At 70.9% G+C, this 55,998-nt stretch carries 56 protein-coding genes (2 of these 56 cut by a window edge); 33 read left to right on the top strand and 23 right to left on the bottom strand.

Features of this window, described 5'->3' with window-relative positions:
- Window positions 1–304, bottom strand: partial view of an ABC transporter ATP-binding protein gene (locus KME78_RS53675; RefSeq protein WP_219537768.1) — the start only. It extends 914 nt beyond the left edge of the window; the window shows 304 of its 1,218 coding nt (coding positions 1–304); it begins with the start codon at window positions 302–304; its stop codon lies beyond the left edge, outside the window.
- Between the two features lie 170 nt (window positions 305–474).
- Here KME78_RS53675 and KME78_RS53670 point away from each other — a divergent pair, with 170 nt between their 5' ends.
- Entirely contained in the window at window positions 475–1,563 is a 1,089-nt protein-coding gene (locus KME78_RS53670; RefSeq protein WP_219537767.1) for a LacI family DNA-binding transcriptional regulator, read from the top strand.
- 291 nt (window positions 1,564–1,854) lie between these two features.
- Here the strand turns inward: KME78_RS53670 and KME78_RS53665 are convergent, their stop codons facing one another.
- Window positions 1,855–2,340 (bottom strand): glutathione peroxidase, encoded by a 486-nt coding sequence (locus KME78_RS53665; RefSeq protein WP_219537766.1) that lies wholly within the window; start codon window positions 2,338–2,340, stop codon window positions 1,855–1,857.
- Between the two features lie 187 nt (window positions 2,341–2,527).
- Here KME78_RS53665 and KME78_RS53660 point away from each other — a divergent pair, with 187 nt between their 5' ends.
- Window positions 2,528–2,935 (top strand): aggregation-promoting factor C-terminal-like domain-containing protein, encoded by a 408-nt coding sequence (locus KME78_RS53660; RefSeq protein WP_308127481.1) that lies wholly within the window; start codon window positions 2,528–2,530, stop codon window positions 2,933–2,935.
- 337 nt (window positions 2,936–3,272) lie between these two features.
- Window positions 3,273–3,794, top strand: coding sequence for an aggregation-promoting factor C-terminal-like domain-containing protein (locus tag KME78_RS53655; RefSeq protein ID WP_219537765.1), 522 nt, complete (start codon window positions 3,273–3,275; stop codon window positions 3,792–3,794).
- A 20-nt stretch (window positions 3,795–3,814) separates the two neighbouring features.
- Here the strand turns inward: KME78_RS53655 and KME78_RS53650 are convergent, their stop codons facing one another.
- The gene (locus KME78_RS53650) at window positions 3,815–4,459 is read right to left on the bottom strand and encodes a TetR/AcrR family transcriptional regulator (RefSeq protein WP_214636128.1); all 645 of its coding nucleotides are present in this window, start codon (window positions 4,457–4,459) and stop codon (window positions 3,815–3,817) included.
- 83 nt (window positions 4,460–4,542) lie between these two features.
- Between KME78_RS53650 and KME78_RS53645 the strand changes: the two genes are divergently transcribed.
- The 11 genes from KME78_RS53645 (at window position 4,543) to KME78_RS67685 (ending at window position 17,100) form a co-directional block, all read left to right on the top strand.
- On the top strand, window positions 4,543–5,655 hold the full coding sequence (locus tag KME78_RS53645; protein ID WP_219537764.1) for a ferritin-like domain-containing protein: 1,113 nt from the start codon (window positions 4,543–4,545) through the stop codon (window positions 5,653–5,655).
- Between the two features lie 82 nt (window positions 5,656–5,737).
- Complete coding sequence (locus tag KME78_RS53640) at window positions 5,738–6,976, top strand: NAD(P)/FAD-dependent oxidoreductase (RefSeq protein ID WP_219537763.1); 1,239 nt, start codon at window positions 5,738–5,740, stop codon at window positions 6,974–6,976.
- A gap of 228 nt (window positions 6,977–7,204) precedes the next feature.
- The gene (locus KME78_RS53635) at window positions 7,205–8,359 is read left to right on the top strand and encodes a DegT/DnrJ/EryC1/StrS family aminotransferase (protein ID WP_219537762.1); all 1,155 of its coding nucleotides are present in this window, start codon (window positions 7,205–7,207) and stop codon (window positions 8,357–8,359) included.
- A gap of 153 nt (window positions 8,360–8,512) precedes the next feature.
- Window positions 8,513–9,355 (top strand): STAS domain-containing protein, encoded by an 843-nt coding sequence (locus tag KME78_RS53630; RefSeq protein ID WP_372455122.1) that lies wholly within the window; start codon window positions 8,513–8,515, stop codon window positions 9,353–9,355.
- Entirely contained in the window at window positions 9,355–9,720 is a 366-nt protein-coding gene (locus KME78_RS53625; protein WP_219537761.1) for an STAS domain-containing protein, read from the top strand. Before KME78_RS53630 ends, KME78_RS53625 begins: the two co-directional genes overlap by 1 nt.
- Before the next feature lie 44 nt (window positions 9,721–9,764).
- On the top strand, window positions 9,765–10,118 hold the full coding sequence (locus KME78_RS53620; RefSeq protein WP_219537788.1) for an ATP-binding protein: 354 nt from the start codon (window positions 9,765–9,767) through the stop codon (window positions 10,116–10,118).
- A 1-nt stretch (window position 10,119) separates the two neighbouring features.
- A complete protein-coding gene (locus KME78_RS53615; RefSeq protein WP_219537760.1) occupies window positions 10,120–11,145 on the top strand; it encodes an ATP-binding protein in 1,026 nt (341 codons plus the stop codon).
- The gene (locus tag KME78_RS53610) at window positions 11,132–12,796 is read left to right on the top strand and encodes an ATP-binding response regulator (RefSeq protein ID WP_219537759.1); all 1,665 of its coding nucleotides are present in this window, start codon (window positions 11,132–11,134) and stop codon (window positions 12,794–12,796) included. The genes KME78_RS53615 and KME78_RS53610 overlap by 14 nt, the downstream gene beginning before the upstream one ends.
- A complete protein-coding gene (locus KME78_RS53605; RefSeq protein WP_308127479.1) occupies window positions 12,789–14,393 on the top strand; it encodes a SpoIIE family protein phosphatase in 1,605 nt (534 codons plus the stop codon). The genes KME78_RS53610 and KME78_RS53605 overlap by 8 nt, the downstream gene beginning before the upstream one ends.
- A gap of 99 nt (window positions 14,394–14,492) precedes the next feature.
- On the top strand, window positions 14,493–15,221 hold the full coding sequence (locus KME78_RS53600) for an STAS domain-containing protein (protein WP_219537758.1): 729 nt from the start codon (window positions 14,493–14,495) through the stop codon (window positions 15,219–15,221).
- A gap of 28 nt (window positions 15,222–15,249) precedes the next feature.
- Entirely contained in the window at window positions 15,250–17,100 is a 1,851-nt protein-coding gene (locus tag KME78_RS67685; RefSeq protein WP_219537757.1) for a CheR family methyltransferase, read from the top strand.
- On the opposite strand, the gene KME78_RS53590 is transcribed toward KME78_RS67685, so the two are convergent.
- Complete coding sequence (locus KME78_RS53590) at window positions 17,075–17,962, bottom strand: TetR/AcrR family transcriptional regulator (protein WP_219537756.1); 888 nt, start codon at window positions 17,960–17,962, stop codon at window positions 17,075–17,077. The two genes, KME78_RS67685 and KME78_RS53590, sit on opposite strands and share 26 nt — an antisense overlap.
- Window positions 17,963–18,028: 66 nt before the next feature.
- Here KME78_RS53590 and KME78_RS53585 point away from each other — a divergent pair, with 66 nt between their 5' ends.
- The 4 genes from KME78_RS53585 (at window position 18,029) to KME78_RS53570 (ending at window position 21,929) form a co-directional block, all read left to right on the top strand.
- The gene (locus KME78_RS53585; protein ID WP_219537755.1) at window positions 18,029–19,762 is read left to right on the top strand and encodes a right-handed parallel beta-helix repeat-containing protein; all 1,734 of its coding nucleotides are present in this window, start codon (window positions 18,029–18,031) and stop codon (window positions 19,760–19,762) included.
- A gap of 120 nt (window positions 19,763–19,882) precedes the next feature.
- The gene (locus KME78_RS53580; RefSeq protein WP_219537754.1) at window positions 19,883–20,056 is read left to right on the top strand and encodes a hypothetical protein; all 174 of its coding nucleotides are present in this window, start codon (window positions 19,883–19,885) and stop codon (window positions 20,054–20,056) included.
- A 27-nt stretch (window positions 20,057–20,083) separates the two neighbouring features.
- Window positions 20,084–21,211 (top strand): sensor histidine kinase, encoded by a 1,128-nt coding sequence (locus KME78_RS53575; RefSeq protein ID WP_219537753.1) that lies wholly within the window; start codon window positions 20,084–20,086, stop codon window positions 21,209–21,211.
- 40 nt (window positions 21,212–21,251) lie between these two features.
- The gene (locus KME78_RS53570) at window positions 21,252–21,929 is read left to right on the top strand and encodes a response regulator (protein WP_219537752.1); all 678 of its coding nucleotides are present in this window, start codon (window positions 21,252–21,254) and stop codon (window positions 21,927–21,929) included.
- Window positions 21,930–22,302: 373 nt separating this feature from the next.
- Here KME78_RS53570 and KME78_RS53565 read toward each other — a convergent pair whose 3' ends face one another.
- On the bottom strand, window positions 22,303–23,763 hold the full coding sequence (locus tag KME78_RS53565; protein ID WP_219537751.1) for a benzaldehyde dehydrogenase: 1,461 nt from the start codon (window positions 23,761–23,763) through the stop codon (window positions 22,303–22,305).
- Between the two features lie 69 nt (window positions 23,764–23,832).
- Entirely contained in the window at window positions 23,833–24,633 is an 801-nt protein-coding gene (locus tag KME78_RS53560; RefSeq protein WP_214636113.1) for an IclR family transcriptional regulator, read from the bottom strand.
- Window positions 24,634–24,727: 94 nt separating this feature from the next.
- On the opposite strand from KME78_RS53560, the gene KME78_RS53555 reads away from it, so the two are divergent.
- The 8 genes from KME78_RS53555 (at window position 24,728) to KME78_RS53520 (ending at window position 34,604) form a co-directional block, all read left to right on the top strand.
- Window positions 24,728–26,029 carry an ABC transporter substrate-binding protein gene (locus KME78_RS53555; protein WP_219537750.1) on the top strand — a complete coding sequence of 434 codons (1,302 nt, stop codon included), beginning with the start codon at window positions 24,728–24,730 and terminating at the stop codon, window positions 26,027–26,029.
- Window positions 26,026–26,754: an ABC transporter ATP-binding protein gene (locus KME78_RS53550; RefSeq protein ID WP_219537749.1), complete on the top strand. Its 729-nt coding sequence runs from the start codon at window positions 26,026–26,028 to the stop codon at window positions 26,752–26,754. The genes KME78_RS53555 and KME78_RS53550 overlap by 4 nt, the downstream gene beginning before the upstream one ends.
- Entirely contained in the window at window positions 26,751–27,464 is a 714-nt protein-coding gene (locus tag KME78_RS53545; protein WP_219537748.1) for an ABC transporter ATP-binding protein, read from the top strand. Before KME78_RS53550 ends, KME78_RS53545 begins: the two co-directional genes overlap by 4 nt.
- A complete protein-coding gene (locus KME78_RS53540) occupies window positions 27,461–28,336 on the top strand; it encodes a branched-chain amino acid ABC transporter permease (protein WP_219537747.1) in 876 nt (291 codons plus the stop codon). Before KME78_RS53545 ends, KME78_RS53540 begins: the two co-directional genes overlap by 4 nt.
- Entirely contained in the window at window positions 28,333–29,328 is a 996-nt protein-coding gene (locus KME78_RS53535) for a branched-chain amino acid ABC transporter permease (RefSeq protein WP_219537746.1), read from the top strand. The genes KME78_RS53540 and KME78_RS53535 overlap by 4 nt, the downstream gene beginning before the upstream one ends.
- Window positions 29,325–30,782 carry an aldehyde dehydrogenase family protein gene (locus KME78_RS53530; protein ID WP_219537745.1) on the top strand — a complete coding sequence of 486 codons (1,458 nt, stop codon included), beginning with the start codon at window positions 29,325–29,327 and terminating at the stop codon, window positions 30,780–30,782. Before KME78_RS53535 ends, KME78_RS53530 begins: the two co-directional genes overlap by 4 nt.
- A gap of 256 nt (window positions 30,783–31,038) precedes the next feature.
- Complete coding sequence (locus KME78_RS53525; RefSeq protein WP_219537744.1) at window positions 31,039–32,760, top strand: ABC transporter ATP-binding protein; 1,722 nt, start codon at window positions 31,039–31,041, stop codon at window positions 32,758–32,760.
- A complete protein-coding gene (locus KME78_RS53520; protein WP_219537743.1) occupies window positions 32,757–34,604 on the top strand; it encodes an ABC transporter ATP-binding protein in 1,848 nt (615 codons plus the stop codon). Before KME78_RS53525 ends, KME78_RS53520 begins: the two co-directional genes overlap by 4 nt.
- A gap of 49 nt (window positions 34,605–34,653) precedes the next feature.
- Here the strand turns inward: KME78_RS53520 and KME78_RS53515 are convergent, their stop codons facing one another.
- The 5 genes from KME78_RS53515 to KME78_RS53495 all read right to left on the bottom strand — a co-directional run bounded on the left by KME78_RS53515 (window position 34,654) and on the right by KME78_RS53495 (window position 36,664).
- A complete protein-coding gene (locus KME78_RS53515) occupies window positions 34,654–35,034 on the bottom strand; it encodes a hypothetical protein (RefSeq protein ID WP_219537742.1) in 381 nt (126 codons plus the stop codon).
- Between the two features lie 160 nt (window positions 35,035–35,194).
- Complete coding sequence (locus KME78_RS53510) at window positions 35,195–35,503, bottom strand: hypothetical protein (protein ID WP_219537741.1); 309 nt, start codon at window positions 35,501–35,503, stop codon at window positions 35,195–35,197.
- Window positions 35,504–35,555: 52 nt separating this feature from the next.
- On the bottom strand, window positions 35,556–35,885 hold the full coding sequence (locus KME78_RS53505) for a DUF202 domain-containing protein (RefSeq protein WP_219537740.1): 330 nt from the start codon (window positions 35,883–35,885) through the stop codon (window positions 35,556–35,558).
- A 7-nt stretch (window positions 35,886–35,892) separates the two neighbouring features.
- Window positions 35,893–36,219, bottom strand: coding sequence for a YidH family protein (locus KME78_RS53500; RefSeq protein ID WP_219537739.1), 327 nt, complete (start codon window positions 36,217–36,219; stop codon window positions 35,893–35,895).
- A 55-nt stretch (window positions 36,220–36,274) separates the two neighbouring features.
- Window positions 36,275–36,664, bottom strand: a complete 390-nt coding sequence (locus KME78_RS53495) for a DUF8711 family protein (RefSeq protein ID WP_246654430.1) — start codon at window positions 36,662–36,664, stop codon at window positions 36,275–36,277.
- Window positions 36,665–36,763: 99 nt separating this feature from the next.
- Here KME78_RS53495 and KME78_RS53490 point away from each other — a divergent pair, with 99 nt between their 5' ends.
- Window positions 36,764–37,021: a ubiquitin carboxyl-terminal hydrolase 14 gene (locus tag KME78_RS53490; protein WP_219537738.1), complete on the top strand. Its 258-nt coding sequence runs from the start codon at window positions 36,764–36,766 to the stop codon at window positions 37,019–37,021.
- Here the strand turns inward: KME78_RS53490 and KME78_RS53485 are convergent.
- Both KME78_RS53485 and KME78_RS53480 read right to left on the bottom strand, forming a co-directional pair.
- On the bottom strand, window positions 37,018–38,595 hold the full coding sequence (locus tag KME78_RS53485; RefSeq protein ID WP_308127478.1) for a Na+/H+ antiporter: 1,578 nt from the start codon (window positions 38,593–38,595) through the stop codon (window positions 37,018–37,020). The genes KME78_RS53490 and KME78_RS53485 overlap by 4 nt on opposite strands.
- Before the next feature lie 63 nt (window positions 38,596–38,658).
- Window positions 38,659–39,831, bottom strand: a complete 1,173-nt coding sequence (locus tag KME78_RS53480; RefSeq protein ID WP_219537737.1) for a hypothetical protein — start codon at window positions 39,829–39,831, stop codon at window positions 38,659–38,661.
- Between the two features lie 250 nt (window positions 39,832–40,081).
- Here KME78_RS53480 and KME78_RS53475 point away from each other — a divergent pair, with 250 nt between their 5' ends.
- Window positions 40,082–42,052 (top strand): ATP-dependent DNA helicase, encoded by a 1,971-nt coding sequence (locus KME78_RS53475; protein WP_308127477.1) that lies wholly within the window; start codon window positions 40,082–40,084, stop codon window positions 42,050–42,052.
- Between the two features lie 452 nt (window positions 42,053–42,504).
- Here KME78_RS53475 and KME78_RS53470 read toward each other — a convergent pair whose 3' ends face one another.
- From KME78_RS53470 to bar, 7 genes are all read right to left on the bottom strand, one after another.
- The gene (locus tag KME78_RS53470) at window positions 42,505–43,263 is read right to left on the bottom strand and encodes an SGNH/GDSL hydrolase family protein (RefSeq protein WP_219537736.1); all 759 of its coding nucleotides are present in this window, start codon (window positions 43,261–43,263) and stop codon (window positions 42,505–42,507) included.
- A gap of 93 nt (window positions 43,264–43,356) precedes the next feature.
- Window positions 43,357–44,433: a 3-dehydroquinate synthase gene (gene aroB / locus KME78_RS53465; RefSeq protein WP_219537735.1), complete on the bottom strand. Its 1,077-nt coding sequence runs from the start codon at window positions 44,431–44,433 to the stop codon at window positions 43,357–43,359.
- A complete protein-coding gene (locus KME78_RS53460) occupies window positions 44,430–44,930 on the bottom strand; it encodes a shikimate kinase (RefSeq protein ID WP_219537734.1) in 501 nt (166 codons plus the stop codon). The genes aroB and KME78_RS53460 overlap by 4 nt, the downstream gene beginning before the upstream one ends.
- A complete protein-coding gene (gene aroC, locus KME78_RS53455; RefSeq protein ID WP_219537733.1) occupies window positions 44,927–46,108 on the bottom strand; it encodes a chorismate synthase in 1,182 nt (393 codons plus the stop codon). Before aroC ends, KME78_RS53460 begins: the two co-directional genes overlap by 4 nt.
- A gap of 43 nt (window positions 46,109–46,151) precedes the next feature.
- On the bottom strand, window positions 46,152–46,787 hold the full coding sequence (locus KME78_RS65530; protein WP_219537732.1) for a prepilin peptidase: 636 nt from the start codon (window positions 46,785–46,787) through the stop codon (window positions 46,152–46,154).
- 9 nt (window positions 46,788–46,796) lie between these two features.
- A complete protein-coding gene (locus KME78_RS53445) occupies window positions 46,797–47,324 on the bottom strand; it encodes an SseB family protein (RefSeq protein ID WP_219537731.1) in 528 nt (175 codons plus the stop codon).
- An 18-nt stretch (window positions 47,325–47,342) separates the two neighbouring features.
- Entirely contained in the window at window positions 47,343–48,440 is a 1,098-nt protein-coding gene (bar, locus tag KME78_RS53440; protein WP_219537730.1) for a barbiturase, read from the bottom strand.
- 152 nt (window positions 48,441–48,592) lie between these two features.
- Between bar and KME78_RS53435 the strand changes: the two genes are divergently transcribed.
- The 3 genes from KME78_RS53435 to KME78_RS53425 all read left to right on the top strand — a co-directional run bounded on the left by KME78_RS53435 (window position 48,593) and on the right by KME78_RS53425 (window position 51,563).
- Window positions 48,593–49,258: an alpha/beta fold hydrolase gene (locus tag KME78_RS53435; protein ID WP_219537729.1), complete on the top strand. Its 666-nt coding sequence runs from the start codon at window positions 48,593–48,595 to the stop codon at window positions 49,256–49,258.
- Between the two features lie 34 nt (window positions 49,259–49,292).
- Window positions 49,293–50,363 (top strand): FUSC family protein, encoded by a 1,071-nt coding sequence (locus KME78_RS53430; protein WP_308127476.1) that lies wholly within the window; start codon window positions 49,293–49,295, stop codon window positions 50,361–50,363.
- Between the two features lie 102 nt (window positions 50,364–50,465).
- A complete protein-coding gene (locus KME78_RS53425) occupies window positions 50,466–51,563 on the top strand; it encodes an FUSC family protein (protein ID WP_219537728.1) in 1,098 nt (365 codons plus the stop codon).
- Between the two features lie 55 nt (window positions 51,564–51,618).
- Here the strand turns inward: KME78_RS53425 and ahpD are convergent, their stop codons facing one another.
- The 3 genes from ahpD to KME78_RS53410 all read right to left on the bottom strand — a co-directional run bounded on the left by ahpD (window position 51,619) and on the right by KME78_RS53410 (window position 53,981).
- Window positions 51,619–52,155, bottom strand: a complete 537-nt coding sequence (gene ahpD / locus KME78_RS53420; RefSeq protein ID WP_219537727.1) for an alkylhydroperoxidase, AhpD family — start codon at window positions 52,153–52,155, stop codon at window positions 51,619–51,621.
- Window positions 52,152–52,703 (bottom strand): peroxiredoxin, encoded by a 552-nt coding sequence (locus KME78_RS53415; protein WP_219537726.1) that lies wholly within the window; start codon window positions 52,701–52,703, stop codon window positions 52,152–52,154. The genes ahpD and KME78_RS53415 overlap by 4 nt, the downstream gene beginning before the upstream one ends.
- A gap of 111 nt (window positions 52,704–52,814) precedes the next feature.
- Window positions 52,815–53,981 (bottom strand): pyridoxal phosphate-dependent aminotransferase, encoded by a 1,167-nt coding sequence (locus tag KME78_RS53410; protein ID WP_219537725.1) that lies wholly within the window; start codon window positions 53,979–53,981, stop codon window positions 52,815–52,817.
- Window positions 53,982–54,006: 25 nt separating this feature from the next.
- Between KME78_RS53410 and KME78_RS53405 the strand changes: the two genes are divergently transcribed.
- Together KME78_RS53405 and KME78_RS67680 are read left to right on the top strand one after the other, a co-directional pair.
- The gene (locus tag KME78_RS53405; protein ID WP_219537724.1) at window positions 54,007–55,728 is read left to right on the top strand and encodes an alpha/beta hydrolase; all 1,722 of its coding nucleotides are present in this window, start codon (window positions 54,007–54,009) and stop codon (window positions 55,726–55,728) included.
- Window positions 55,725–55,998, top strand: partial view of a DUF418 domain-containing protein gene (locus tag KME78_RS67680; protein WP_219537723.1) — the beginning only. Its footprint extends 677 nt past the window's final position; 274 of the gene's 951 nt are visible here — the first part of the coding sequence; it begins with the start codon at window positions 55,725–55,727; the stop codon falls past the right edge of the window. The genes KME78_RS53405 and KME78_RS67680 overlap by 4 nt, the downstream gene beginning before the upstream one ends.

Raw genomic sequence — 55,998 nt, 5'->3', positions numbered from 1 at the left:
TGAGGCCGAAGGCGAGGTTCTCCTCGACCGTCATGTGCGGGTACAGGGCGTAGTTCTGGAAGACCATGGCGATGTCGCGGTCCTTCGGCGGCAGGTGGTTGACCACCTTCTCGCCGATCGCGATCTCGCCACCGCTGATGTCCTCCAAGCCGGCGATCATCCGGAGCGCGGTCGACTTACCGCAACCGGAGGGGCCGACCAGCACCATGAACTCGCCGTCCTTGATCTCAAGGTTGAGCCCGTTCACAGCCTTCACGCCACCGGCGTAGATCTTGTCGACATTGGTCAGAACGATGGATGCCATGACATTCCTTCGCGCTCCCGGGTGGTGGCCCGGATGTTGTGCGGGGGGTACCCACTCGCATGGATACGTTTTCAAGCATCTCACCCGAAACGGACAAGGGTGTCAAGAGAGCAGCCGATGTTGGTGGTACGGGCTTCCAGTGAGACGGAAACCATGATGGAATCGTTTCCATGGAAGTGAGGCGGGCGACCATCAAGGACGTGGCCGAGGCGGCCGGTGTGGGCGTCGCGACCGTGTCCCGGGTCCTGTCCGGCGGCTCGGCCAGTCCGGAGACGCGAGAGCGGGTGCTGGCCGTCGCCGCCCACCTCGACTACCGCCCCAGCGCGCTCGGCCGCAACCTCCGCCAGCGCCGCACCGGCGGCATGGGGTTGTTCGTGCCCGACCTCACCGACACGTTCTACGGCCAGCTGGCCGAGGGGGTGCTGGCCTGCGCGCGCTCGGCCGGCGAACCGGTGGTGCTCGGCTCGACGGGCGACGATCCCGAGCAGGAGGCTGAGCTGGTCGGCATGCTGCTGGAGCAGGGCGTGGACCGGGTGATCGCGGTCCCGTCGGGCGGCGCCGAGACCTGGGGCCCGGCGATCAAGGCGGGCATGACGGTGGTCTTCGCCGACCGGCTGCCGTCCGACCCCTCCACCGACGTGCGGCCCCCCTCTCCCTCCGATGAGGGTTCTGGGGCGGCCTCGGTCTCCGACCTCATGCTGCTCGACGGCCTGCCCCCCGCGCCGCGTGCCCGGCCGCTGGACGTTCCCGCCGTGCTGGCGGATGACCGGGCCGGCATCCGTACGGCGGTGCGCTACCTGAGAGGGCTCGGCCACCGGCGGATCGCCTTCCTCGGCGGCCCGGGGCACGGCAGGCGGGTGGCGGCCTTCCGCGAGGCGGTGGGCGCGCCGGTGGACGAGGGGCTGGTGGTGTTCGCCACGGGCAGCCGCGACTCGGCCTACGCCGCCGCCTCCGGGCTGTTCCAGAGCCGCCCCGACCTGACGGCGGTGGTGACCGGAGGCAACGTGCTGGGCGAGGCGGCCGTGCTCGCGGCCAGGGAGCTGGATCTGCGGGTGCCGCGCGACGTGTCGCTGGTGATGTACGACGACGTGCCGTGGGCCGAGCTGTGCTCCCCGCCGCTGACCGTGATCGCCCAGCCAGGCCGCGACATGGGCTACCGCGCGGCGGAACTGGTGATGCGGGCGGGCAGCAGACGACCCCGCAGCGTGCTGCTCCCGACAGAGCTCATCGTCCGCGGCAGCTGCGGCCCGCGCCACTAACCGCGCTTCCGCACGCACCGCTTCCACACGCACCGCTCCGTCACCGACACCACGAGCGATCGCCGCTTCCACCCCCGGAAAGACCCGCGCGGACGCCGCTCCGGCTCCCCAGAAGGACCCGCACGATCACCGCCCCCGCCCCCGGAAGGACCCACGCGGACGCCGCTCCCGCCCCGGAAGGACCCCGCGCGGGACCGCTCCGGCTCCCCAGAAGGACCCCAGCCGAAGTACGGCGGGGAGTGCGGAAGCCTGGGTCAGTCGTGGTGACGTGCGAAATACAGGACCGTGCCGCTAGACGAGCTTCTCGATCGCGCCGACGACGGCCGGGTCGTCCGGCGTGGTGCCGGGGCGGAAACGGGCGACCACGGCGCCGTCACGGTCGACGAGGAACTTCTCGAAGTTCCACTGGATGTCCCCACTCGCGCCGTCGGCGTCGGGCGTCTCGACGAGCTCGCCGTAGAGGGCATGCCGGCTGGGACCGTTCACCTCGGCCTTCTCCAGCAGCGGGAAGTCGACACCGTACGTGGTGGCGCAGAACTCCTGGATCTCCTCGGCCGAGCCGGGCTCCTGACCCATGAACTGGTTGCACGGCACGCCGACCACGCTGAACCCGCGCTCGCCGTACTGCCGCTGGAGCTCGACGAGACCGGTGTACTGCGGGGTGAGGCCGCACTTGGAGGCCACGTTCACGATGAGCAGGGCCTTGTCGCCGACGAGTTCGGCGAGCGTGGTCGGGGCGTCCGCGAGGGTGCGGACCGGGATGTCACGAAGACTCATGATCCGACCCTACAGAACGCCTCCGCCCACAGTTTGTGATGCAGTCCACATTTTCCGGACATTTCCCCTGAACAACCATAAATCGTGATCTTTACCAACGATCTACCTTTTCATGGTCAATTCGCGGTAAATCGGGCGAGTAGGGCAGGGTGGCGCGGTCCCCCGAACCCATCGAAAGGGAATCCGCATGCCCATGCTCCGCCGTACCAGCGTCTTGATCCTGTCGGCCACGCTCGTGGCGACAGGCGGCGCGACGGCCGCACAGGCGCAGAGCTCCCAGGCACTCAAGAGCGCGGTCGCCAAGAACAAGGCGATCGCCAAGCCCATGGTCAGCAAGCGTGGCTGGAACAGGGCCCAGTTCCGCTGCCTGGAGCGGCTCTGGTCGAGGGAGAGCGGCTGGAACCACCGGGCCGGCAACGGCTCGGGCGCCTACGGCATCCCGCAGGCGCTGCCCGGCCACAAGATGTCCACCAAGGGCCGCGACTGGCGCACCAACCCGCGCACGCAGATCGCGTGGGGCCTCGGCTACATCAAGCAGCGCTACGGCTCCCCGTGCCGCGCGTGGGCGCATTTCCGCTCCCACCACTGGTACTGATCCAAACCCCGGACCCGCCCCCGTTTTCGCGAAAGGCACGGTCAACCCGCGAACGGGCCACACCATGGCGGTCCTGCGAGAACGCTAAATATCCCCAGCAACCGCGCCAACGTCTCCCCAAAGCCAATCACTGAGAGTGATGAACGGTGACCGTCGGTAATAAAAACCGGCTAGAGGAAACGTCGTGGAGCCCTCCGGGCCGCCCAGCACTATCGGGCGTCAACGGAAGCCCGGGGGGCCGCGCGGACCCTCCGCGTCCGAGCCACGGACGCGGACCGGCAGGGCGCCGGGGAAGCGAGAGCGCCCGTCCGCACGCGACCCGACAGCTAGGATCGACATGGACAGCACCCGCGCCCTGCGCTACACGTTCATCACCTTGACCGTGCTCACGACCGTCACCGGGCCTTCGACGCTCGCCGGAGCCGCATCAGAACCGCGGATATTCGAACTGCGGACCGCGAAACCGCGGATATACGAGGGCTCGTGGCACGCCCCCGTGATCAGGACCAGGACCTGGACCACCGCCGCCAAGCCGAAGATCAAGGCTGTGCCGAGCAAGACCAGGAACAAGGGCATCGCCCTGGACCAGGTCGTCCAGCGGGCCTGGTCCTACCAGGAGTTCCAGTGCCTGGACAATCTCTGGACCAGAGAGAGCAACTGGAACCATCGCGCATATAACAGCTCTTCAGGCGCCTACGGCATCCCCCAGGCACTCCCGGGAGGGAAGATGCGAGGGGCAGGCCCGGACTGGAAGTCCAACCCCGAGACACAGATCCGCTGGGGCCTGACCTACATCAAGGGGAGATACGGCAGGCCGTGCGGCGCCTGGGGCCACTTCCGGTCACACAACTGGTACTAGAGAGACGAGGGCATCCGGGATCACCGGGTGCCCTCCCTCTTCGGCAGCACCGCGATCGCCTGGATCAGCAACTCGACGCCGAAGTCGAACTCGGCGTCGTGGTCGCAGCTGGCCAGCAGCGGCGCCAGCCCGCTCACCTCGGGGAACAGCGCCGGATCGACGTCGTCCGGGTTGACCATGTGCCGGTGCAGCGGGGCGAACGTGGGCGTCACCCCGACCTCGCGCAGCAGCGAGCCCACGATGTAGGCGATGAACATCCGCAGCACCCGCACCGCGTCGACCCCGTCGAACCCGGCGCTGCGCAGCGTGGCCAGGGCCCGCTCGACCGGCAGCAGCCCGGCGTTCGAGTGGAGCTGGCGGCTGACGACGAGCATCGTGGAGCGCGGGTGGCCGTGCGCGATCTGGCGGAAGGCGCGGGCCTGCATCCGCACCCGGTCGGTCCAGTGGGCGTCGGGATCGTCGGTGAACTCGATCTGGCTGAGCACCGCCTCGGCGACACCGTTCAGCAGGGCGTCCTTGTTCGGCACGTGGTTGTAGAGCGACATCACGCCGACGCCGAGCTCGGCCGCGATGCGCCGCATGGACACCGCGTCGGCCCCCTCGCGCTCGATGAGATCGATCGCCGCGGCGACGATGCGGGTCCGCGAAAGAGGCTCGGTGGGCATAGCTCATTCTATTGACGGACGTACGCCGTACGTGCAAGCCTCAATCAGGACGTACGGTGTACGTAACCCCCTGCGGAGGAATCATGTCGACTCACCGCCTCTACACCATCCCTGCCGAGCTCTCCACCTGGGACGTGGAGATGTCCGGAGCCAGCAGGTTCACGTGGGAGTACGACGACGGCAGAGATCGCATGCTCGCCTTGTACCAGAAGGGCAAGGACAAGCAGTGGGACTCCACCAAGCGCATCGACTGGGACCTGGAGGTCGACCCGTACAACGTCCTGGGCATCCCGGACCAGACGATCGCCATCTACGACACGCCGCTGTGGCACCGGATGGACGAGAAGCAGCGTCAGGACGTCCGCCTGCACGGCGCGGCGTGGCAGTTCTCCCAGTTCCTGCACGGTGAGCAGGGCGCGATGATCTGCTCGGCCAAGATCGTGGAGTCGGTCCCGGACCTCGACTCCAAGTTCTACGCCGCCACCCAGACCATGGACGAGGCCCGGCACGCCGAGACCTATGCCCGGTTCCTGCAGGAGAAGGTGGGCCTGGCCTACCCCATCAACGAGCATCTCAAGGCGCTGCTCGACTCGACGCTCAGCGACTCGCGCTGGGACATGCCGTACCTGGGGATGCAGGTGCTGATCGAGGGCTTAGCACTGGCGGCGTTCGGCGTGATGCGCGACATCACCACCAAGCCGCTGCCCAAGCAGATCCTCGCGTACGTCATGCAGGACGAGGCCCGGCACGTGGCGTTCGGGCGGATGGCGCTGCGCGACTACTACGGCAGCCTGACCGAGGCCGAGCGGCGCGAGCGCGAGGACTTCGTCATCGAGGGCTGCTACCTGATGCGCGACCGGCTCAGGGGCCGGGAGACGTGGGAGAACCTGGGCCTGTCGAAGGCGGAGGTCGAAGAGGCGGAGGTGGCCACGGAGCACTCGGAGTATCTGCGGCTGTTCCGGTCGCTGCTGTTCAGCCGGATCGTGCCGTGCGTGAAGGACATCGGGCTGTGGAGCCCGCGCCTGCAGCAGGCGTACGCGGACATGGGCGTGCTGGACATGGCGGGCCAGTCGCTCGACGCGCTGATGAAGCAGGACGAGGACATCGCCGACAAGCTCGACGAGGCGCGCTTCGCCGAGGAGGAGTCCGAGCGGCACGCCGAGGTCGCCGAGACCATCGAACTCGGCGCCTCCTGACCACAGACCTGGCGAGTGGTTTAAGAGTTGCCTTTCGTGCCATATGCACCGAGACAGCATTCGCACGAGAGGGCACCTCTTGATGGTCCAGGAACCGCGGTCCGGCAGGCCGCCGCACGTCGTGGTCGTGGGCGCCGGCTTCGCCGGGCTGAACGCAACGCGGGAGCTGGCCCGTGGCGGCGCGCGCGTCACGCTCGTCGACCGCCGCCCGTACACCACCTTCCAGCCGCTGCTCTACCAGGTGGCGACGGCCGGGCTCGGCCCGGGCGACGTGTCGTACCCGACGCGGGCCTACGCCGCCAAGTATCCGACGGCGCGCGCCCGCAAGGCCGCGCTGACCAAGGTGCACCCGGCCGAGCGGCGCGTGGACCTGGACGACGGCACCTCGCTCGACTACGACTACCTCGTGCTCACCACCGGCGTGACCACCAACTGGTACGGCATCGAGGGCGCGCGGGACCACAGCTACCCCATCTATTCGGTGCACGACGCCATCGTGCTGCGCAGGCGCCTGCAGCAACTCCTGGAGGAGGTCGCGGCGGGCAAGCGGGAGAGCGCGCACGCCGTGGTGGTCGGCGCCGGCGCCACCGGGGTGGAGATGGCGGGCACGATGGCCGAGCTGCGCCGCCGGACGCTCCCGGTGACCTATCCGGAGATCAGCCCCAAGCAGACGAGTGTCACCCTGGTCGAGCGGTTCGACTACGTGCTCGCGCCGTACAAGCCCCGGCTGCGGGACGCGGCCGCGAAGGCGCTGCGCAAGCGCGGCGTGCGCCTGCGGCTGGGCAGCACGCTGGCCTCGGTCGAGGCCGACGCGGTCGTGCTGAGCGACGGCACCCGGCTGCCGAGCGACGTGACCGTATGGGCGCTCGGCGTCGCCGCGCCCGAGGAGGTGTCGAGCCTGGGCCTGCCGCAGGGCAAGGGCGGCCGCATCACGGTCACCCCGGCGCTGAACGTCGAAGCGCACCCCGAGATCTTCGTCGCCGGCGACCTGGCCGGGCCGCCCGACCCGCTGCCGCAGCTCGCCCAGCCCGCCATCCAGATGGGCAAGCACGTGGGCGAGCAGATCCTGGCACTCGCCCATGGCCGTCCCGCGGCGCCCTTCTCCTACCGCGATCCCGGCATCATGGCCACCGTCGGCCGGGGCCAGGCGGTGCTGCAGCTGGCCAACGGCCTGACCATGCACGGCCTGCCCGCCTGGCTGGCCTGGATCGGGCTGCACGTGACGTACCTGCTGGGCGGGCGCAACCGGGTGAGCGTCCTGGTCGCCTTCCTCGCGCGTTACGCGGGGCCGCGCCGCAGCGCGGCCACGGTCGTCGAGTGATGACGAAAGAGGAGTGACCGGCAAAACACGAGCGGATATCACTTTGTTACGCCCGCTAAGCCCCTTCGAGGCTCGGCTGCTATATACAGTCCATTAGCCATCAAAAGCCACAAAAGGGGAATCCTTGGCAGCGTACAAGGGCGCCCTGTGTCGTAGGAACGTTCCCGTCACTGAGAGCAACCGCGTGCTGAAGCGGCACGACCGATTGAACATCCGGGCCGGTGGCCTATGAGCCCGCTGGAAGACCTCATGCGGCACCGGATCGGCCAGAACTGCCTGCACGTGCCGTCCGCCCGGTTCGGCCTGCTGCTGGCGCTGCGCCACTGGTTCGACCCCGGCGACCGGGTACTGATCGCGCCGACCACCTCCGAGATCGTGCCGTTCATCGCGCTGGCCGCCGGCCTGGAGCCGGTGATGGCACCGGTGTCGTGGCGCGACGGCAACATCGACGCGCCACGGGTCAACTGGAGCGGCCTCGCCGGTGTCATCACCACGCATCTGTACGGCCAGCCGGACCAGATCACGGACCTGATCAAGCAGTGCGAGCGGCGCGGCCTCGTCCTCATCGACAACGCCGCCCACGCCTTCCAGACGATGGTCGGCGGCCGCCCGGCGGGCACGTTCGGCCAGGCCGGCGTGTTCAGCCTGGCCAAGCATGGCCGGGCGATGTCCGGCGGCTTCCTGACCACCTCCAATGCGGGCGCGCTGGCGGCGCTGGCCGAGGCGAGGGAGGCGCTGCTGCTACCCGGTGAGTCGGCGCGCGACCAGGCGGAGGCCCTGCTGCAGCCGATGCTCCGCGAGACGCTCCACCGCACCGGCATGGTCCGGCTGACGTGGCACGCATCGCGGCGGCTCGGGATCGTCAAGTGGAGCGGGCACCGCCCCCAGCCCCACGAGGACACCCTCCGGGCCGTCATGGGCGATCTGACGGCGATGGACCCGTGGCTCGGGATCGACCACGACGGCTGGCGCATGCGCCCCGGCCCCGCGCTCTGCCGTTACCAGCGCTCGCGCCTGCGAGTGATCGACCGCGAGCGGGAGCGCCGCCTGGCCGGAGTCGAGGCGCTGCGCCGGACCCCGTGGGTGGCGGCGGGCGTCCGCGAAGCCCCCATACGTCCGCTCCTGCGGGTCCCCCTGATGGTCGAGAGGCGGGACGAGATCGTCGCCGGGCTGGAGCGACTGGGCGTGGTGCCCGGTTTCATCTACGATCCGCCGCTGGACGACTACCTGCCGAGGATCCGGCAGGGGCCCACGCCCGAGATCGCCCACTGGTGGACCAGCCACGTGCTGCCGGTCGATCCGCTCGAAGCCCCGCGCATGGTACGGCTGCTGACCCAGTTGGGCGCGCGTCCGGCCGACGGCTCGAGATTCGCCAGAGCGTAATGCGACATTTTCCCACAAAGTCGGACGTAAGCGTATATACCGTTGGATATTGTCGTTCAACGCATGAAAGCGGGTGATTTCGCTAACCGCCCGCCGATGCGGAACAGTGTCGTTAGCATCCCCGGCAATGCCGGTGAATTCTCTCTTCCAGGAGTGACCTTGACCGTCGATGCCGATGTCGCCAGGCGACGTATCGAAGAGCTGCTCCGTGAGAACGAGGCCCAGATCCTGCAGCGCTGGCACCTGATCGCCAAGGCGTCCGGCGAGGAGCTCACGGAGATCTTCCGATCGCTGCTCGCCTCCCTTGAGCAGGGCAGCAGCGACCTCGCCGATCTGCGCGGCCTGCTCGCCGAGCTGTCGCGCACCCGCGCCCGCCAGGGCTTCACCCCCGCCGACACCTCCAGGGCCGTCTTCGGGCTGAAGGAGGCGCTGTACGAGGTCGTCGAGGCCGACGGCGCCCCCGACGCGCTGCGCGGGTTCATCTGGTTCTCCAGGCTCATCGACGACCTCGGCCTGTTCACCTTCGAGTCGTACACGACAGCCCGTGAGCGGATCATCCTCGACCAGGCCGAGCAGCTGCTGGAGCTGTCGACGCCGGTCGTCAAGCTGTGGGAGGGCATCGTGGCGGTGCCCCTGGTCGGCACGCTCGACTCGGCCAGGACCCAGGTCGTGATGGAGAAGCTGCTCCAGACGCTGGTCGACACCGGCGCCGAGCACGCGGTGATCGACATCACCGGTGTCCCGGCCGTCGACACCCAGGTCGCCCAGCACCTGCTGAAGGCCGTCGTCGCCGCCCGGCTGATGGGCGCCGAGTGCGTCATCTCCGGCATCCGCCCGCAGATCGCGCATACCATCGTCACGCTCGGCATCGAGTTCGGCGACATCGTGACCAAGGCCTCTCTGGCCGACGCGCTGGCCTACGCGCTCCGGCGGAGCGGCATCGAAGTGATCGCGCCGAAGGCGACCCGCATCGCGGTGCGGACGGAGACCATCTGATGGACCGGGTGCCCATCCTCAAGCTGGGCGACATCCTGATCATCTCCATCCAGATCGACCTCGATGATCAGAGCGTGCTCGCCCTGCAGGAAGACCTGGCCGACGCCGTGGTGACCACCGGGGCGCGCGGCGTCATCATCGACATCACCGCCGTGGAGATCGTCGACTCCTTCATCGGCAGGATGCTGTCCACCATCGCCGCCATGTCGCGGATGCTCGACGCCCAGACCGTGGTCGTCGGCATGCGGCCCGCCGTGGCGATCACCCTGGTCGAGCTCGGCCTGTCGCTGGGCGGCGTACAGACCGCGCTCAATCTGGAGAAGGGAATCGCGCGCCTCGACCATGTGAGAGGCGCGACCCCGTGACCGCCGGCTGGGAGGTGCCCATCGCCGGCAACGCCGACGTCGTGATGGTCCGCCAGCGGGTGCGGAGCGTCGCGGTCGAGGTGGGGCTGTCCCTCATCGATCAGACCAAGGTGGTGACCGCGGCCAGCGAGCTGGCCCGCAACGCCTTGGTGTACGCCGGCGGCGGCCTGGCCAAGATCGAGCTCGTCCAGAACGGGATACGCCAGGGCCTTAGAATCGCCTTCAGCGACGAGGGGCCGGGGATTCCGGACATCGAGCAGGCACTCACCGACGGCTGGACCACCGGCACCGGCCTGGGGCTCGGGCTGAGCGGATCACGGCGGCTGGTCGACGAGTTCGACCTGGTCTCCGCGCCCGGCAAGGGCACGACGGTGACGGTGACGAAATGGGCTCGATGACATGGTGGCGGTGAGATACGCGCACGACGACGCCTGGGTCCGAGCCGACAACTCCAGCGCGGTGGGCACCGTCCGCCGGATGGCCGTCGATCTCGCCGAGGCCGCCGGGTTCGACGCCGAGCGTACGGGGCAGACGGCGGTCGCGGTCACCGAGGCCGTCTCCAACCTGGTCAAGCACGCGGTGGAGGGCGTGGTCATGGTCCGTTCGCAGCCCGTGAACCCGGCCGTCGTGGAGCTGGTCGCCATCGACAGAGGACCGGGCATGCCCGACGTGGCCCGCGCCCTGCGCGACGGCTACTCCACCTCCGGCACCCTCGGCATCGGAATGGGGGCGATGGCCCGCATTTCCTCCTGGTACGACGTCCACTCCCTGCCCGGCAAAGGCACCATCCTGGTCATGCACTTCACCGCCGCCGACGCGCCCAGCGCGGCGCCGCACGCCAGCGGCCTGAGCCGCCCCATCGGCGAGGAGACGGTCTCCGGCGACTCCTTCGCGATCGCCGCGACAGGCGACGGCGCCACGCCCGAGACGACGGTGCTGCTGTGCGACGGCCTGGGCCACGGCGAGCTCGCCGCCCAGGCGTCCAGGACCGCGGTGGAGCTGTTCCTGCGGGCCGCCGACGAGGAGCCGCTGGCGACACTCGAACGCCTGCACCGGGGCCTCGGACATACCCGCGGAGGCGCGGTCGCGGTGGCGCGCGTCAGGGCCACCAGCGTGTCCTACGCGGGGCTGGGCAACATCTCCGGCTGGATCGCGAACGCCGAGGGCCGCCGCGGGATGGTCTCGGTGCCCGGGATCGCCGGGCACCAGGCCCGGCACCTGCGCCAGTACGACTTCGACCTGCCCGAGCACGCCACCGTGGTGCTGCACTCCGACGGGCTCACCGAACGCTGGCACCCCTCCGCCGTGCCCGGCCTGTTCGCCCGCTCCCCCGCGGTCGTCGCCGCCGGGCTGCTGCGCGAGGCGGGCAGCCGAAGGGACGACGCCTGCGTGGTGACCGTGAGGCCCGGCGATGACCGCGACTGAGCTGGCCAGGGCCCGGCTCGAACACGACCAGGACGTCTTCACGGTGCGCCGCCTGGGCAAGGCCGTCGCCGAGCTGGCCGGGCTGGAGGCGCAGGACCAGGTCAGGGTGGCGACGGCGCTGAGCGAGATCTGCAGGGAGCTGCTCGGCGGCGGAGCGGTCGTCGTCTTCTCGCTGGACGAAGGGAATCTACTGATCACCATGGATCACGCATCGGGAGCCGACCTCGCCCGATCCGAGGGACTGGCACTGGCCGCCCGCCTGGTCGACGCGATCACCCTTGAGGCCGATCGTGGGCGGGTCACGATCGCCAAGCGGCTGCCTCCTCACTCCTCCCGGCTCCCGATCGACGAGATCCGCGAGCGCCTGGCCGGGATGGCGCCGGTCACCGCGATCGAAGAGCTGCGCCAGCAGAACAAGGAGCTGGCCTCGACCCTGGAGGAGGTGCTGCAGCTCAACGCCGAACTGCAGGAGACCAACACCGGCGTGCTGGCCCTGTACAACCAGCTGTCGGCCGAGCTGGAGGAGACCAACAGGGGCGTGGTCGCCCTCTACGCGGAGCTGGACGAGAAGTCCGGCCAGCTCCGCGAGGCGGGCGAGGCCAGGAGCCGGTTCTGGGCGACGGTCAGCCACGAGCTGCGCACCCCGCTCAACTCCGTCATCGGCCTGGTCAGGCTGCTGGTCGGGCCCGGCAGCGAGCCGCTCAGCGAGGAGCAGTCACGCCAGGTGCGCTTCATCGGCGGCTCGGCGGAGACGCTGCTGGAGCTGGTCGGCGAGCTGCTCGACATGGCCAAGGCCGAGTCCGGGCGGCTCGACCCCCAGTCCTCGGTCATCCACCTGCCCACGCTGGCCCATCATCTGCGCCTGACGATGCAGCCCACCAGCGAGCCCGGCGACGTCACGCTGGTCGTCGACATCGCGCCCGGCGTCGACGACGTCTACACCGACGAGGTGATGCTGGCCCGCATCCTGCGCAACCTGCTGTCCAACGCGCTGAAGTTCACCCCGGAGGGCGAGGTACGGCTGAGCGCCCACGCCGACACGGCCACCGACGAGGTGGTCATCACGGTCAGCGACACCGGCATCGGCATCCCCGAGCACTATCTGAAGAGCGTGTTCGAGGAGTTCTTCCAGGTCCCGAGCGCGCTCCAGGTCAAGACCAAGGGCACCGGGCTCGGCCTGCCGTACGCCCGCAGGCTCGCCGAGGCGCTGGGCGGCACGCTGGAGCTCGCGAGCAGTGTCGGGCGGGGCACCTCGGTGACGATGCGGCTGCCGCATCACGACGGCACGCCCGAGGTGCGCCGGGTGCTGATCGCCGACGACGACGAGGCGTTCCGCGCCGCCGCCCGCAGGATGCTCTACGGCTTCGCCGTCGAGACGGAGGAGGCGGGTGACGGGACCGCCGCGCTGGAGATGATGACAGCGAATCCACCGGACGTGATCCTGCTGGACATGCTGATGCCCCGGCTGGACGGCCACGCGCTGCTGCAGCGCATGGCCGAGGACGAGGCGTTGGGGCAGGTGGGTGTGGTGGTGGTGACGATCCGGCCCGACACCGCGCCGGCCGGCCATCCGGTGCTGTCCAAGCAGGGGCTCCGCCGCGACCAGCTGCTTCAGGCCATACGCGACGCGGTGGTGACCGATCGTGGCTGAGCACGAGCCGGGGACCGTGATCGAGCCCCCAGGCGGATCCGCGACCGTGCTGGTGGTCGACGACACCCCGACCAAGCGCTACATCCTGTCGAGCTGGCTGCGCAGGGCGGGCCACACCGTGGTCGAGGCCGCGGGCGGCGAAGAGGCGCTGGCCGTGCTCGCCGCGCACCGGCCCGACCTGGTCGTGCTCGACGTACGGCTGCCCGACCTCGGCGGCTTCGAGGTGTGCGAGCGGATCAAGGCGGACCCGGCGACGACCTCGATCCCGGTCATCCAGGTGTCGGGCAACGCCATCACCTCGGCCGACCGCACGGAAGGTCTCGAACGCGGCGCGGACGCCTACCTGTCGGAGCCGATCGAACCGGCCGAGTTCGCGGCGACGGTAGAGGCGACGCTGCGTTACTACCGCGCCCGGCGGCGGGCGGAGCTGATGGCCGAGCGCATGGCCAAGCTGGCCGACGTCACCTCGAAGATGAACGCGGCCGACTCCTTCGACCGGCTGCTCACGGTGGCCGTCGAGGGCATGGTCGACATCCTGGGCCGCTACACGGGCGCGCTGGCGCTGCCACCGGACGGCAGGATGCGCCGCGTCCGCGCCCGGCCCGGTGAGGCGCCCAGCAACCGGTCCGCCATCCCCAAGCTGCTGGACCGGCTCAGCGACATGTCCCTGGGCGAGGGGGCGGGGGCCAGGGTCTTCACCGTGGGGGTCGCCGAGTGGGTCAACCTGGTGAACGACGTGCGGATCAGCGAGCCGGTCACGGGGGTGCTGTGCCGTACGAAGAGGGGCCAGCCGCCCATCTACCTGGGGCTGGAGGCCGACCCGCCGCTGGACGGCGACGAGATGAACGTGCTGAGGCAGCTCGGCCAGGCGCTGGCGCTGGCGGTCGACGCGCTGCGCGTCTACACCGAAGAGCACACGATCTCGCTCACCCTGCAGCGCAGCCTGCTGCCCACGCGCATCCCCGACGTGCCCGGCCTGACGGTGACGTTCCGCTACCAGCCGGCCGTGGACAACATCGAGGTCGGCGGCGACTTCTACGAGGTGCTGCGGATCGGCGACCGGGTGCTGGTGGCGATCGGCGACGTAGCCGGCCACTCGCTGCACGCGGCGACCATCATGGCCGAGCTCCGGCACGCGCTGCGGGCCTCGCTGATCGACTCGGTCGACCTGAGCGCGTCGATGGACCTGCTCAACAAGGTGCTGCGCCGTTACCACCCCGGCATGACGGCCACCGTCTGCCTGCTGCTCATCGATCCGGAGACCGGCGTGGTCGAGATGGCCAACGCCGGGCACATCCCGCCGATGCTGGCCGGTCCCGGCGCCCATTATCTGGGCCTGGGCAACCTGCTGCTGGGCGTGGCGCACGAGGACTACGAGGTGACCCGGCTGGAGCTGCCCGCGGGCGCCACGATGCTGCTGTTCACCGACGGGCTGGTCGAGGACCGCGGCATCCTGCTCGACGACAGCCTGGAGCAGGCCAGGCAGGTGGCCGAGACGGTCGAGGGCGATCTGGAGGAGTTCTGCGACCGGCTGCTCGCCGCGTTCGGCTCGCGGGAGGACGACGTGGCCATCGTGGCGGTACGACGCGGGACCTGACGCGCGAGAGCCTGGCCCTTCGCCCGGTCCGGGCGCACGATGGGCAGGAGCGGAGGAGATCGCGGCCGCGGGCGGGCTTCGACGGAGGGGGATCGAGCGATGTTCCTTTCAGTACGCCTGACGACGGTGTCGGCCACCGTCGTGGTGCTCCACCTGACGGGGGAGCTCGACTCCACCACCGCGCCGGTGCTGGCCGCCACCCTGGAGCCCCTCACCGAGTCGCCGGTCGAGCAGGTGATCGTGGCGGCCGGTGACCTGTGGTTCTGCGACCTGACCGGCATCGACGAGCTCGCCGCCACGCACCGGGCCCTGCACGCCAAGGGCGGCGGCCTGGCCATCGCCGAGGCCGGGTCCTCGCTGCGCCGGCTGATCGAGCTGGTGAGCGAGCATTCCCGCGCGCCCATACGGGTGTACACCACCCTGAGCGAGGCCCTCACGGGAGCGGGCGTCAACCTCGACGACCCGTCGCCTCCCGCCCGCCGCCATCTGCCACGGCTGCGAGGGGCGCCGCATGCCTCGCTCGCGCTGGCCGGCAGGCACCCCCGGTGGCGCCCAGCCGCGCCGTCGGCGACCGCCGTCGAGTCCGGTACGGACCTCACTCTCGTGTGCTCGGCCATCGCCCGGGCGCACGCGCTGCGCGAGCAGGCGGCCACCCAGGTGGAGGCGCTGAAGCAGCGGACCCACCGTTACAACCAGGTGCGGACGACGATGTTGGAGACGCGGGCGCGCTGCCAGGCGGCCGTGACAGCCATGCGCGCCAACCGGGCCAGAGCCGCCCTGACGCTGTCCGCTAACGGCCACGAGGGTGACAATCTGCTGCCGTCCTGAGCAGCCCGACTCGGCGTACTCTTCCTCTGTGGCACCAGAGGAAGAGCATGATTTCGATGACCTCCTCGTCCTTCTCAAGGAGACCCGGGGCTTCGATTTCACCGGTTACAAGCGCACCACTCTCATGCGCCGCATCGGCCGGCGCCTGGAGTCGCTGAAGCTGCGCGACTACAGCGAATACCGCGACTTTCTCGAGCTCGAGCCGGAGGAGTTCACCCGGCTCTTCGACAGCCTGCTGATCAACGTCACCGGCTTCCTCCGTGACACGGCGGCGTGGCAGGCACTCCGCGAGAGCGTGATCCCCAGGCTGCTCGGCGGCGAGAACGCGGGCAAGGCGATCAGAGTGTGGAGCGCGGGCTGCGCCACGGGCGAAGAGGCGTACACCGTGGCCATGGTGCTGGCCGAGGAGCTCGGCACGGAGCGCTTCCGCGAGCGGGTGAAGATCTACGGCACGGATCTCGACGAGAAGGCGCTCCAGGTCGCCAGGACCGGGATCTACAACGAGCGCCGGCTCCGCGAGCTGCCGTCAGACCTGCGCGAGACCTACTTCGAGCCGGTCGAGAATGGTTTCGCCTTCCGCCGCGACCTGCGCCGCCAGATCGTCTTCGGCCGCAACGACCTCACGCACAACGCGCCGATCTCGCGGGTCGACCTGCTGCTGGCCCGCAACACGCTGATGTACTTCAACACCGAGACGCAGCTCAACATCCTGCGCCGCTTCCACTTCGCGCTGGCCGATCCCGGCTTCCTGTTCCTCGGCAAGGCCGAGACGATGCTCAACCACGGCGACAGGTTCGAGCCGGTCAACCTGCGCATGCGGCTGTTCAGGAAGGTCGTCTCCACCTTCCCCGCGGACCGCGCGCCGTGGCCGGCGGTCGGGTCGGGCGAGGCGCACGACCACCGCCTGCCCGCGCTGGAGGCGGCGGCGCTGAGCTCGGGGCCGGTGGCGCAGCTCGTCGTCGACGGCTCCGGCACCCTGGCCATGGTCAACTCCCGGGCGGAGTCCCTGTTCAACCTCAACGCCCGCGACGTCGGGCGCCCCTTCCAGGATCTGGAGGTGTCCTACCGGCCCGTCGAGCTGCGCTCGGTGATCGAGCGGGCCTGTCAGGACCAGCGCCCGGTCGAGCTGCGGGAGGTCACGTGGCATCGGCCCGGCGTGGCCGACGGCGGCGTCTTCGACATCTCGGTCGTCCCGCTCCTGGCCGGGGGCGAACACGTCGGCGTGGGCATCCACTTCTCCGACGTCACCCGCTATCGCCGGCTCCGCGACGAGTTGGAACGGGCCAACAGGGAGCTGGAGCAGGCGTACGAGGAGCTCCAGTCGCTCAACGAGGAGCTGGAGACCACCAACGAAGAACTCCGCTCCACCAACGAAGAGCTGGAGACCACGAACGAGGAGCTCCAGTCGACCAACGAGGAGCTGGAGACGATGAACGAGGAGCTCCAGTCCACCAATGACGAGCTCCAGCACATCAACGACGTGCTGACGTCGCGCGGCGTCGAGCTGGACCAGGCCAACCAGTTCGTGTCCGCGGTGGTGCGTAGCCTCGGCGACGCCGTGGTGGTCCTCGACGAGGAGTTACGGGTGATGGTCTGGAGCCGCGGGGCCGAGGAGCTGTGGGGCGTCCGCTCGGCGGAGGCCGTGGGCGGCAAACTCGACGCCCTGGACATCGGCCTGCCGCTCGACTCGCTGGACCCGTATCTGCGGGCCGCGCTCCTCGACGGCCAGAGCGCCGACCCGGCCGGCCGGATGGTGCTCAACGCCGTCAACCGGCACGGCCGCCCCACCCCGCTCACCGTGCAGCTGTCCCACCTGCGCAAGGCCGACGACTCGGTGCGGGGGCTCATCCTGGTCATGAACGTTCTCGACCACGCGTGACCCCGGATCTGCGCTCGCGGTAGGCGCGCTGCTGGCAGGCCCGCGAGCAGTACGCGCGCGGGCGTCCCGACGCGGCCCGTTCGACCGGCGCGCCACACATCTGACAGCTTTCGTCACGCGTTTCATCACGCTCCTGTACCAAGACCTCGATGCCGTCCAGCACCCGGCGCAGGCCGAACTCGAACGGGTCCTCCGGCTCGTCGTAGCCCCCCGCCTCCCACAGGTGGGTGAGGGTCGGGTAGCGGTCGAGGCGCGCGTAGAGCGTGTCGCGAGCGCCCCACCACTCCTCCTCGCTCACTCCGCTGAGCCGTTCGGTCCGCGCCACCTCCGCCAGCCGTACGGCCTCGGAGTCGACGAACCGGGCGACGAGCCCGACGACGGCGATCATCTCCGCGGGCGTGAGGCCGGTGCCGGAGACGGCGCTCAGCATGTACTCGTAGTGGGCCACGGCGTTGGGACCAGGCACCCGTCGGGTGCCGCGCACCTCGGCCACCCAGGGGTGCCGTTTACGCAGTTCCCACCCTTCACGCGCGCACGCCTCCAGCCGCGCCCGCCACCCGCCCGCTTCGCCGGCCCGCGCCCCTTCAGGTGGGATCGTGCCCGGGAGGCCGATGACGGCGTCGCGCATGAGGTCGAGCAGGTGGTCGCGGCCGGGCACGTGGCGGTAGAGCGACATCGTGGTGAACCCGAGCCGTTCGGCGACCTTGCGCATCGACAGGCCCTCCAGCCCGTCGGCGTCCGCCAGCTCGATCGCCGCCTGGACGATCCGGCCCAGGCTCAGCCCCGGTCGCGGCTCGCCGTCGCCGTCCCCCCACAGCAGCTCCACCCCGTCGTCGGGATTGTCCGCGCCGCCTCTGGTCATTGGCGCCTCCTTTGTTTATGGTATAAAACCCTGTGTACATCATAAACAGCAAAGGGGCGGCACATCATGACCGAGTTCCACGTCGATCCTTCGGGCAGTGATTCCTGGCCCGGCACCGCGGAGCGCCCGTTCGCCGGCCTGCACCGCGCCCGGGACGCCGCCCGGGCCGCGGGCGGAGACGTCGTCGTCCAGTTACGGGCCGGGACCCACGTGCTGACCACGCCGTTCGAGCTCACCGAGGCCGACTCCGGCCGTGACGGTCACCGGATCGTCTACCAGGCCTACGGCTACGGGAGCGCCGAGCAGGAGGAGGTCGTCGTCAGCGGCGGGCAGGAGATCACCGGCTGGCGGGTCGAGGACGGCGTCTGGCTGGCCGAGGTGGGCGATCTGGACACCCGCCAGCTGTACGTCGACGGCCGCAGGTCCGAGCGCGCCGCCATAGACGGCCTGCCCGGCACCGCGACCATGACGGAGACCGGCTACGAGACCGACAGCGCGGACCCCCAGAGCTGGCACAGCCCCGCCGACGTCGAGTTCGTCCACCGCGGCGTCTACCCGTGGACCGAGGCCCGCTGCGGCGTCGCCACGGTCACCGGCCATGGCGAGCGGACCGAGATCACCATGGCTCAGCCCGGCTTCGGGTGGGCCCTCGACCTCTACAACTTCGCCTGGGACGGCAACACCTCACACGGGCCCGGCCTGCCGACCCGGATCGAGAACGACGTCAGCTTCCTCACCGAGCCCGGCACCTTCGTCCTGGACCGCTCGCGGCCCGGCCACCACGTCCTGCGCTACCTGCCCCTCCCGGGAGAGGCGCCGGAGCGTACGCGGGTGGTCGCCCCGGTTCTGGAGACGCTGGTGCGGGCCACCGGCACAAGCGACGTGTCCTTCCGTGGCCTGGTCTTCGCCGACGCCACCTGGCTGCGGCCCGGCCGGGCGGAAGGCTTCCTGCACTACCACGGCAGCGGCTACTACGAGGGCGGCCCCGTCGACAAGGTGTCGCTGGTCGAGGGGCAGGCGTGGGTGACGGTCCCGCGCGCGTCGGCCACGATCCCCGCGTGCGTGGTGGTCGAGGGCGGGGTACGCGTGGAGATCGAGCGCTGCCGCTTCACCCGGATGGGCGCCGCCGGGCTGGGGCTCACCGGCGGCGCGGACGTCAGCGTGCGCGGGTGCGACCTGGACACGCTCTCGGCCACCGCCGTCTCCGTCACCGGGACCGAGAACGCCCTGGTCGAGGACAACTGGATCCACCACACCGGCCTGGAGTTCGCCGGCTCCCCCGGCATCGCGCTGCAGGGCACCAAGGGCTGCACGGTCGCCCACAACCAGGTCGGGGACGTGCCCCACTGCGGCATCGTGGCCGGGCCCGCCGAGGGCACCCGCATCCTGCGCAACCTCACCGCCGGCACGATGCTGGTGCTGGCCGACGGCGGCGGTGTCTACCTGTCGGGCCCGCAGGGCGACTCGTACGAGAACGGCGCGGTGATCCGGGGCAACGTCATCACGGACACCCGCACGCCGTACAACTTCGGCCTCTACACCGACTACGGCGCCGCGTGGGTGACCGTCGAGGACAACGTGGTCGCGGGCGCCGACAACACCGCCGTCCTGCAGGTGTCGCCGCCGCTGGAGAAGGTCGTCTACCGGGGCAACTTCTGGGACGCCGACCCGGTCGGGTCGGGCGAGGTGCCGGAGGGGGTCACGTACGAGGGCAACACCACGCTCCCCGACCAGGAGAAGCTGGACGCGGCCACGGCCGACATCCGCCGGCAGGCCGGCCTGCTCCGCACCAGGCCGTAACCTGACGCGGCGCCTTCACGCAAGCTCCGGACGTCTAGGCGCTCCACCCTGCCTCTCCACCCGGATCTCCACCATCCGGCGGTGCCGCTCCACCCGCCCCGATCCCTAGCGTCATGGGTCATGGACAGGAACGAACTGCTCAGGCTCGCAGCCGGCAAAGCGCAGGAATCGCTCAAAGGGGGCAAGGTGAACGGCAAGGCGTTGATCGCGATCGTGGTGGTCGCCGGTGTGGTGCTGGTGGGGTTCGTCGCCTACCGGCTCCTTCTCCTCGAGGTCATCACCCGGCTGCGCTGACGACCGCGTACCTGGTGGAATCTGCGCATGAAGGAGAAACGGTCGCTGCCGGACACCATCGCACCGGGCTGGCTGGTGGTGCAGGTGTTCGGCACGCTGTTCGTCACCGCCATCCTGGTCACCGCCCGGGAGAGCGCGCCGTGGGTCTGGGCGTTGTACGGGGTGAGCGCCGTGTGCTGGCTGTTGTTCGTGTCGCTCGACCGGTCCCGGCCCAGGCTCGCGGCCGCGCTGCTGGGCGCGGCGACGCTGCTGCCGGCTGTTGCCCTGGGGGCCGCCGAGGACAGTTCCGCGGTGCTCCTCACGGCGGTCCTCCTCGGCCGGTTCGCCGCGCTCGCCGCCCCGCCCGTGGCCGCCATCATGGCCGTTGGCGCGGGCACGATGGCACTGGCCGTACTGACATGGCCGGTCTCCGGGGAGTCGCCGGCCGATGCGTTCGGGCAGGCGCTGATGCTGCTCGCGATCACACTGATCGGCGTCAATCATCGGCAGCACGTCGTACGGCGGGAGCAGGCCGAACGGCTCCTGGAGCAGACCCGGCTCGCCCAGGCGGAGCAGGCCCGAGCAGCCGCGCTGGACGAGCGCACCAGGATCGCCCGCGAGATCCACGACGTGCTCGCGCACTCGCTGGGCGTGCTGGGTGTGCAACTGGAGCTGGCCGAGGCCATGCTGGCGGAGAAGGGCGACGTAGCCACCGCGCTGGCGACGGTGCGGCGCTCGCGCAAGCTGGCCGCCGACGGCCTGACGGAGGCCCGCAACGCGGTCGCCGCACTGCGGCAGGACATCCCCTCGCTGGCCGGCGCGCTCTCCGCGCTGGCCGAGGTGCATCGGCGCGACCACCGGTCGCCGGTGGACTTCCGCGCGGACGGGGTCCCGCGCGGGCTGTCGTCGGCGGCCACCGTCTCACTGGTCGCGACCGCACGGGAGGCGCTGACGAACGCGGCCAGGCACGCGCCGGACGCGCCCGTGTCGATGACGCTCGACTTCACCGCCGATGTGGTGCGATTGCGGGTACGTAACTCGCTGCCCGCCGAGGTTCCGGCCAAGGGCGGGTTCGGGCTGACCGGCATGCGCGAACGTCTCGCGCTGGCCGGGGGCACGCTCGACTCCGGCCACCACGACGGAAGCTGGCAGGTGACCGCAGAGGTGCCAGAGTGAGCGGAGCGGTGGGCGCACAGGGGATGGTGGAGGTGCGGGAGTGATCAGGGTGGTCGTGGTGGACGACCAGCAGCTGATGCGCGAGGGCCTGGCCGCCCTGCTCGGCCTGGTCGAGGACGTCGAGGTCGTCGGTACGGCCGGCGACGGCCGCCAGGCCCTCACCCTGCTGGCCGCGAACGCCGCAGACGGGGCGGAAAGCGCAGACGGCGCGCGCCCCGTGGACGTCGTGCTGATGGACCTGCGGATGCCCGTCATGGACGGCGTCGAGGCGACCGGCCGGATCGTCAGCGAGTATCCCGGCCTGGCGGTCGTCGTCCTCACCACCTACACCGACGACGAGTCGATCGCCCGCGCGCTGCGGGCAGGAGCGCGCGGCTACCTGACCAAGGACGCGGGCCGCGCCGAGATCGCGGCGGCGCTGCGTTCGGCCGTCGCCGGGCAGTCGACCTTCGACGCCAAGGTGTCGGACCGGCTGGTGGCGGCGATGGACCGCGCACCGCGGCCCATGGCGCGGCAGTTGCCCGGCGGCCTGACGGCCCGCGAGGCCGAGGTGCTCGGCCTGATCGCGGGCGGGCTGAGCAATGCGGAAATCGCCGCGGCGCTGTTCATCGGCGAGGCCACGGTCAAGACGCACATCAACAACGTGTTCGCCAAAATCGGGGTCCGCAACCGCGTCGAGGCCACCCACTACGCCGACCGCCACGGCTTGGGGAGCTGACCAGGAGGCCGACATACGTGAGTTCAATGGACAAATTCGGAGACCGTCCGTTGGAGACCCTGCCTTTAGATCTTCGATGCGTTTGGTCGTTGACTCGGAGCTCACCAGCTGAAGATGGCGAAGAAGAACTTCGTCGCCGAGGCCATCAAGGCCTAACTATGTTGCTGTACGGATCATCGGGAGCGCCCCTGACGACATCGTCGCGGTGATCCTCGCCCGCATCCCCGGCTGCGATCGAGCCAGCTGGGGATGCGAACACCGGCTCCGCATCGGCCTCTTTACGGAGCTGAGCAGGTCTGGTCCACGCTCATGGATCCAGCCACCGCCGCCAAGATCCTTGAGGAGGGCGACGCCGACCGTTGACGCGATTCCCTTAGAAGGGGTAGGTGGGTGGCTCGCCGCGCATGGTGACCCAGCGGGTCTCGGTGAACGCCTCGATGTTGGCGGCGGCGCCGCCGAAGCGCGCGCCCGTGCCGGAGGCGCCGATGCCGCCGAACGGGCTGTTGGCCTCGTCGCTGACCGTCTGGTCGTTGATGTGCACGATGCCGGTCGGGACGCGGTCGGCCAGGGCCAGGCCCTTCATCACGTCCCTGGTGACGATCCCCAGCGACAGGCCGTACTCGGTGGCGGTGGCCAGCCGTACGGCCTCCTCCACGCCGGAGAAGCGGGTGACCGGCGCGACGGGACCGAAGATCTCCTCGGTGAAGGCGGGCACGTCCGGCGTCACCTCCGACAGCACGGTCGCCGGGTAGAACAGCCCGTCGTAGCTGCCACCCGCGGCGAGCTTCGCGCCGGCCTCCACGCTCGTGGTGACCACCCGATGGATCCGGTCGCGCTGGCCGGCGTCGATCAGCGGGCCGAGCGCGACCTGCTGGCCGGCCGGGTCGCCGACCGGCAGGTTCGCGGCCTTGGCGGCCAGCCGTTCCACGAAGTCGTCGTAGACGCGCTCGTGCACCAGGTGCCGTCCGGTCGTCATGCAGATCTGGCCCTGGTGGAAGAACGTGCCGAACGCGGCGAGGTTGGCGGCCTGGTCCACGTCGGCGTCGTCGAGGACGATCAGCGCCGAGTTGCCGCCGAGCTCCAGGTGCGCCCGCTTGAGGTGCCGGCCGGCGAGCTCGCCCACCCGGCGCCCCGCGGCGGTCGAGCCGGTGAAGGAGATGACGCGCACCAGCGGGTGCGTCACCATCGCCTCACCCACGTCGCTCCCGCCGGGCAGCATCTGGAAGACCCCCGGCGGCAGGCCCGCCTCCTCCAGGACGCGGGCGATCGTCACGCCGCCGGTCACGGCGGTCCTGGGGTCGGGCTTGAGGATGACCGCGTTGCCCAGGGCCAGCGCGGGCGCGACCGAGCGGATCCCCAGGATGATCGGCACGTTGAACGGCGAGATGACCCCGACGACGCCGACGGGCATCCGCCTGGCCATCGACAGGCGCGGCTCCTCGCTCGGCAGCAGCTCCCCGTAGGAGCGGCTGGGCAGGCTCGCCGCCTCGTAGCACTCCTGCTCGGCGACGTGCACGGCGAACCCGGCCATGGCGGGCACCGCGCCGACCTCGCGGACGTTCCACCAGGTGATCTCTTCCGCGTGCTCGCTCCAGAGCTGCGCCGCGCGCCGCAGCACGGCCGCGCGCCGGGGGTGCGGGGTGGCGGCCCATTCGCGCTGCGCCTCGGCCGCGCTCTCGGCGGCTCTGCCGAGGTCGGCCGCGTCGGCCAGGCCGGCCTGCCCGAGTACGGAGCCCGTCGCGGGCTCGGTGACGTCGATCGTGCCGCCGCCGCCGGGAGACCAGGCCCCGGCGACGAAGATCCGGCCCTGCCAGGTTGCTGGGTCGAGGAACACCTGCGCCCCCTTCGCTCGCGGACAAGGGCCGAATGTAGTTCCGTGGTGCGGCGCAATCAATACGGCGTTTCAGCTACTGGAACACAAATTCCCGCCGCGGAAGCCGAGCCCGCTGGAGATCTCTGCGGCGGTACGGCGCAGCGGCCCCTCCAGGCGGCCCACGACCGAGTCGACGGGGACGTTCCAGGTCGTCAGGTGCACCGCGATGTTGATGGCCGCCACGACGTTGCCCGACCTGTCGCGCACCGGCGCCGCCAGGGAGCGCAGCCCCGGGGCGAGCTCCTCGTCGTTGACCGCGATGCCGCTCTGCCGTACCCGCTCCAGGGCGGACACGAGCTGCTCGCGCGCGGTGATGGTGCGGGGGCCGCGCCTGGCGAAGTCGGTACGGTCGAGCAGCGCGCGCAGCGCGGCGGGCTCGCGGAAGGCGAGCAGGACCTTGCCCATCGAGGTGCAGTAGGCCGGCAGCCGCGAGCCGACGTGCAGGTTGAGATCGACCGCGAACCCGCCGCCGCCCCGGCCGCTGCGCCGCCGCTCCACGTAGACGATGTCGGGCCCGTCGAGCACGGCCATGCTGGCGGCGTAGCCGGTCTCGTCGGACAGGGCCTGGAGATGGCGGGCGGCGACCCGGGTGATCTCCATCGAGTTGATCGCGGCGAAGCCGAGGTCGACGACCCGCGGCCCCAGTGAGTACTTCTTCGTCTCGGGATCCTGCTGGACATAGCCGAGCTTGGCCAGCGTGGCCACGTAGCGGTAGGTCGTGCTCTTGTTCAGGCCGGCCGAACGGGCCAGGTCGGCGATGCCGAGGATCGGCCGGGCCTCGCTGAACGTCGAGAGGATCAGCAGCCCGCGCTCCAGCGACTGGGAGGTCATGCCACAAGCGTTTCACATGTTCGAACGCCGCGTTGACTTGTGGCACGCGCGCTCGTACGTTCCGATCACTCTCCACCTCACCCTGGAGGCGCGCGTGAACCGATCCCCTTCCTCCGGCTTAACCAGGCGGCAGGTGCTCGCCGCCACCGCCCTGTCCGTGCCCCTGCTGTCGGCGTGTCAGAACCCGGCGAGCGGCGGCGGAGGCGGCTCGGCCGCCCTCAAGATCGGGTTCGTCAGTCCGCGGACGGGGCCCGCGGCCGGGTTCGGCGAGCCCGACGCGTACGTGCTGGGTCTGGCGCGCAAGGCGTTCGCCGGCGGGCTGACCGTCGCCGGCCGGAAGTACTCCGTCGAGATCATCGACAGGGACGGCCAGTCCAACCCGCAACGCGCGTCCCAGGTGGCCAACGACCTGATCAACGGCTCGGGCGTCGACCTGATGCTGACGACCTCGACGCCGGAGACGGTGAACCCGGTCTCGGACGCCTGCGAGGCCGCCGGGGTGCCGTGCGTCTCGACCGTCGTGCCCTGGGAGGCCTGGTACTTCGGCCGGGGCGCCGAACCCGGCCAGCAGGACGCCTTCAAGTTCGCTTACCACTTCTGCTTCGGCGTGCAGCAGTTCGCCAACGCCTACACACACCTGTGGCCGCAGATCGCGACGAACAAGAAGGTCGGGGTCATGTGGCCCAACGACTCCGACGGCAACGCCATCCGCCAGGCGCTCGGTCCGCTGCTGACCAAGGCCGGCTACACGATCGTCGATCCCGGGGCCTACACCGACGGCACCAACGACTACTCGGCGCAGATCGCGAAGTTCAAGGCCGAGAACTGCGAGATCTTCAACACCTTCCCGATCCCGCCGGACTTCGCCACGTTCTGGCAGCAGGCCGCGCAGCAGGGGTACACCCCGAAGATCGCGCAGGTGGCGAAGACCGGGCTGTTCCCGTCGCAGATCGAGGCGCTCGGCCCCATCGGCGTCAACATCGCGGGCGGCGCCTACTGGGCGCCCGCCTACCCCTACACCTCGTCGCTGACGAAGCTCAGCTCTCAGGGGCTCGCCGACGGCTACCGGGAGGCCACGGGCAAGCAGTGGAACCAGCAGCTCGGACCGAGCCTGGCGCTGTTCGACGTGGCCGCGGCGGCGCTGTCGAAGGCGTCCGACCCCAAGGACAAGACCGCCGTGGCCGCCGCGATCCGTTCGCTGGACGTGCGGACTCCGGTCGGCCGCCTCCAATGGGGCAAGGGGCCCAACGCCAACGTGGTGGCCACGCCGATCCTGGGCGGCCAGTGGGTGACGGCGCCGGCGGGTGGCCGGGACAAGGTGACCTTCGTGCTGTGCGAGAACTCCTCCGACCCCCAGGTCCCCGTCGCGGCCAAGCTGCGGACGTACCGCGCATGAGCGCGCCGGTGCTCGCCGGGCGCGGCCTGACCAAGGACTACGGGGCGCTGCGGGTGCTCGACGGCGTGGACTTCGAGGTCGGGCCGGCGGCGGCGGTCGGCATCGTCGGTCCCAACGGCGCGGGCAAGACGACGCTGCTCGGCATCCTGGCCGGGTCCGTCACGCCGTCCGCGGGCCGCGTGTTCATCGACGGGGACGACGTGACGGGCCTGCGTACCGAGCTGCGCTGCCGCCGGGGCGTGGGCCGGGCGTTCCAGGTGCCCCGTCCCTTCGGCGGGATGACCGTCCTGGAGAACGTCCTGGTCGGCGCGGCCTACGGGGCAGGGCTTTCCCGGTCGCGGCTGTACGCGCGCTGCGTCGAGGTGCTGGAGCTGTGCGGGCTCGTCGACGTGGCGAACCGGCGGGCGGAGAGCCTCGGCCTGATGCACCGCAAGCGGCTCGAACTCGCCCGGTCCCTGGCGACGGGCCCCCGCGTGCTGCTGCTCGACGAGATCGGCGGCGGGCTCACCGACGCCGAGGCCGAAGACCTGGTCATCACCGTCAAGCAGCTCATCGCCCTCGGGATCGGCGTCGTCTGGATCGAGCACATCGTGCACATCCTGCTGAAGGTGGTCGACCGGCTGGTGTGCATGGACGCCGGGCGGGTGATCGCCGACGGCGTGCCCGCCGAGGTGCTGCGGAACGCGGTCGTCATCGACGCCTACCTCGGAAGGGGCGCGACATGAGCCTGCTGCGCGTGGCGGGACTCGTCGCCCGGCACGGGCTGCTGACCGCCGTACGCGGTGTGTCGCTCGCCGTGGACGAGGGCGAATGCGTCGCGCTCATCGGTGCGAACGGCGCGGGCAAGTCCACGCTGCTGCGCACGATCGCGGGCGCGCACCCGGCGGCGGAGGGCACCGTCGTGTTCGACGGCGCCGACATCACCGCGCTGCCCGCCCACCGGCGGGTCGGGCGGGGCATCGCGCTGGTCCCGGAGGGCCGCAGGCTGTTCGCCGGGCTGACGGTCGAGGAGAACCTGCTGGTCGCGGGCCGGCGGGGGCGGCCGGGCCAATGGCGCCTCGACACCGTGCTCGACGCGTTCGACCTGCTGAAACCGCTCCTGCACCGGCGCGCCGCCGACCTGTCCGGCGGCGAGCAGCAGGCCACCTCCATCGGCCGGGCCCTGATGACCAACCCGCGCCTGCTGCTCATCGACGAGGTGTCGCTCGGGTTGTCGCCGATCGCGGTCGACACGGTGTACGCGTCGCTGTCGCGGGTGCTCGCGAGCGGCACGACGGTGGTCCTCGTCGAGCAGGACCTGGGGCGCGCCCTGTCGGTGAGTGATCGCGTCATCTGCCTGCTCGAAGGCGCCGTCGCGCTGGAGTCCGCCAGCGGGGCGGTCACCCGCGACCAGGTGACCGAGGCGTACTTCGGCCTCCGCGCGGAGCCGCGATGACCTGGGTCAACGCCGTGGTGCAGGGCGTCTTCCTGGGCGGCCTGTACGCGCTGTTCGCCTGCGGGCTGTCGCTGATGTTCGGCGTCATGCGGATCATCAACCTGGCGCACGGCGACCTGGCGATCCTGGGCACCTTCCTGGTGTGGGCGCTGGTGGACCGGCTGGGCCTCTCGCCGTGGGTCGCGCTCGTGCCCGCGCTGCCCGTCATGCTCGGCATGGGCTACCTGCTCCAGCGCACCGTGCTCGCGCGCAGCCTGCGGGGCGGGCCGCTGATCCCGCTGCTGACCACGTTCGGCCTGGCCATCGTCATCCAGAACGCGCTGCTGCGCGCCTTCTCCCCGGACGTCCACTCGCTCGGCGCGCCGGCCGGGTGGATCTCCACCGCGAGCCTGCGGGTCGCCGGGCAGCTCTCCGTGCCCGTCTTCGGGCTGCTGGTGCTGGCCGCGGCCGTGCTCGTGCTCGGCGGGCTGCACCTCGTGCTGCGCCGTACCGGCTTCGGCCGCGAGATGCGGGCGACCGCGCAGGACCCCGGCACCGCCGCCCTCGTCGGCATCCCGGCCTCGTCGGTGTACGCCAGGGCGACCGCCATCGCCGTCGCCACGGCCACGCTGGCCGGGGTGTTCCTGGCGATCCGGTCCACCTTCGACCCCTTGGCCGGTCCTGCGCAGCTCATCTTCGCCTTCGAGGCCGTGGTCATCGGCGGGCTCGGCTCGCTGTGGGGGACGCTGATCGGCGGCGTCGTCCTCGGCGTCGCGCAGACCGTCGGGGGCACGATCGACCCGCAGTACTCGATCCTCGCCGGGCACCTCGTCTTCCTCGTCATCCTGGCCGGCCCGCGCGGCAGGTCCATCGTCACCCGGAGCGCTCCATGACCACCGGCCGCCGGGTCCGCCGCTCCAGCACCGCCTCCCGGGTCGCCTCCATGTGTGTGGTGGTTGCCGCTCTCGCGCTGTGCGGCATGCCGTACATGGTGACCGCCAACGTCGTGCAGCAGCTCACCAGCCTGTTCATCTTCCTGATCCTGGCGGTCATGTGGAACGCGCTGGCCGGTTACGGCGGAATGGTGTCGGTCGGGCAGCAGGCGTTCATCGGCGCCGGCGCGTACGGCACGATCTTTCTCACCCAGTGGGGGATGAGCCCTTACCCGGCCGTGGCGCTCGCCTCGGTGGGTTCGGCGGTGCTCGCGGCGCTGCTGTCCCCGCTGGTCCTGCGGCTGCGGGGCGGCCAGTTCGCGGTCGGCACCTGGGTGGTGGCCGAGGTGCTGGCGCTGCTGGTCACCTTCGACCACGATCTCGGCGGCGGCACCGGGGTGTCGCTGCGCGGGCTGAACGTCTACGGCCCCGACCTGCGCCGCGCCTACACGTACTGGATCACGCTGGCGTTCGCGCTGCTGCTGCTCGCCCTCGTCTTCGCCCTGCTGCGGCACCGGACGGGCGCCGCGTTGCAGGCCATCCGCGACGACGAGGACGCGGCCGCGTCGGTGGGCGTGCGGGTACGGCCGCTGAAGGCGCTGCTGTTCGTGCTGGCCGGGTTCGGCTGCGGCGCGGCCGGGGCGCTGACGCTGGCCAACACGCTGTTCATCCAGCCCCAGTCGATCTTCGGCGTCCAGTGGACCGCGTACATGATCTTCATGGTGCTCGTCGGCGGGCTCGGCACGTTCGAGGGGCCGATCGTCGGCGCGGTCCTGTTCTTTACCGTGCAGTACGCCTTCGCCGACGCGGGCGCCGTCTACCTGATCGGGCTGGGCCTGGTCGCCGTCGCGTTCGCGCTGTTCCTGCCGCGCGGGCTGTGGGGTCTGGTCGCCGGCCGGGCGCAGGTCCCGTTACTGCCGGTCGGCTACCGTCTGGAAGACTCGGCCCTGTGATCCTGGCGGTGCGGCACTACATCGACGGGCGCTGGTCCGATTCCAATACCGGGCGGCGATACGACAAGCACAACCCGTGGACGGGGGCCGTCCTGGCCGAGGTCGCCGCGGGCGACGCCGAGGACGCCCGGCACGGCGTCGAGGCGGCGCACGCCGCGTTCGCCTCCTGGTCGGCGACGTCGCCGACGGACCGGCAGAGCGTCCTGCTCCGCGCCGCCGACATCGTGGAGCGGCGGACCGAGGAGATCGCCGGGCTCATGACGGCCGAGATCGGCTGCACCCGGCAGGTCGCCATGATGCACATCGGCTTCTGCACCTCCCTGCTGCGCCAGGCGTCCGGGCTGGCCCACGACCCGATCGGGCAGATCATGCCGTCGGACGTCCCCGGCACCCGCGCGTACGCCATCAGAGGGCCGGTCGGCGTGGTCGCCGCCATCGCGCCATGGAACGCGTCGCTGGTCCTGGCCGCCCGGGCCATCGTGGGGCCGATGGCGCTGGGCAACACCGTGGTGCTGAAGCCCTCCGAGGAGTCGCCGCTGACCGGGGGCGCGCTGTGGGCCGAGGTGTTCGCCGAGGCCGGACTGCCGGCCGGGGTGCTCAACGTGGTCACCCACGCGCCGGGCGACGCCGGCGCGATCGCCGAGGAGCTGATCGGCCACCCGCACGTCCGCCGCGTCAACTTCACCGGCTCGACCGTCACCGGCCGGCGGCTGGCCGAGGCGGCCGGGCGCCACCTCAAGCGCATCGTGCTGCAGCTCAGCGGCCACAACCCGCTGATCGTCCTGGCCGACGCCGACCTCGGCTACGCGGTGAACGCCGCCGCCTACGGCGCCTTCGTCCACCAGGGCCAGGTGTGCATGTGCGCCCGCCGCATCTACGTCGAGCGGGCGATCGCCGCCGAGTTCACCGAACGCTTCGCCGCCAAGGCGGCCACGCTGCCGATGGGCGACCCGGCCGACCCGCGCACGGTCATCGGCCCGCTGATCAACAAGTGGGCGCTCTCGCTCGTCACCCGCCGCGTCGAGGAGGCCGTCGCGATGGGCGCCGGCGTACTCGCGGGCGGTACCCCCGAGCCACCGTGCTACCCGGCCACCGTCCTCACCGGAGTGCCGGCCGAAGCCGAGCTCGCCTTCGACGAGACTTTCGGTCCCGTCGTCATCCTCGACGTCGTCGAGGACGCGGACGAGGCGGTACGGCGGGCGAACGAGTCGCGCTTCGGCCTGACCGCGGCCGTGCTGACCGGGCAGCCGAGCCGGGGACTGGAGATCGCCCGGCGGCTGGAGGCGGGGATCGTGCACATCAACGACCAGCCGGTCAACGACGAGCCGCAGATGCCGTTCGGCGGGGTCAAGGACAGCGGCTGGGGGCGCTTCGGCGTGGGCTTCGCCGCCGACGACTTCACCGAGCTGCAGTGGGTGACCTCCCGCGACACCCCGCGGCCCTTCGCCTTCTGACTTTCGGACGAGGCGGTCAACCCGATCGGTGGCCCCGCAGGCATCCTGATTTATCACCCTAAGGCGCTCGGACCAGGCCTTTCAATGGGCTGTGCGGTTGGAAAACTGTTCCGCTTTGGGGGCACGGAGCAGGCGGTACCTACCAGAAAATCGGTTGATCCAACGTATTAGCCTGGATGGGATGCCTCCCGATACGCGTTCTCCTCGCCGTCCCCTGCCCATCTCCCGACCACTCACCTCCAACGCCCTGTGGCGGATGAAGCCCTATCTCCGCCCCTACGTCCTCAGGTTGGTCTTCATCTGGCTGGCCGCGATCATCGGCATCGGGGCGAGCATCGCCCTGCCTCTCGTGGGCAAGGAGGTCGTCGACGGGCCCGTGCTCCACGGCGACTCCGGTGCCCTGCTCCCCCTCGGTCTCATCGCCCTGGGCGTGGGCGTTCTCGAAGCGTTCCTGACCTTCTTCAGGCGCTGGACGCAGACCGGCCCGGTCCTCGGGCTGGAGACCCACATCCGCAACGACCTCTACGAGCACCTGCAGCGCCTGCCGATGGACTTCCACGGCGACTGGCAGTCGGGTCAGCTCCTGTCGCGGGCCACCACCGACCTGTCCACGATCCGCCGCTTCCTCGGCTTCGGCATGCTCTTCCTGGTCATGAACATCCTGCAGCTGACCACCGTGACGGTGCTGCTGCTGAACATGTACTGGCCGCTCGGGCTGCTGGTGGCCGCGTCGGCCGTGCCGATCGTGGCGGTGTCGCTGCGCTTCGAGAAGAAGTACATCAAGATCTCCCGCCAGGTGCAGGACCAGCAGGGAGACCTCGCCACGGTCGTCGAGGAGTCGGCGATCGGCATCCGGACGATCAAGGCGTTCGGCCGCCGGCACCACGTGTTCGACCAGTTCGACGACTCGGCGCGCAAGGTCTACGGCACCTCGATGGACAAGGTGCGGCTGTCGGCCCGCTTCTTCACCTTCCTCGAGATGATCCCCAACTTCACCCTCGCCCTGGTCCTGCTGCTCGGCGCGCTGGCCGTGGGGAGCGGCTCGATGACGCTGGGCACGCTGGTCGCGTTCACCACGCTGATGCTGCAGCTCGTCTGGCCGATCGCCAGCCTCGGCTTCATCCTGGCGATGGCCCAGGAGGCGATGACCTCCGCCGACCGGGTCATGGAGGTCATGGACACGGTCCCGGCCATCGAGGGCGGCACCGGCTCGATCGAGCGGCCGCGCGGCCACCTGCGCTTCGAGGGCGTGGAGTTCCGCTTCCCCGGCGCCGACCAGCCGGTGCTGCGTGATGTGTGGCTGGAGGTACGGCCGGGCGAGACGGTCGCCATCGTCGGCGCGACCGGCTCGGGCAAGACGACGATGACCTCACTCGTACCCCGGCTGATCGACCCCACCGCCGGCCGCGTCACGATCGACGGACACGACGTGCGCGACCTGTCGCTGCCCGCGCTGCGCGAGGTGGTGGCCACGGCGTTCGAGGAGCCGACGCTGTTCTCGATGAGCGTGCGCGAGAACCTCACGCTCGGCCGCCAGGACGCCACCGAGGAGGAGCTCGACGACGCCATCCGCACCGCCCAGGCCATGTTCGTGTACGACCTGCCCTGGGGCCTCGACACCCGGATCGGCGAGCAGGGCATGTCCCTGTCCGGCGGCCAGCGGCAGCGCCTGGCGCTGGCCCGGGCCGTGCTGAGCAAGCCCCGCATCCTGGTCCTCGACGACACGCTGTCCGCGCTCGACGTCGAGACGGAGGCGCTGGTGGAGGAGGCGCTGCGTCACGTGCTGCGCGAGGCGACCGGCATCGTGGTCGCCCACCGCGCCTCCACGGTCCTGCTGGCCGACAAGGTGGCGCTGCTCAGGGACGGCACGATCACGCACGTCGGACGGCACCACGACCTGCTCGACGAGGTGCCCGAATACCGCGAGCTGCTCGCCCAGGACGCCGACTTCGACCCCTCGGAAGGAGCACTCCGATGACGACGACCACGACCTCGAGCACGACCCCGAGCGCGGCCGACTGGCGGGGTGTCGCCTCCGAGAATCAGGATGACTTGTCCGAGACGGTGACGGTGTTATTGCGGGAGCGCTCCCGCAGGCTCCTCGGCGACCTGCTCACGCCGCACCGCAAGGCGATCGCCCTGCTCACCGGCATCATCATCGTGTCCAACCTGGCCGGCCTGGCGATCCCCTACCTGGTGAAGGTCGGCATCGACGCGGGCATCCCGCCGATGCTCAAGGGCACCGGCCCCGGCACGCTGCTGACCGTCGTCGGGGTGATCCTGGCGGCGGCGGTGACGCAGGCCCTCACCCGGCAGGCGTTCCTGCAGCTGTCCGGCCGCATCGGCCAGAACATCCTGCTGGAGCTGCGCAGGCGGGTGTTCGACCACTTCCAGCGGCTGTCGCTGAGCTTCCACGAGAAGTACACCTCCGGCCGCGTCATCTCCCGGCTCACCTCCGACATCGACGCCATCGCCGAGCTGCTGCAGTCGGGCTTCGACGGCCTGGTCACCGCCGTGCTCACCATGTTCGGCACGGCCGCGCTGCTGCTGGTGCTCGACGTCCACCTGGGCCTGGTGGCGCTGATCCCGCTGCCGGTGCTGCTGCTGTTCACCCGGTGGTTCCGCCGCCAGTCGGCGATCGTCTACCGGCGGACCAGGGAGACGGTGGCGCTGGTCATCGTGCACTTCGTGGAGTCGATGACCGGCATCCGCGCCGTACAGGCCTTCCGCCGGGAGCCGCGTAACCAGGAGATCTTCAAGCAGCTCAACGACGACTATCGCGGCGCCAACGCCAGCAGCATGCACCTCATCGCGGTGTTCATGCCGGGCATCAAGCTGATCGGCAACGTGACCGTGGCGGGCGTGCTGGTCTACGGCGGCTGGCTGGCGCTGCACGGCGAGGTCACGGTCGGCGTGCTGGCGGCCTTCCTGCTCTACCTGCGCCAGTTCTACGAGCCGATGCAGGAGATCAGCCAGTTCTACAACACCCTTCAGTCGGCGGGTGCCGCGCTGGAGAAGCTGTCGGGCGTGCTGGAGGAGGAGCCGGCCGTGCCGGAGCCGCGCGAGCCGAAGGCGCTGCCCAAGGCCCGCGGCAAGGTCAAGTTCGAGGATGTCCGGTTCGCCTACGTCGAGGAGCGGCCGATCCTGCCGGGGCTGGATCTGACGATCCCGGCCGGGCAGAGCGTCGCGCTGGTCGGCTCGACCGGCGCGGGCAAGACGACGCTGGCCAAGCTGATCTCCCGGTTCTACGATCCGACCGCCGGCCGCGTCCTGCTCGACGGCGTCGATCTGCGTGAGCTCGACGAGCCGACGCTGCGCAAGGCCGTGGTCATGGTGACGCAGGAGAACTTCCTGTTCAGCGGTACGGTCGCCGACAACGTCAGGTTCGGCCGCCCCGGCGCGTCCGACCGCGAGGTGCGTGAGGCGGCCAAGGCGATCGGCGCGCACGAGTTCATCTCCGCGCTGCCCGACGGCTACGACACCGAGGTGGGCAAGCGGGGCGGGCGCATGTCGGCCGGTCAGCGCCAGCTGGTGGCCTTCGCCAGGGCGTTCCTGGCCGATCCCGCGGTGCTCATCCTCGACGAGGCGACCTCCAGCCTCGACGTGCCGAGCGAGCGGCTGGTGCAGCGGGCGCTGCGCACGATCCTCGCCGACCGGACCGCGCTGATCATCGCGCACCGGCTCTCGACGGTGGAGATCGCCGACCGGGTGCTGGTCATGGAGCGGGGCGAGATCGTCGAGGACGGCTCGCCGGATCGGCTCATCGCTGCCTCCGGCCGCTTCGCCGGCCTGCACCAGGCTTGGCTGGACAGCCTCAGCTGACGGCCTCGGGCGCCCGCGGCGATCGGCGGCGGGCGCCCGAGGTCAGCCGTCAGTGCGGGTGCACCACGCGCGTCATGTTCTCGAACAGCTCGTAGCCCACGAACAGGGCCACGGGCAGCCCGACCGCCAGCAGCAGCCGTCCGGGGAGAGTCGCCCTCACCATGGGCGCCCGCACCACGTCACGCACGACGGGCAGCTCCGCCGCGGGCTCCGGCTCCGGCGCCGGCATGGGCACCAGCTCGGGGTGACGGGAGAGGTATCCCGTCGGGAACGAGGTGACGTGGTAGGCCCCGCAGCCCGGACAGCACGTGTCCGACCCTGGCGGCTGCACGGTCACGCTGCCCCGCAGCCAGATCTTGACCTGGTTGCCGTAGTCGTCGGTCAGATGCCTGACGACGTACTCTTCCTCCCAGACATGCAGACAGCGCATGCACTCGAAAGGCCATGTTTCCTGGGTATTGAACCCTTCACGCACCAGGACCACCCCCGGTCAGGTACCGCCATCCGGTTTCGAGTGTCCGCCCCACCCGTGACCCGGACAAGACGGCACTATGACACTCAGGGCTATGAAATGCTCACCTACTGTCAGGTTAGAGAGGGTAAACCCGTCTCTGAACCGGACTGAGCAGCGGCGTCGCGTCGGGCGGCGCGGGTTCGGCCGGAGACATCAGCTCCGGATGCCGGCTGAGGTAGCCTGCCGGGAACATCGTGGCGTGCTGGCAGCCGCACTTGGGGCAGATGGCCCCCGACGAAGGCGGTGGGACCGGCACACCGCTGCGCAACCAGATCTCGCGCTCGTTGCCGTGGCGATCGTCGAAGTGCCTGACGTGGTATTCCTCTTCCCAGACGTACCAGCACTCTTGACACTCGAACGGCAGACTCCTGATCTCTTCTTCCATGAGTCACCCCCTCCTTCGAGTGTCGTCCTATTTGTCGGAAAATCGCAACCGCTTACGCGAGAACCAGCACGAACACGAGAGCCCCGGCCACCACGCTGAGCGTGCCGAGCCAGGCCAGCAACGCGTCGAGCCGGGCGTCCACGGACCTGCCGCCGTGCAGCGCCTCCTGGACGCGACGGAACCGGATGCCGGTCCTGAGCAGCAGCGCGGCACCGCAGAACGCGGCCGGCACGAACGCGGCGATGGCGCCGAGGGGCAGCCCGTGCCGCGCCGACAGCCCCATCGCGCCCAGGCCGCCGGACGACAGAGCCACGGCGGTGCGTACCCAGGCCAGGCGGGTCCGCTCGCTCTGCAGCCCGGGGTCCCAGATCTCGTCGGACACGGCCGGATCAGGCACCCATGACGATGACCACCAGGGCGATCACCGCGACCGCCGCCACGCCGTAGCCGAACACGGCGGCCAGCGCGGGTGGCGGCAGCGGCGCCTGCTCGCGCAGCGCGCGCTGGATGTTGCGCCAGCGCGGGTAGGCCATGCCCGCCGCCAGCGCGGAGAGAGTGACCAGGACGACGGCCAGGGCGGTGCGCACCCAGGGGATGAACAGACCGTCCGGGAGCGCGGCCATGGCCACCCCACCCGCGCTGAGTGCCAGCGCGGTGCTCAACCAGGTGAGGAACGTGCGCTCGTTCGCGAGGGTGAAACGCGGGTCAGGCTCCATACGAACGACGCTAGTTTGCACATATTCCCCCTAGAGAAGCCGGGGTTGGCCGGGGTCAGCCGCCGCAGGCCTGGGCGACCGTCTTCAGGTAGGTGGCGGTCTCGGTGCCGACCTTCTGGACCGCGTCGACGGCGTCGTTGACGTCCTTGACGTCGATGCCGCTCAGCGTCTTGGCCAGGTCGTCGGACGCCTCCTTGAGCGTGGTGTTGGCGGCCTTGTCGGCCACCTCGTTGAGCTTGGCGGCGCTGTCGTCGAGGGCCTTCTCCATGGCCTTGGGGTCGTCCTTGAGCTCGGCGATCTTGCCGGCCAGCTCGGTGACGATCTTCGGGGCCTCCAGGCAGGACTGAGCCTTGTCGATAGTGTTGTTGACCTCACCGCATCCGGCGGCGAGCACGAACATGGCGAAGGCTGCGAGGGGCACGAACCGGCTTTTGAGGCGACGCATACTGGGGACCCTACCCAACGGATCCGTGCCGCCGGCTTGTCAGCCGACCGCGAGGGGTCCGGGCACGGGGAAGCGCGGCAGGCGTTCTAGGATTCCCCCATGACAACGTGTGAGCATCTTCTCAAGGCAGGCGACCCGGCTCCGCGCACGCCCGAAGGCTGCGAGGAGTGCCTGGCCGCCGGTGGCCGGTGGGTGCACCTGCGCCGCTGCCTGGAATGCGGTCATATCGGGTGTTGCGACTCCTCGCCCAGCAAACACGCCACCAAGCACTTCCATGGCACCTCCCACCCGGTGATGCAGTCGTTCGAGCCCGGCGAGGCGTGGAAGTGGTGCTTCGTCGACAACGCGATGGGTTAACGCTCCAGGATGGCCTCCTCGAAGTCGAGCTCGGCCATCACCTCGCGGAGCACCTCGTCGTCGAGCCGGCGTTCGTCGCGTAGCTTGACGAACGTCTCGCGCTCGGTCTGCAGCATCTCGCGGCGCAGCCGGCGATAGAGGGAGCTGGGCGTCTCGGCGCCGCCCTGGGCGGTGCCGCCGCCCAGGCGCTCCCACGCCGTCAGCGAGCGCCGCCACGACTTCTCCTTGAGCTGATCGATGACCTGCTTCTGGATCTCGTCGGGCTCGCCTTCGGCCTCGGCCAGGCGGTCGAGCACCTCCAGGCCCGCGGTGAGCGCGGCCTGCTGCGCCGACGCCTCGGCCAGCCTGTCCTCATACTGCTCCTGCTCGCTCGACACGCGCAGCCGCCTGATCAGCATGGGGAACGTCGTGCCCTGGACGAGCAGCGTGCCGATCACCGTGGTGAAGGTGAGGAAGAGCAGGATGTCCCTGTCGGGCGTGCCGACCGGGATGGCGAAGGCGGCGGCGAGCGAGACGACCCCGCGCATGCCCGCCCAGCTGATGATCACGACATGCGAGGCCGCGGGCGCCGGCTCGTTCCGTCTGAACAGCCTGGTCAGGTAGGTGACGGGGAACATCCAGACGAACCTCGCCAGCACGGTCACCAGGAACACCACGCCCGCGTACAGCGCGACCTCCCACGCGCCGTAGCCACCGCCACCGATCCCCTTGATCACGGTGACCAGTTGCAGGCCGATCAGCGCGAAGACGATCGCCTCCAGGAAGAAGTCGGTCACCTTCCACACCGCGTCGGACACCAGCCGGGTGCCGAACCCCCGCTGGTGCATCTGGTTGCCCAGATAGAGCCCGACGATCACCACCGCGATGACGCCCGAGGCGTGCACCGACTCGGCCGCCAGGTAGGCGGCGAACGGGATCAGCAGCATCAGCGTGTTCTCGACCAGCGAGTCACGGGTGTGCCGGAACACCCAGGCGAACAGGAACGCCAGCGCCAGCCCGATCGCCACTCCGACCGCCGCCGAGTACAGGAACTCGCCGACGCCCTGGAGCAGGTCCACCGTGCCGCCCACGGCCGCGCCGATCGCCACCCGGTAGAGGGTCAGCGCGGTCGCGTCGTTGAACAGGCTCTCGCCGATGAGGATCGTCAGCGCCCGGCGCGGCAGGCCGAGCCGCCTGCCGACCGCGACGGCGGCCACGGCGTCGGGCGGCGCGATGATGGCGCCCAGCGCGAACGCCGCCGCCAGCGACAGCTCCGGCAGCAGCAGGTGGACGACCAGCCCGATGACGGCCGTGGTGAACAGCACCAGCCCGACCGACAGCAGCGCCACGGCCCGCTTGACGTCACGCAGGCGCAGGTAGGAGCTGTCGAGCGCGGCCGAGTAGAGCAGCGGCGGCAGGAACACGTACAGCACCAGGTTGGGGTCGAGCGGCACGCCGGGCACCAGCGGCGAGACCAGCAGCCCGGCGGCCACCAGCAACAGTGGCGCCGGCCAGCCCTTGCGGCGGGCGACGGCGGAGACCGCGACCGCTCCTGCCGCCATCAGCAGCAGTTGCAGGCCCATCGTGGTGTTCACGGCGCTCCTCCACGTCGGCACGGGCACGCGATCGCAGCGTACCGCTGTTGAAGGAGTGCCGGCTCACCACTCCCTGCGGCGGCCCCTGTCGTCGTACTCCTCCTGGTCGGGACGGAGCCGCTCACCGGTGGAGAACATCGGGTCGCCCACGTAGGGGCGCGACAGGTCCGCCTGGTACGGCGGGACCTGCTGCTGGTTGCCGCCCATCGCGAACAGCGGGTCGGCCGGGCTGGGCGGCGGGGTCTGGTAGGCCGGGAAGCCGTCCGTGGACGGGTAGGGCACCTGCGGGTACTTCTCGCGGTAGGTGATGGGCTCCTGGCGCCGTCCCGCGCCGGGGATGCCGTGCATCGGGGTGCCGAGCCCGGCGCCGCCCGAGTCCGGCAGCGCCGGCGCGGGTGGCTGTTGCGGCTGGTATCCGCGCTGGCCGTAGGGGTCGTGAGCCGGCTGCTGAGGGTAGGCGTCGGGCTGCTGCCGGTTCGGCTGAGCGCTCTGAGAGGGGAAGCCGAGCGGGTCGGTGGACGTGGGCGCCTGACGACGGCGCTCACCCGGCATCTGGTAGACGGGCTCACCGGGGTCCTGCACCGGGGCGGGCTGCGCGTACTGCTGCTGCTGGGGGCCGGTGAACGGGTCTCCGGTGTACTGGGGGCCGTTGTAGGGCTCCGGGGTGCCGGGGACGGCGTACTGCGGGCCGGTGAAGGGCTCGGGCGCCTCGGGCTCGGTGTACTGGGGGCCGGTGAACGGCTCGCGGGGATTGGGCTGGCCGTACTGCTGGGCACCGAAGGACGCCCGCTCACCGTACTGCTGGGCATGGGGGTCGCGCGCCCCGGTCGTCTCGGGGTAGGAGGCCACCAGCTTGTCCGGAGGCGGCGGGGTGCCCCTGGCCACTAGGACGTCGTTGGGAGACAGGGCGGCCGTGGGCCGCTCGTCGTGCGGCGGCGGCGGCGAGCTCTGGTGCGGCCGTTGGTATTGACCGGTGCCGGGGATCACCTCGGTGCCCGGGTCGTGCGCCGGCACGGCGGGCTGCTCACCCGTGGCTTCGGCGAACCCGTCGTCGAGGGTGTCGAGCAACCGGCCGACATCGTCCATCGGCATGCGGAAGCTGGCGGTGCACATCTCACCTCGCCACAGGCTGAGCACCAAGGTGCCCTCATGCCACGTGACCCGGAGGCACCGCTCCTGACCTCGGGCATCGAAGAACACTTCGCCGAACGACGGCAACGGGACAACTTCCGACATGGCAGACATACTGCTTTAACCAGCCTTTATCCGTCCACTCAACCCCGGCAAACCCTACTGAACCGGCTTTCCCCATCTAAGCTTGCACCCCACTGGCCCCTTCTATGGTAGATCTTTGGAGTCAGTTGGAGTTCCGATCGTCCAGTGTGCCACGCGAGCCACGGGAGCCGACCGGGAACGCCGGGATGCGTCCGCACGATCACACCGCGTTCGGCGCGTCGACCCCCGATTGCCGGTACCGTTTACTGCCGTGCCGGACTCCCATCTGCCCCCAGCCGAAGAACTGCTCAGCATCGCGGTCAACGCTCTCGGCGGGAGCGAACGACGGGGCCAGATCACGATGGTGCAGGCCGTGCAACGGGCCATCGACGACGAGGAGCATCTGGCGGTCCAGGCGGGCACGGGCACCGGCAAGTCGCTCGCCTATCTGGTGCCGTCGATCAGGCACTCCATGGAGGCCGACAAGCCGGTGGTCATCTCCACGGCCACGATCGCGCTCCAGCGCCAGCTCGTGGACCGCGACCTGCCAAGGCTGGCCGAGGCGCTCGGCAAGGAGCTGCCGCACGAGCCGACGTTCGCCATCCTCAAGGGCCGCCGCAACTACCTGTGCCGCTACAAGGCGACGGCCGGCTGGCCCGAGGACGACGAGCAGGACCAGCTCTTCGAGCCGCGCGAGGTCGGCGCGACGGGGCGGATGGTCCAGCGCATCCAGGAATGGGCCGAGGAGACCGAGACGGGCGACCGCGACGAGCTGGTGCCCGGGGTCAACGAGCAGGCGTGGCGGCAGTTCTCGGTGAGCGCCCAGGAATGCCTGGGGGCCACCCGCTGCCCGAGCGGCGCCGAATGCTTCGCCGAGATGGCCAGGAGCCGGGCCGGCGAGGTCGATGTGGTCGTCACCAACCACGCGCTGCTGGCGATCGACGCGATGGGCGACATCCCGGTCCTGCCCGAGCACGACATGGTGGTCGTCGACGAGGCCCACGAGCTGGTCGACCGGGTGACCTCGGTGGTGACCGCCGAGCTGTCGGAGAGCTCGGCGGCGCTCGCCGTACGCCGGGTCGGCCGGCTCATCGAGCAGCCGATCGCCGACCAGCTCATGGAGGCGGCCGAGGACCTCAAGGCGCTGCTGGCCGCCGCTCCCCCCGGCCGCGTCGACGAGCTGCCCGAGGTGCTCGGGCTCACGCTGGCGCTGCTGCGCGACACCTCGGCGCGGTGCGTCTCGGCGCTCGGCCCACGCGGCGGCGACAAGGACGATCCGGACAAAGCAGGCCAGCGCAAGGCCGCCTTCACCGCGCTCGACGAGGTGCACGACACGGCGGTGCGCATGCTGGAGGCCTACGGCCACGCCTCGGAGGAGGACCGCGCCGAGGTGGTCTGGCTGGAAGGCGCCACCGACCGCCGCCCGCCCGTGCTGCGGGTGGCCCCGCTCAACGTCGGCGGCATGCTCCGCGACCGGCTCTTCGGCGACCGCACGGTGGTCCTCACCTCCGCCACGCTGGCGCTCGGCGGCACCTTCGACGGCCTGGCCCGCCAGTGGGGGCTGGGCGACAAGGGCTGGCAGGGCATCGACGTCGGCTCGCCGTTCGACCACCCACGGGCGGGCATCCTGTACGTCGCCAAGCACCTGCCGCAGCCCGGCCGTGACGGGCTGCCCCAGGCCTACCTCGACGAGATCGCCGAGCTGATCGAGGCGGCGGGCGGGCGCACGCTCGGCCTGTTCTCCTCGATGCGGGCCGCCAAGGCCGCCACCGAGGCGCTGCGCGACCGGCTCGGCGTGCCGCTGCTCTGCCAGGGCGACGACTCCACGATGCTGCTGGTCAAACAGTTCGCCGAGGACGAGGCGACCTGTCTGTTCGGCACGCTGTCGCTGTGGCAGGGCGTCGACGTCCCCGGCCCGTCGCTGCGCCTGGTCATCATCGACCGCGTCCCGTTCCCACGCCCCGACGACCCGCTCACCTCGGCCCGGCAGCGGCACGTGGCGGCCAAGGGCGGCAACGGCTTCATGACTGTCGCCGCCACCCACGCCGCCCTGCTGCTCGCCCAGGGCGCCGGCCGGCTGCTGCGTGCCCAGCACGACAAGGGCGTCATCGCCGTCCTCGACCCGCGCCTGGCCACCGCCCGCTACAGCAGCTTTTTGCTGGGCTCCCTGCCCCCGTTCTGGCGCACCACGGACCCGGCGATCCCGAGAGCGGCCCTCAAACGCCTGTCAACGGAAGACTGACCCGCCTTCGGGGCGCGGCCCGCCCTCATGGGGTGATCCGTCTTCGGGGCGTGGCCCGACTTCGGGGCGGCTCGTTATCGCGCGCGACCCGCCGTTGCGGCGCGGCCCCGGAAGTGGCCCGCCTTTGCGGCGTGGCGGCCCCTCGGCGTGGCCCGCCCGCCCGATGTGGCCGGACTGCGGGGTGGGGCCCGACTTCGCGGCGGCTCATAATCGCGCGCAACCCGCCGTTGCGGCGCGGCCCCTCTGGGTGAGGCCCAGCCTCGTCTGCGCCCCTCCCCAGCGGCGTGACCCCTGGGGTGGCCCGCCCTCGCGGCGGGGCGTCCTCTCGGCGGGCGTCCTCTCGGTGTGGGCCGTCCTCGCAGTGGGGCCAGGTGCCTGGGTGGGTTGACTGCGCAAGGTCCGTCTTGGGGCGGGCCTGAGGTGCGAGCCGGCTCAGAGCGGAGAGGTGCCGGTCAGAGGGTCCACGGGGTGAGGTCGGGGCGTTTCGGGTCCAGGCCGTCGCCCGAGGAGGCGCCGCGTAGGCGGCGGGACACCCACGGCACCAGATGCTCACGGATCCACTGGGCGTCCTCGCGACGCCGGGCGCGGGGGTCGAGGGTGCGCTCGGGCCACGCCTTCTGCCAGTCGTCGAACGGCACGCCCAGCACGTCCAGGACCCGGGCGGCCACCAGCCGGTGCCCGTCCTCGTTCATGTGCAGCCGGTCCTCGCTCCACGCCCGCCAGTCGCGCAGCCCCTGCATGGACCACTGGTCGACGAGCCGGCAGCCGTACAGGTCGGCGATCGAGCGGATGTGCAGGTAGAAGATGGCGAACCGGCCGCGCAGCCGCCGCATCACCGGCGTGTCGCGCGGGTCGACACCGGTGAACAGCAGCACGTCGGCGCCGCTGGCCCGCAGGTCGCGCACGGCGCGGGCGAGCCGCTTGGCCATCAGGTCGGGGTCGCTGCCCGGCCGGAGCAGGTCGTTGCCGCCCGCGCACAGGCTGACCAGGTCGGGCGCCATCTCGACGGCGATCGGCACCTGCTCGGTGACGATCTGGTCGAGCAGCCTGCCGCGTACGGCCAGGTTCGCGTAGCGGAAGGACGGGTTGTCGGCCGCCAGCCGCTCGGCCACCCGGTCGGCCCAGCCACGGTAGTGACCGTTGGTGCCGGGGTCGTTCAGGCCTTCGGTAAAGCTGTCACCAAGGGCGACGAATGAGTCGTATTGCCTCATGACCTGCTGTTCATCTCTGGTGCGTTAGGACATCCGACTGTAGTGCCAACCCGGCCGCCACGCCCGGCGCCACCCCGACACGAGCGAAGGACGTCATCGGGCGACCGCCCGGTAGGCCGCCTCCAGAAGCTCCTCGGACGGGCCTTCCAGCCGTCCCGGCTTGGCCAGGCCGTCGAGTACGACGAAGCGCTGCTTGGCGCCCCGGTTCTTCTTGTCGAGGCGCATGTGGTCGCGTAGTTGCGGCCAGGCGTCGGCCCGGTAGGTGGTGGGCAGCCCGACCGAGGTGAGGATGGATCGGGTGCGCTCGACCAGGTCGAGCCCGATGCGCCCGTCGAGCCTCGACAGCTCGGCGGCGAACACCATGCCGATGGCGACGGCCTCGCCGTGGCGCATGTGGTAGTCCTCGGCCCGCTCGATCGCGTGGGCGAGCGTGTGGCCGTAGTTGAGGATCTCGCGCAGCCCGGCCTCGCGCAGGTCGGCGCCGACGACGTCGGCCTTGATCTGGATCTTCCGCTCGATCAGCTCGCGAGTGTGCGGCCCCTCCGGCGTCGCGGCGGCGTCGGGGTCGTCCTCGACCAGCATGAGGATGGTCGGGTCGGCGATGAAGCCGCCCTTGATGATCTCGGCGAGCCCGGCCACATAGTCGGCGCGCGGCATGCTCGACAGCGTGCCCAGCTCGCACAGCACGCCCGCCGGGGGCAGGAAGGTGCCGACGAGGTTCTTGCCTTCGGGCGTGTCGATGCCGTTCTTGCCGCCGACCGCCGCGTCGACCATGGCCAGCAGCGTCGTCGGCACCAGCACCACCTGGACGCCACGCAGCCAGGTCGCGGCGATGAACCCGGCCAGGTCGGTGGTGGCTCCCCCGCCGACGCCCACGACGGCGTCGGAGCGGGTCACGCCGTAGCGGCCGAGGGCGGACCAGAGCTCGGCGGCCACCTCGACCGACTTGGCCCGCTCGCCGTCGGGCACAGGGAGCTCCACCACGTCGTATCCGGCGCCGGACAGCGCCTCGCAGACCGGGCGGGACAGCTCGGGCAGGCCCGCCGGGTGGATGACCGCGACCGTGCGTACGCCCGGCTTGAACAGCCCGGCCAGCTCCGGCAGCACCCCGGTGCCGATCACCACCTCGTACGGGCTGTCACCGCGTACGGAGATCCTGGTCGCGGTCATGACTGGAGGCCCTTCATGATCTCTTCGGCCAGCTCGGCGGGCTCCCGCTTGTCGGTCACGACCGTCAGGACGGCGAGCCGCTCGTAGATCGGGCGGCGCTCCTCCATGAGCTTCTTCAGCTGGCTGCGCGGGCTGAGCACGAGCAGCGGCCGGGCGGAGGCCAGACCCACCCGCTGGACCGCGTCGGCCAGGCCTACCTGGAGGTAGACGACCGGGTGGCCGGCCAGCAGCGCCTGCGCCTCCTCGTTGAGCACCGCGCCGCCGCCGAGGGACAGCACGCCGTCGTGCTCGGCCAGTGCCTGGCGTACGGCCTGGAGTTCGAGCTCGCGGAAGCGGGCCTCGCCGTCTTCGATGAAGATGTCGGCCACGGGCTTGCCCGCGACCGCCTCGACGTCGGTGTCGGTGTCGCGGAAGGAGACGCCGAGCAGGTCGGCGAGCAGGAGACCGAGAGTGGTCTTGCCGGACCCCGGCGGGCCGATGAGAACGGCCTTGGTCATTTGATCACCATCGATGACAGGTAGCCGGACAGGTTGCGGGCGACCTCCTCGACGGAGTCGCCCCCGAACTTCTCGAGCGCCGCGTCGGCCAGCACCAGCGCGACCATGGCCTCGGCCACGATGCCCGCGGCCGGGACCGCGCAGACGTCGGAACGCTCGTGGTGCGCCTTGGCCGCCTCGCCGGTCAGCACGTCGATCGTGGCCAGCGCCCGCGGGACGGTCGAGATGGGCTTCATCGCGGCGCTGACCCGCAGGATCTCGCCGTTGGTCATGCCGCCCTCGACGCCGCCGGCGCGGTTGGTGATGCGCTTGACGCCGTCGGCGGCGGTGTATTCGATCTCGTCGTGGGCGCGCGAGCCCGGCCTGCGCGCGGTCTCGAAGCCGTCGCCGACCGCCACGCCCTTGATCGCCTGGATGCCCATGAGCGCCCCGGCCAGCCGGGAGTCCAGGCGGCGGTCCCAGTGGGTGTAGCTGCCGAGCCCCGGCGGCAGGCCGTAGGCCAGCACCTCGACGACGCCGCCGAGCGTATCGCCGTCCTTGTGCGCCTGGTCGATGACGGCGACCATCGCGGCGCTGCCCTCGGCGTCGGCGCACCTGACGGGGTCGGCGTCGATGCGCTCCAGGTCGTTGGGACCGGGCAGGTCTTCGGTGGGCGTCTGGGCGCCGCCGATGGAGGTCACGTGGCTGACGATGTCGACGCCGAGCGCCTGCTTGAGGAAGCGCCTGGCGACCTCGCCGAGCGCGACGCGGGCCGCGGTCTCGCGGGCGCTGGCCCGGTCGAGGACCTGGCGGGCGTCGTCGAAGCCGTACTTCTGCATGCCGGCCAGGTCGGCGTGGCCAGGCCGGGGGCGGGACCGGGGCGCGTTTCTGGCCAGGCCTTCGAGCTCGGCCGGGTCGACCGGGTCGGCCGACATGACCTTCTCCCACTTGGGCCACTCGGTGTTGCCGATGCGGACGGCGATCGGGCTGCCCATGGTGCGGCCGTGCCGGACGCCGCCGGCGATCGTCACCTGGTCCTGCTCGAACTTCATCCGGGCGCCGCGGCCATAGCCGAGCCGGCGGCGGCGCAGGGCCTCGTCGATGGCGGCCGTGGTCACCTCGACCCCGGCCGGCAGGCCTTCCAGAACGGCAACGAGCTCGGGGCCGTGGGACTCTCCGGCAGTCAACCAGCGCAACATGCGTACAAGTCTTCCACGTGCCGCCTAGTGGGATGTCCGGTGTTCACTGGCCGAGACAGAGCGCCGTGAACGCGCCGAGCAGCATGAACGGGCCGAAAGGGAACTGCGTGTCGCGAGTGGCGCGTTTGGCGACGAGCAGCGCGATGGCGTACAGGGCGCCTAACAGCTGACCGCCGACGGCCGCGACGACCCACGCCTGCCAGCTCATCGCCGCGGCCGCCATGCCGATCAGCCCCGCGAGCTTGACGTCGCCCAGGCCCATCGCCTCCGGCCTGGCGAACCAGAGCACGGCGTACGCGGCGGCCAGCGCCAGCGCGCCCAGCAGCGCCCTGGACAGCTCCCCCGTGGGGAGCAGGGTCAAGGCCAGGATCGAGTACGACGGCAGGGTGATGACGTCCGGCAGCCTCGTGGTCCGCCAGTCGATGATCGCCAGGGCCGTACCGATCACGGCGAAGTAGACGTACGGCAGGCCCGCGCGCCAGGCGACCAGCGCGGCGACGGCGGCGGTGGCCACCTCGACGATGGGCGGCCAGCGCGGCACGGGCCTCGTGCGCACCAGGGCGTCCAGGGCGGCGTGGGCCTCTTCGCGGGTGTCGAAGGGGTTGGCCACGAAGCAGTCGGCGAGCGTCCTGACGTAGCGCCCGGCGATCAGGCCGAGCAGCGCCACGAGTGCTACCACCCGCCGACCCTACTTCCTGGAGAACCAGCGGCGCTTGCGTACCGGCTCGACGCGGGCCACGGTCGCGCCGGAGATCTGGTCGAGCCTGCCGGACTCGACGGCGGCGAGTGCTTCCAGCACCTCGCCCTCGATCACGAACGGCACCGGCCCCGCCACGTCCACCACGACCGCCGCGACCCGCTCACCGGCGGCGGCCCGGCAGACCTGGAGCAGGCCGGCCTGGATCGGCCGGGCGTCGGGCCGCCACCTGGCCAGGGACTCGGCGCCGGTGAACGCCGGCACCGCCTCCCTGCCGTCCTTGCCGACGAGTTTGGGGAGCGCCATCTCGCTCTCCTTCTCCTGCCGCAGCCCGTGCTCGCCAACTTCGGACTCGGTCAGCAGGGCGACCACGGGGACCAGGAGCCGGGCGCCGGTCAGGGCGTTCAGCACGTCGGTGGCGTCCGCCGCGCCTCGCTCGTAGGAGGACAGGGCGGCGGCCACGGCCGGCGCGGCCGTGCCGTCGTCGCCGGGGTCGAGTGGCTGCGGAATGCTGGGCACAACCCACGAGATTACCCGCTATCCCAGGTCGGCGATGGCGGCGACCGGGCCGCCGCCCGACGGGCCCTGGTGGACGGCGGCGACCGAGACGAACACCGCCGGATCGCCCGTGACCGCCGCCGCGACGCCCCCCACCGTGGCCTTGATCTGGCGGTGCCAGTGCACGTCGGAGTCGTCGAGCATGATGTTGCGCCGCCCCCTGACCCGGCCGGACGGGTCGGCCTCGCACTTCATGAAGACGTTCACCAGGCGGTCGCCGAGGTCGCTGTGGTGCGGCCGTTCGGGGAGCGGAAGGCCGGAGTCGCGGATCGCGTCCCAGATGCCGTCGGCGTCCAGGGCGTCGCGCATCACGCCGTGACCGATGCGGTAGCGCCCGCCGATGCCCCGTACGTTGCCCACCAGCACGATCTGCGCCCGGTCCAGCTCGACCCCGGACGAGCACGAGGCCACCGAGGAGTACAGGGACAGGTCCTTGTGGATCTGGTCGGCCCGCGGCATGTCGATCTCGCCGAGGGCGACGGCGATGCCGAGGGCGGTGGTGGAGTTCGACAGGTCCATGGAGGGGCCGGTCTCCTCGATGGCGGTGTCCTGGCCGCGGCTCTTGGCGTCGGTGATGGTGGCCAGCGTGAGCAGGGGCGTCTTGGTCTGCACGTAGTGGACGTCGCGCGGGTCGTCGATGCCGGCGATCTTCATCGCCTCGCGTACTCCCGCGGCGACCTTCTCCACCATCGCCGGGCGGCCGATGTCCTCCGGCAGGATCACCTCGCTCATCGCGACCCCGACCGACACCCGCGGCTCGTCCGACTGGGGAGCGCGCGCCGGGTCGGTGGTGGCGAACACGGTCGCGTGCGGGCTGAGCACGCCGTCCGTCCCCCCGGACCACACCAGGGGTACGGTCTCCGGCGCCGGATGCCCCTTGGCCGCGAGCACCTCACGGAAGGCCCGGTCGGCCAGGATGCGGGTGTAGTCGTTCACGCCGCCGTTGCCCTCGGTCTTGCCGACCACCGCGAGCACCCGGCGCGCCTCGATCACCCCGTCGTCGATCAGCCGCGCCAGGCCGGAGGCGTCCGTCACACTCTCGATCGGCACCTTGCGCACTTCTATCGGATCCGGCATCACAACCCCTGTTCGGCTATTCGGCGGCGAGCCCGCGGAACTCCCAGATGTACCCCGGCGGCCCGCAGGACACGCTATCCACCAGCGAATTGGCCTTTCACCGGCAATGTCTGCCCAACGTGGCGGTCGGCCTCGGCGATAGGGTCACCGGTGTGATTCGCGAAGCACACGTCAACGGGATCAAGCTCGTCTATCGCGAGGAGGGCGACCCGGCCGCTCCCCCGCTGCTGCTCATCCACGGACGGACCGCCAACCACAACGACTGGAACGGCGTCACCCAGCACTTCGCCGCCCGCTATCACGTGATCGCCCTCGACCTGCGGGGTCACGGCTCCAGTGACTATCCGGGCACGTACGCGCTGCCCGACATGGCGCGGGACGTCGTCGCGCTGCTGGACGAGCTGGGGTTCGGACGGGCGACGCTGGTGGGGCACTCACTGGGCGGCGCGGTGGCCTATCTCATGGCCATGACCTGGCCCGATCGCGTCGAGCGGCTGGTCCTGGAGGATCCGGCCCCGCCCTACGCGATGAAGGATCGTCCGCCGATCGTGGAGGACGGCGAGTCCCCCGGGTTCGACTGGCGGATGGTGCACGACACCGAGCGGCAGTTCCTGGCGCCCGATCCGGCGTGGGCCGCGGGGCTCGCCTCGATCACCGCGCCGACGCTGGTGGTGTCGGGCGCGAGCCATCTCGACGTCGACCGGGTGGCGGCGGCGATTCCGGGGGCCAAGCTGGTCACGATCGCCGTCGGGCATCTCATCCACGTCTCCGCGCGCGAGGCGTTCCTGCGGGCCGTCGACGAGTACCTGGCCGGTTGAGCGTCGCGGCTTGGGTAGGCCAGGGTTCGTGCACGTGAAGAAGCGTCTGAGCAGGCTGGCGCTGATGGCACCGACGGTCGGGCAGTGCGCCGTGGGGGCGGCTCTGGCCTGGCTGGTCGCCAAGAACGTCCTCGGGCACCCCAGCCCGTTCTTCGCCCCGATCGCGGTGATCCTCAGCATCGGCGTGGGTCTCGGGCAGCGCCTGCGCCGGATGATCGAGATGGTCGTCGGGGTCAGCGTGGGCGTGGGCGTCGGCGACCTGCTGGTGTCCTGGATCGGCTCGGGCGCCTGGCAGATCGCGCTCGTGGTGGCGCTGGCGATGGCCGTCGGCGTCCTGCTCGACAGCGGCTCCCTGATCGTCCTGCAGGCCGGGTCCTCGGCCATCCTGGTCGCCACCCTGCTGCCCCCATCGGGCGTCGGCGGGCTGAACCGGATGCTCGACGCGCTGACCGGCGGCGTCGTGGGGATCATCGCGATCGCCCTGCTGCCGGCCAGCCCGTTCACCCTCGTGGCCAAGCAGGCGTCGGGGATGTTCGAGGCGCTGGCCCGTGCGCTGCGGCAGGTCTCGGAGGCGATCGAGAAGTCCGACCCCGGCCTGGCGGCCAAGGCGCTGGACGCCGCGCGGGGCACCCAGGCGAACGTGGAGCAGTTCAAGCAGGCGCTGGCGACCAGCTGGGAGATCGCCACCATCTCACCGCTGCACCGGCACGGCCGTTCCCGGCTGGACGGGTACGAGACGGCCGCCGTACCTCTCGATCACGCGGTCAGGAACGTCAGGGTGCTGGCCCGGCGGGCCGTCGCGGCGCTTGAGGGGCAGGGCGCGCCGCCCGCCTGGATGCCGGACGCACTGCGCGAACTGGCCGACGCGACCCTGCTGCTGCGGCAGGAGCTGGCCCACGGGCAGGAGCCGCACCGGGCCCACGAGGCGATCCTGGCGGTGGCGGGGCGGCAGGGGACGGAGCGGTGGGGGTTCGCGGCCAGTGTGATGGTCGCGCAGTTCCGGTCGATCGTCGTGGACCTGCTCCAGGCGAGCGGCGGCGACCGCGAGCAGGCGGTGGCCGCCCTCCCGCCCCTCGACACGCCCGGCGATCAGGACATCCCTTGACCGTCTGACACCGCCGGTGAAGGGCGCTTTCCGGATGCTCAGCGGAGCCGCCGATCCGGGCAGTGTGACCCTAATGTCACAAAGATCCGCCAGGGTAGAAGGGTGCGAACGAGGCTCAGCGATCATGTACGGGAACGGCTGAGCGGGTTCGGCATGATGGCGCCCTCCATCGCGCAGTGCGCGGTGGGCGCGGCACTCGCCTGGACGGTCGCCATCCACCTGCTCGGCCACGCCCGCCCGTTCTTCGCGCCGATCTCCGTGTTGATCTGCGTCGGTGTGGGGCTCGGGCAGCGGCTGCGCCGGGTGGCCGAGCTGGTGGTGGGGGTCAGCGTGGGCGTGGGCGTCGGCGACCTGCTGGTGGCCTGGATCGGCTCGGGCGCCTGGCAGATCGCGCTGGTGGTCGCGCTGGCGATGACCACGGCGGTGCTGCTGAACAGCGGCGCGCTCTTCGTGGCGCAGGCCGGTTCGTCCGCGGTGCTGGTCGCCGCCCTGCTGCCCACCAACGGCGCCGGGGGCTGGGACCGGATGGCCGACGCGCTCACCGGCGGCCTCATCGCCGTCGCCACGGTGGCGCTGCTTCCCGCCAGCCCCTTCACGATCGCCGCCAAGCACCTGTCAGGCGTGCTCGACGCGCTGTCCACGGTGCTCGAACGGGCCGCGGAGGCGATCGAGAAGCGCGACGTGGACCTGGCCGCCGAGGCGCTGGAGGAGGCCCGCACCACCCAGGCGGCGGTCGAGGAGTTCGAGCGGGCGGTGGAGACCAGCAAGGAGATCACGCTCATCTCACCGCTGCACTGGCACCGCCGCGGCCGGCTGGCCAGGTACGAGACCGCGGCCGTGCCGGTGGACCTGGCCCTGCGCAACGCCAGGGTGCTGGCCCGCCGGACGCTGGCGGCGCTGGGCGAGACGAGCCCGCCGCCGACCTCGCTGGCCGAGGCGATGCGCGAGGTGTCGGAGGCGGCGCTGCTGCTCCAGCTCGAACTGGCGGCCGGCCGCGAGCCCATGCTGGCCCGGCAGGCGCTGCTCGCCGTCGCGGCGCGGGAGCGTCCTGAGCGGCTGGGCTTCTCGGCGCACGTCATCATCGCGCAGCTGCGCTCCATCGCCGTGGACCTGCTCCAGGCGACCGGGATGGACCACGAGGCGGCGACGGCGACGTTGACCTCGCTGGACGCGCCCCACGACGAGGACGCGAAGAACTGACCCGTGGCGGAGGTGGACACCCGGAGAGCCCACCTCCGCCACGGAGGTCCAAGCCTCAGGCGGTGAGCAGCGCCGCCTCGGCGTCGAGGGTCATCGCGGTGGCGTTGATCACGGCGGCCACCCGCAGCGCCTCCTGGATGTGCTCGCGGGGCAGGCCGGAGCCGCGCAGCACCCGCTCGTGCGACTCCAGGCACCGGCCGCAGCCGTTGATCGCGGAGACGGCCAGGCACCACAGCTCGAAGTCGGCCTTGTCCACGCCCGGGTCGCCGAGCACGGTCATCCTGAGCCGCGCGGGCAACGTCGCGTACGTCTCGTCGCCGATGAGGTGGACGGCCCGGTAGTAGACGTTGTTCATCGCCATGATGGAGGCGGCGGCCTTGGCGGCCGTGAACGCCTCGGCCGGCAGCCGAGCCGCGGCCTCCTCGGAGATCGCGGCGATGACCAGCCCGGACCTGGTGGCCAGCGCGCTCGCCAGCACCGTGCCCCACAGCTGCCGGCCGGTCAGCGACGAGGTGGTCGTGATCGAGCTCAGGTTGAGCCGGGTGTCCTTGGCGTAGTCGGGCAGCGCCGCCTTCAGCTCGTCGATGCTCACCGGGCCAGCAGCTCCCGCGCATCGAGCCCGGCCTCGCCCTTGCTCCAGTTGCAGGGGCAGAGCTCGTCGGACTGCAGGGCGTCGAGGACCCGCAGGACCTCCTGGACGTTGCGGCCCACGGATCCGGCGGTCACCATCGTGAACTGGATCTCGTCGTTGTGATCCACGATGAACGTGGCGCGCTGGGCGACGCCGTCGTCGCCGAGCACCCCGCACGCGGCCGACAGCTCGCGCTTGACGTCGCTCAGCATCGGGAACGGCAGATCACGCAGGTCGTCGTGGTGCTTGCGCCAGGCGTGGTGGACATACTCGGAGTCGACGGAGACGCCGAGCACCTGGGTGTCACGGTCGGCGAACTCGCGGTGGAGACGCCCGAACTCGGCGATCTCGGTCGGGCAGACGAAGGTGAAGTCCTTCGGCCAGAAGAACACGACACGCCACTTGCCCTCGTAGCTCTTGTGGTCGATCTCCGCGAACGCCTTCTCGGGGTCGAGGGCGACGCAGGCGGTGAGCTCGTACTCGGGGAAGCGGTCACCGACGGTGAGCAACGTTTCGGCTCCTTCAGGAGGTGATCCCTACCAGTGAGGCGCCGCCTACCCTAGCCCAGCTGGGCTCATTTCGCTCTGTAACCGATCGGATGCACTTTCGTGAGGGAGCCTCTAGGCAGACAGCCGCTTGAGGCGGGTGACCGCCTCGTCGATGACCTCGTCCTTCTTGCAGAACGCGAACCGGACGAAGTGCCGGCCCCGGTCGGGGTGGTCGTAGAAGACCTGGGTCGGGATGGCCACCACCCCCACCAGCTCCGGCAGCCGCCGGGTCAGCTCCAGCCCGTCGCTGAAGCCCAGCGGGCGGATGTCGGTCTGCACGAAGTAGGTCCCGGAGGGCCGGAGCACCTCGAACCCGGCCGTGGCCAGCCCGTCCATCAGCCGGTCCCGCTTGTGCCGCAGCCCGTCGCACAGCGCCGACACCCACTCCAGCTCGTTGCGCAGACCGTACGCGACCGCGAGCTGCCACGGAGCACTGGCGGTGAACGTGAGGAACTGCTTGACCGTCTGCACGGCCGTGATCAGCGCGGCAGGGGCGCAGATCCAGCCCGTCTTCCACCCGGTGACGGAGAACGTCTTGCCCGCGGAGGAGACCATCACCGTGCGCTCGCGCATGCCGGGCAGCGTCGCCAGGGGGATGTGCTCGACACCGTCGAACGTCAGGTGCTCGTACACCTCGTCGGTGATCGCGATCAGCCCGGCCTCCTGGCAGAGCTCGGCGATGGCGGTCAGCTCGGCGCGGGTGAACACGGTCCCGGTCGGGTTGTGCGGGGAGTTGACGAGGATCGCCCGGGTCCGCGGAGTGACGGCGGCGCGGAGTTCGTCCGGGTCGAAGGTGAAGCGTCCCTCCACGGGCCGCATCGTCACCGCCACCAGCCGCGCCCCGGCCAGCGCGATCGAGGCGGCGTAGGAGTCGTAGTAGGGCTCGAACGCGATCACCTCGTCGCCCGCCTCGCACAGCGCCAGCACGCTGGCCGCGATCGCCTCGGTGGCGCCCACCGTCACGAGGATCTCGCCGTCAGGCGCGTAGTTCAGGCCGTAGTGCCCGGCCCGGTGCTCGGAGACGGCCTGCCGCAGCTCCGGGATGCCGGGGCCGGGTGGGTACTGGTTCGCGCCGGACACGATGGCCTGCACCGCCCGGTCCAGCATCGCCGCGGGGCCGTCGGTGTCGGGAAACCCCTGGCCCAGGTTGATCGATCCGGTCTGTACGGCCAGCGCGCTCATTTCCGCGAAAATCGTCGTACCGAAGGCGCGCATCCGGGATACAAGTGGTTCCGTCACGGCCCCAGACTATTAGTCTCCTCCTGTGATCATTCGGCTCCTGCTCGCGCTCATTCTCTCCGTGCCGCCCGTCATGGACCCGGGCGGTGCCGGGAAGAGCGCGTGTCCCGTCGCCATGCCCGATCACACGACCTGCGGTTTCCTGGTCGTTCCCGAGCGCAGGGACACGCCGGGCAAGACCATCAAGGTCGGCTACGCCGTGCACACCTCGACGGCCAAGGACCGCAAGCCCGACCCGGTCGTCTACATGAGCGGCGGCCCGGCCTCGGCGTCGATGCAGCTGACGGGGTTCTTGAGCCAGATGTTCCCCGACCGCGACGTGGTGACCGTGGAGCAGCGCGGCAGCAAGTACTCCCAGCCGACGCTGAGCTGCCCGGAGACGGCCGAGGCGATGCTGGACCGGCTGCGCCGGCCGTCGGCGGACGTCGGCGCCGCCGCGCTGAAATGCCGGGAACGGCTCGAGCAGCAGGGCGTGGACCTGCGCGGCTACACCACCAAGGAGATCACCGCCGACGTCGTCCAGCTGCGTAAGACGCTCGGCTACCCCACCTGGAACCTGTTCGGGGTCAGCTACTCGACTCGGGTCATGATGGACGTGGCCGCCGCCGACCCGGCGGGCGTGCGGTCGGTGGTGCTCGACTCGTACCTGCCGGAGGCGGTCGGCTGGTACGACGACGCCGACCGCAACCTGAGCGACACCGTGGCCAAGCTCGGCCTGCGCGAGTCGTTCGAGGCGATGGTGACCCGGCTGAACGCCCGCCCCGCCCGGGTCCAGACCACCGACCCGCTGCTCGGCACCGGTTTCACCGCCCGGCTGACCGGCGACGACGTGGCGACGATCATGGCGGAGGCGCTGCACGAGGCCGACGTGATCGCCGTGGCGCCCGCGCTGATCGACGCGCTGAGCAAGGGCCACGACGAGCTGCTGCGCCCGCTGGCCGACGCGGTGGGTGGCGCGCTGGTCTCGCACGAGTTCGGGCTGTATCACGCGGTGCAGTGCCAGGACGAGGTCCCGTTCAACACATACTCCACAAAATCCCGACTTTTCACTGTAAATAGTGACAAAGCGGTGTGTGATGCTTGGAAGCTTCCCAAGTCGGCGCCCGTCAACGCCACGACCAAGGCCCCCGCCCTCGTCGTGGGCGGCCAGTACGACCCCACGACGCCGACCAGGACCAGCGAGCCCGCCGCCAAAGCCCTCCCCAACGCCCGCTTCGTGGAGTTCGCCGGCACGGGACACGCGGTGTTCCTGGTCAACGGCTGCGCCCGCCGCCACATCCTCGCCTTCGTGGACACCCCGGCAGGCGGAGCGGCGGCTGGATCGTGCTCACCCGGGCAGGCCGCCGTCTACCCCCGGCTGAACCCGGGCGACGTGCGGGTCACCGGCGCCCCCTACCAGATCTCGCTGTCGCCCTGGCTGGCCGCCCCGCTCGCGCTGTTCGCGCTGGTGTCGCTGATCCAGCTCGTCACGGGCGCGCTGAAGGGCCGGGCGCTGGCCGCCTTCGCCGGGCTGGCCGGGACGGCGTTCACCGGGCTGATCGGCGCGGCGGTCTGGAGCATGGTGAAGGAGAACGAGACCGCGCTGGCCGTCGGCCTGCCCGCGTCGGCCTGGCCGTACACCTGGGTGGCGGTGGGCTCGGCCGTACTGACGCTCGGCGCGCTCGCCCGGCGGCCGGGCTGGCCGCAGGCGGGGTCCGCCGTCACGGCGGCCGGATTCCTCGTTTGGTGGTTCGCTTGGGTGCTGTGAGCCGTATCCGAGAGCTCGACGCGCTCCGCGGCTTCGCGGTGTGCGGCATCATGCTGGTCAACACCTGGCAGCACGCCGTGCACGACCCCAAGAACGGCATCGACTGGACCCTTGAGGCACTGTTCCAGAGCCGGTTCTACCCGATCTTCTCGCTGCTGTTCGGCATCAGCTTCGTCCTGGTGCTGGAGCGGTCCGGGCGGTGGGTGCTGCTGAGCCGGCTGTTCTGGCTGCTCTGCTTCGGGCTGGTCCAGCACGTGTTCTACAGCGGCG

Source organism: Nonomuraea guangzhouensis, assembly GCF_019396345.1.
In the GTDB taxonomy this organism is placed as follows: domain Bacteria; phylum Actinomycetota; class Actinomycetes; order Streptosporangiales; family Streptosporangiaceae; genus Nonomuraea; species Nonomuraea guangzhouensis.
Note: the sequence above shows the minus strand (reverse complement) of the source record. Positions and strands in the feature narration are given on the sequence as shown.

What these genes read in the sequence shown, in the direction of transcription:
- aroC (WP_219537733.1), bottom strand. Translation starts at nt 46,108, where the DNA reads ATGTTGCGCTGGTTGACTGCCGGAGAGTCCCACGGCCCCGAGCTCGTT.
- KME78_RS53640 (WP_219537763.1), top strand. Translation starts at nt 5,738, where the DNA reads ATGGTCCAGGAACCGCGGTCCGGCAGGCCGCCGCACGTCGTGGTCGTG.
- KME78_RS53500 (WP_219537739.1), bottom strand. Translation starts at nt 36,219, where the DNA reads ATGGAGCCTGACCCGCGTTTCACCCTCGCGAACGAGCGCACGTTCCTC.
- KME78_RS53525 (WP_219537744.1), top strand. Translation starts at nt 31,039, where the DNA reads ATGAAGCCCTATCTCCGCCCCTACGTCCTCAGGTTGGTCTTCATCTGG.
- KME78_RS53615 (WP_219537760.1), top strand. Translation starts at nt 10,120, where the DNA reads ATGGTGGCGGTGAGATACGCGCACGACGACGCCTGGGTCCGAGCCGAC.
- KME78_RS53660 (WP_308127481.1), top strand. Translation starts at nt 2,528, where the DNA reads ATGCCCATGCTCCGCCGTACCAGCGTCTTGATCCTGTCGGCCACGCTC.
- KME78_RS53520 (WP_219537743.1), top strand. Translation starts at nt 32,757, where the DNA reads ATGACGACGACCACGACCTCGAGCACGACCCCGAGCGCGGCCGACTGG.
- KME78_RS53480 (WP_219537737.1), bottom strand. Translation starts at nt 39,831, where the DNA reads ATGTCGGAAGTTGTCCCGTTGCCGTCGTTCGGCGAAGTGTTCTTCGAT.
- KME78_RS53650 (WP_214636128.1), bottom strand. Translation starts at nt 4,459, where the DNA reads ATGCCCACCGAGCCTCTTTCGCGGACCCGCATCGTCGCCGCGGCGATC.
- KME78_RS53585 (WP_219537755.1), top strand. Translation starts at nt 18,029, where the DNA reads ATGACCGAGTTCCACGTCGATCCTTCGGGCAGTGATTCCTGGCCCGGC.
- KME78_RS53460 (WP_219537734.1), bottom strand. Translation starts at nt 44,930, where the DNA reads ATGACCAAGGCCGTTCTCATCGGCCCGCCGGGGTCCGGCAAGACCACT.
- KME78_RS53575 (WP_219537753.1), top strand. Translation starts at nt 20,084, where the DNA reads ATGAAGGAGAAACGGTCGCTGCCGGACACCATCGCACCGGGCTGGCTG.
- KME78_RS53515 (WP_219537742.1), bottom strand. Translation starts at nt 35,034, where the DNA reads ATGCGCTGTCTGCATGTCTGGGAGGAAGAGTACGTCGTCAGGCATCTG.
- KME78_RS53645 (WP_219537764.1), top strand. Translation starts at nt 4,543, where the DNA reads ATGTCGACTCACCGCCTCTACACCATCCCTGCCGAGCTCTCCACCTGG.
- KME78_RS53670 (WP_219537767.1), top strand. Translation starts at nt 475, where the DNA reads ATGGAAGTGAGGCGGGCGACCATCAAGGACGTGGCCGAGGCGGCCGGT.
- KME78_RS53545 (WP_219537748.1), top strand. Translation starts at nt 26,751, where the DNA reads ATGAGCCTGCTGCGCGTGGCGGGACTCGTCGCCCGGCACGGGCTGCTG.
- KME78_RS53655 (WP_219537765.1), top strand. Translation starts at nt 3,273, where the DNA reads ATGGACAGCACCCGCGCCCTGCGCTACACGTTCATCACCTTGACCGTG.
- bar (WP_219537730.1), bottom strand. Translation starts at nt 48,440, where the DNA reads ATGCCGGATCCGATAGAAGTGCGCAAGGTGCCGATCGAGAGTGTGACG.
- KME78_RS53600 (WP_219537758.1), top strand. Translation starts at nt 14,493, where the DNA reads ATGTTCCTTTCAGTACGCCTGACGACGGTGTCGGCCACCGTCGTGGTG.
- KME78_RS53470 (WP_219537736.1), bottom strand. Translation starts at nt 43,263, where the DNA reads ATGAGGCAATACGACTCATTCGTCGCCCTTGGTGACAGCTTTACCGAA.
- KME78_RS53560 (WP_214636113.1), bottom strand. Translation starts at nt 24,633, where the DNA reads ATGACCTCCCAGTCGCTGGAGCGCGGGCTGCTGATCCTCTCGACGTTC.
- KME78_RS53490 (WP_219537738.1), top strand. Translation starts at nt 36,764, where the DNA reads ATGACAACGTGTGAGCATCTTCTCAAGGCAGGCGACCCGGCTCCGCGC.
- KME78_RS53495 (WP_246654430.1), bottom strand. Translation starts at nt 36,664, where the DNA reads ATGCGTCGCCTCAAAAGCCGGTTCGTGCCCCTCGCAGCCTTCGCCATG.
- KME78_RS53610 (WP_219537759.1), top strand. Translation starts at nt 11,132, where the DNA reads ATGACCGCGACTGAGCTGGCCAGGGCCCGGCTCGAACACGACCAGGAC.
- KME78_RS53580 (WP_219537754.1), top strand. Translation starts at nt 19,883, where the DNA reads ATGGACAGGAACGAACTGCTCAGGCTCGCAGCCGGCAAAGCGCAGGAA.
- KME78_RS53540 (WP_219537747.1), top strand. Translation starts at nt 27,461, where the DNA reads ATGACCTGGGTCAACGCCGTGGTGCAGGGCGTCTTCCTGGGCGGCCTG.
- KME78_RS53590 (WP_219537756.1), bottom strand. Translation starts at nt 17,962, where the DNA reads ATGACCAGAGGCGGCGCGGACAATCCCGACGACGGGGTGGAGCTGCTG.
- KME78_RS53535 (WP_219537746.1), top strand. Translation starts at nt 28,333, where the DNA reads ATGACCACCGGCCGCCGGGTCCGCCGCTCCAGCACCGCCTCCCGGGTC.
- KME78_RS53665 (WP_219537766.1), bottom strand. Translation starts at nt 2,340, where the DNA reads ATGAGTCTTCGTGACATCCCGGTCCGCACCCTCGCGGACGCCCCGACC.
- KME78_RS53635 (WP_219537762.1), top strand. Translation starts at nt 7,205, where the DNA reads ATGAGCCCGCTGGAAGACCTCATGCGGCACCGGATCGGCCAGAACTGC.
- KME78_RS53550 (WP_219537749.1), top strand. Translation starts at nt 26,026, where the DNA reads ATGAGCGCGCCGGTGCTCGCCGGGCGCGGCCTGACCAAGGACTACGGG.
- KME78_RS53510 (WP_219537741.1), bottom strand. Translation starts at nt 35,503, where the DNA reads ATGGAAGAAGAGATCAGGAGTCTGCCGTTCGAGTGTCAAGAGTGCTGG.
- aroB (WP_219537735.1), bottom strand. Translation starts at nt 44,433, where the DNA reads ATGACCGCGACCAGGATCTCCGTACGCGGTGACAGCCCGTACGAGGTG.
- KME78_RS53625 (WP_219537761.1), top strand. Translation starts at nt 9,355, where the DNA reads ATGGACCGGGTGCCCATCCTCAAGCTGGGCGACATCCTGATCATCTCC.
- KME78_RS53620 (WP_219537788.1), top strand. Translation starts at nt 9,765, where the DNA reads ATGGTCCGCCAGCGGGTGCGGAGCGTCGCGGTCGAGGTGGGGCTGTCC.